The following is a 56,356-nucleotide window of genomic DNA, read 5'->3' as shown; positions in this document are numbered from 1 at the left end:
CAGCAGCGCGGCCTCGGCCTTGGCCGCATCGCCGTCGCGCGGCAGCCCGATCATCGCCGTCATCAGGCCCGGATCGCGCAGGCTGTCGGCGCCCGCGCTGGCGCCCGCGGCCAGCTTGGTTTCGACCAGTTGCTTGTGCAGGCGACCGCCCGGCACGTAATCCAGAATATTGGCGAGCAGGCCCAGCGCGGCGCTGTCGGGGTGGGTTTCGGCGGGCACGTGGTAGGCCGCCATCACCAACTGGATATCGCCGCTGCGGCGCACCGTCACGCTGCGCTCGCCGTCCTGGGTGGGGTCGGCGGTGTAGAACGCGCGCAAGCCGGTCTTGGGCCGCGCGACCGGCGCGAAGGCCTGCGCGATCTCGTTCAAGGTCTTGGCCGGGTCGATGCGGCCGGCCACGATCAGGGTCGCGTTATCGGGGCGGTACCAGCTTTTGTAGAAGGCCTGCAGGCGTTCGATCGGCACGCCTTCGACATCGCTGCGCGCGCCGATCGTGCTGTGGCCGTAGTTGTGCCAGAGATACGCGGTGGATCGCACGCGCTGGGCGAGCACGCCGTTGGGGCTGTTCTCGTTCTTCTCCATCTCGTTGCGGACCACGGTCATCTCGCTGTCGAGATCCTTCTTGGCGACGTTGGAATTGACCATGCGGTCGGCTTCCATGCCCAGCAGCCAGCGCAGGGTGTCGTCGTTGGCCGGGAACGAGGCGTAATAGTTGGTGCGGTCGACGTTGGTGGTGCCGTTGAAGCCGATGCCGCGCTTCTTCATCTCGGCCGGGATGTCGCTGTGGGTCGGCGTGCCCTTGAACAGCAGGTGCTCCAGCAGGTGGGCCATGCCGGTCTCGCCGTAGTTCTCGTGCATGGAGCCGACCTGGTAGGTCAGGTTGACCGTCACCGTGGGTTTGCTGGCGTCCGGGAACAGCAGCACGCGCAGGCCGTTGCCCAGGGTGTACTCGCAGATGCCTTCCACGCAGGGGCCGGCGGCGACGCCCTTGGGTGGCGCGAGCGAGGGCTCGGCCGCCCGCGCGGGCAGGGCCAGCGCCCAGGCCAGGGTCAGGGCCGAGGCCAGGTGAGACCAGGCCGGTCGGTAAGGCTGCGGGAACGATCGCATGGGGTGTCCTGGAGTGATGCCGGGGGAAAGCGTGTGGCTGGAGCTGCTATAGACGAAAATACCCGCCGAGCTCCCTACCGCCTGTGCCATAGAGCATGTCCGAAACCTACAGTTCCCTGGAGGCGCCCGCCGAACTGCCGGTGCTGTACGCCGACGACAGCCTGGCGATCATCGACAAGCCGGCGGGGCTGATGGTGCACGACAGCGCGCTGGCGCGCGGCGAGACCGATTTCGTCGCCGACCGCCTGCGCCAGCAGTTCGGGCGGCCGGTGTTCCTGGTCCACCGCCTGGACCGCGCCACCAGCGGCTGCCTGCTGCTGGCGTTCGAGCGCGAGGTGGCCTCGGCGCTGGGCAAGGTGCTGATGTCGCGCGAGTTCGAGAAGGACTACCTGGCGGTCTGCCGCGGCTGGCCGGAGGACGCGTTCACCATCGACTACGCGCTGGACGGCGGGCCGGGCAAGCCGCAGAAGAAGCCCGCGATCACGCGCTTCCGGCGCCTGGGCAGCTGCGAGCTCGCGCATCCGTCCGGCGGTTTCGAGACCTCGCGCTACGCGCTGCTGCTGGCGCAGCCGGAGACCGGGCGCTTTCGCCAGATCCGGCGTCATCTCAAGCACGTCTCGCATCACCTGATCGGCGACACCAGCCACGGCGACGGCCGCCACAACCGCGCCTTCCGCATGATGGGCATCCATCGCATGCTGCTGCATGCGCAGCGCCTGGCTTTCCTGCATCCGGTCAGCGGCGCGCGCATCGTCGCCACCGCGCCGCCGGACCGCGAGCTGGCCAAGGCGCTGGCGCTGTTCGAGCAGGCCGCGCCGGCCGGATGAGGGCGGGCGCGACGCGGGCCGGGCTTACTTGGTTTCGGCGCCGGCGCTCTTGCGCTTGACCGCGTCGTTGCGCGCTTCGGCTTCGATGTCCTGCTGCAGTTCCTGCATCATCGGCACCACCAGTTTCTGCATCGCGTTCATGGTGTTCTGCATCAGCACCGGCATCTTGTCGAGCAGGCGCTGGCCGGTCGGGCTGGCGTAGAACGCGATCAGGGCGTCGGTGTCCTGGCCGTCGAAGGTGTCGCGGTAGATGTCGCGGTAAATCGGTTCCAGCTTGTCCCAGGACAGGCCCTTGCGCAGCTGCGCGCTGGAACGGGCGATCACGCTGTTCAAGCGCTCGCGTTCGGCGGGCGTGATCTCGCGGCCGGCCATCATCTGTTCGGCCATCTGCTGCTGCGAGGCTTCGATCTGCGGCAGCATGGTCTCCACGGTCTGGCGCGCGCGCATGACCTCGAGCAGGCGCGACACTTGGGCGTCGCTGGGCGGCGCGGCCAGGGCGGCCAGCGGCGAGGCCAGCATCAGGGCCAGGGCGAGGGCATAGGACTTCATCGGGGACGATCCTCCTTGATGGGAACCGCATGGTCGGCGGCGGGTGCAGGCGGCGTCAACGTCCGGCCACAGGCCCGCACTATCATCGCTCCCGTCTACAATCGGGGCCGGAGGGACGCAATGGCCGATCCTGAAATCACCATACCCGAGCAGGAACTGGTCGAGCGCTTCGTGCGTTCGACCGGGCCCGGCGGGCAAAACGTCAACAAGGTCGCGACCGCGGTGGAGCTGCGCTTCGACGTGGCGCAGTCGCCGTCGCTGCCCGAGCCGGTGCGCGAACGCCTGCTCGCCAAGCGCGACCGCCGCGTGACCGGCGACGGCGTGCTGGTGATCAGCGCGCAGCGTTTCCGCACCCAGGAGCGCAACCGCGACGATGCCCGCGAGCGCCTGGCCGCCTTCATCGAAAGCGGCCTGCACGCGCCCAAGCCGCGCATCGCCACCCGCCCCAGCCGCGCCTCGAAAGAACGCCGGCTGGGGGCCAAGCGCGAGCGCAGCACGGTCAAGCGCGGCCGCGCCACGCGCGATTGGGACTGACGGAGACCGCATGCCGACGACCGCCGACGACGTAGTGCTGCCGCTGCCGCCGAACGCACCGCGGGTGCGCTCCAACCGCCTGACCCGCTGGATCGGCCGCAGCGTGCTGCGGCTGGGCGGCTGGCGCATGGTCGGGGCTTTCCCCGACATTCCCAAGCTGGTGTTGATCGGCGCGCCGCATTCTTCCAACTGGGACGGCGTCTGGGGCTTCGCGGCCAAGGCCGCGATGGGGCTGGACATCAAGATCCTGGGCAAGGATTCGCTGTTCAAGGTGCCGCTGCTGGGTGCGCTGCTGCGCTACCTGGGCGTGATCCCGGTCGACCGCAGCGCCGCCCACGGCGTGGTCGAACAGGCTGCGGCGATGATCCGCAACGCCGAGCGGTTCTGGTTCGGGCTGGCGCCGGAGGGCACGCGCAAGCCGGTGGACCGCTGGAAGGCGGGCTTCTGGAAGATCGCCAAGGCCGCCGATGTGCCGGTGCTGCCGGCGTATTTTCATTACCCCGACAAGGTCATCGGCATCGGCGAGCCGTTCTGGCTGGGCGAGGACATGAACGCCGATCTGGCGCGGATCCGGGCCTGGTACCGGCCCTGGCAGGGCAAGCACCACGGCACGCCGTAAGCGCACTCGCTGCGCTAAAACTGCACACGACTGGTCGAGCCGGCGATCCGGCGCGACACCCAGGCCCGATCGGCGGCCAGTTTCGCCCGCGTTTTACGTGTAGCTTCGTTACGGGGCTGCGCGTCGCGGGGGGTGGCGCGGGTTCCCGATCAGGCAGGAGGTCGGTCGTGCCGGGCAGGATGTCGCTAGGGGGAGTGGCGGAGGCCACGATCGCCGCGCATGCGGAGTTGTCGGGCGCGGTCCGCGTCCGCGTGCGGGAGGTGGCCGGTGCCCGCCTTGCCTTGGTTCGCGCTTAGCCCCAACGGTCTGCTTAGTGCGGTCGGGCTGTGGCGCGGCGCCGAAGAGACCGTACCCACGCCGGTGGAAGACTGGCGTCAGGCGGTGGTCGACGTGGTGATTCCCGCGCGCCTGCAGCAGCACGACATCGCCCATTGCCTGGCGGCCCTGCTGGCCCAGACCCTGCAACCGCGCAGCGTGGTACTGGTCGACGACGGCGGCATCGAGCGCGACGGCACCGCCGCGATCGCCCGCGAGTTCGCCGCCGCCAACGGTTTGTCCCTGCGCGTGATCGAACGCATGTGGTCGATCGGACGCGGGCCCACGATCAAGCGCCAGGCGCGCGAATCCGACGCCGATGTCGAGTTCGTGCTCGACGGCGACACTCTGCTGCATTCGGCGGACTACATCGAGCGCTGCGTGCGCGAGCTCTACGAAGGCGTCGGTATCGCCAGCGTCTGCGGCGTGGTGCAGCCGATGCGCGGCGAGCACCGGCGCGCGCTGGAGCGTTCGCCGGCGTTCCAGCGTTGGCTGCACGGCGAGGCTTATCGCGATCCGCGCACGCGTCGCGGCCGGTTGCGGCGCGGTCTGCAATGGCTGGGCGACGTCCATCGCGAAACCAGTTGTCTGCTGCAGCAGTGTTTCATCAACCGCGGCCAGATGGCGCTGTTCGGCGGCGTGGTGGTGCCGCGCGGCAATGCGATCGCCTATCGCCGGCGCTACATCAAGGATCTGTTCGATCGCTACGAGCCGGTCCATGGCGATCAGCTCGACGGCGCGGAGGATGTGTTCATCGCCCTGGCGCTGGCGCAGGAGGGCTATCGCAACGTGCAGTTGTTCGGCGCGCTGGCGCATACCGAGCAGCCGCCGCTGGATCGTCTGCCGCGGCAGAGCTTCCGCCAGGCCGCCGCGTTCCTGCGCGGCTGTCGCGAGTTCAACGGGCTGTTGCTGACGCCGTTCAAGGCCTGGCGGCGCTGGCTGCGCCCGCGCCCACGCGTGGCGACCGAGCAGCGGCGGGTGCGCGAGGCGTATCGGCAGCCGTTCGGCGAGCGCCTTACCCACGAGTACGGGCGGCCGATCGGCTGGGCGCTGTTTCTGATGGCGGCCGAGCGCCTGGCGTATCCGCTGCTGCTGCTGTGGCTGGCTTTCAGCGGGCGCTGGTGGTGGTTGGGCGGGGTGGTGGCGGCGGAAATTCTGGCCACGGCGCTGGTGTTGGCCGTGGTGTCGCGCGAAGGCCAGGCGGCGGCCTTGGGCAAGGCCTTACTGGTGGCGCCGGTGCGCTACGCGATGGCGTTCGTGGAACTGGCGGCGGCGGTGGCGTTTTTGCCGAAGCGGTTTCGCAGGTCGCGGCGGCCGCGCTAGCGCCTTTGCCTCTTGTTCCCCCGCATCGTGCTGTCGCTGTCGTTCTTGCGCTCACTGTTGCCCGTCATCCCCGCGAAGGCGGGGCCCGCTGACTTTAGAGCGCGGCTCGAACGCCAGCGCTATTCGCCTCGACCGTAGGATGCGGTGAGCCGCAGGCGAACCGCATCGTCGCGATGCCGCAACCGCGTGCGCGGCCCGGGGCCCTCAACGATCCGACTGCCCCGTCGCGTAGTAATCGCCGCGGAAAAACAGATCCGGCTGGATCAATTCGGTGAACGCGCGCGCCTGCGGCGATAGGTATTTGCCCTTGCGCACCACCACGCCGTAGCTGCGCGAGGGGAAGTAGTCGGCCAGCGAGCGCGCGCTCAGGCGCGAGCGGTCAGCGTCGGTCAGGCAGATCGCGGTGACGATGCTGATGCCCAGGCCCATCGCCACGTACTGCTTGATCACCTCCCAACCGCCGACTTCCAGCGCGACCGTGTACGGCACCCGGTTCTGCTGGAACACCAGGTCGACCATGCGGTAGGTGGTCAGGCGCTGCGGCGGCAGGATCAGGCCGTAGGGCGAGAGGTCCTGCAGGCTGAGGTCGGGCTTGAGCGCGAGCGGGTGGTCGCGCGGGGTGATCAGCATGGGCTCGAAGCGGTAGACCGGGGCGTAGCTGAGGTCGCCGGGCACGTCCAGCATCGAGCCCACCGCCAGATCGACCGCGTCCGAGCGCAGCAGGTCCAGACCGCCGGCGCCGGTGACGTTGTGCAGGCTCAGGCGCACGTCCGGATGGGCGGCGCGGAAGGCTTCGACGATCCTGGGCAGCAGGTACAGGATGGTCGAGCTGCCGGCGGCGACGTTGAGCTCGCCGCCGTCCAGCCCGCGCACGCGCTCGCGAAACGCCCCGTCCAGGCCGTCCAGGCCCTCGACCAGCGGGCGCGCGAGTTCGTACAGCTCCTGGCCCTCGCGGGTCAGGCTGAGCCGGCGGCCGCTGCGCTCGAGCAGGCGCACCCCCAGATCGCGCTCCAAGGCCTGCAGTTGCAGGGTCACCGCCGGCTGGCTGAGGTAGAGCGCCTCAGCCGCGCGTGAGACCGAGCCCAGGCGGGCGGTCTGGCAGAACGCCCGCAGCGGCTTCAGGCGGTCGCCCTTGTACGCAAAACGGGGGCTGGCGGCACGCTTCGTGGTCACTGGGAAGACATATATAAGTTTTTCAAATGATATGCATTGAAAAAACTTGATTGTCAAATACAAGACGCCAGCGCATGGTCGGAGCCCTAACGAAACACGCTAGAGGCGTAGGAGCAGGGCATGTCGGCAGTGATGGCGCAACGCCAGGAGACGCACGGGATCGAGTTGACGGCCAGCCTGGCCGGGCAGGAGCAGCTGCTCACGCCCGCGGCTCTAGCCTTCCTGGCCGACCTGCACCGCCGCTTCGAACCGGCTCGCCAGGCCCGCCTGGCCGCGCGCCGCGAGCGCCAGGCGTTCTTCGACGCCGGCGGCCTGCCGGATTTCCGTGCCGACACCGCCGCGATCCGCAGCGGCCAGTGGCGGGTCGCGCCGCTGCCGGCGGCGCTGCTGGACCGCCGCGTCGAGATCACCGGCCCGGTCGATCCGAAGATGGTCATCAACGCCCTCAACTCGGGCGCCAAGGTCTTCATGGCCGACTTCGAGGACAGCACCGCGCCGACCTGGTCCAACCTGCTGACCGGCCAGCGTGCGCTGAGGAAGGCTGTGGCCGGCACCCTGGACTGGATGGCGCCGGACGGCAGCAAGCACTACACCCTCAAGCCCTTCGAGCAGCAGGCGGTGCTGATGGTGCGGCCGCGCGGCTGGCACCTGGACGAGAAGCACCTGCTGGTCGACGGCGCGCCGATCTCCGCCAGCCTGTTCGACCTGGGCCTGTTCGCTTTCCACAATGCGCAGGCGCTGGCCGCGAAGGATCGCGGGCCCTATTTCTACCTGCCCAAGCTGCAGTCGATGGAAGAGGCGCAGCTGTGGAACGAGGCGCTGGACCGCGTCGAGCAGGCGCTGGGCCTGAGCGCCGGCCAGATCAAGGTCACGGTGCTGATCGAGACCCTGCCGGCGGTGTTCGAGATGGACGAGATCCTGCATGCGCTGCGCACGCGCGTCGCCGGCCTCAACTGCGGCCGCTGGGACTACGTGTTCTCCTACCTCAAGACCTTCCGCGCGCATCGCGACAAGGTCCTGCCCGAGCGCGGCCAGGTGACGATGCTGCAGCCGTTCCTGCGCGCGTATTCGGAACTGCTGATCCAGACCTGCCACAAGCGCGGCGCGCACGCGATGGGCGGCATGGCCGCGCAGATTCCGATCAGTGGCGACGAAGCCGCCAACGAGGCCGCGCTGGCCAAGGTGCGCGCCGACAAGCTGCGCGAGGTCACCGCCGGCCACGACGGCACCTGGGTCGCGCATCCGGCGTTGATTCCGCTGGCGATGCGCATCTTCGACGAGCGCATGCCCGGCCCGCATCAGCAGCACGTGCTGCGCGACGACGTGCTGGTGATCCGCGACGATCTGATCAAGCCCTCGCTGGGCACGATCACGCGCGCCGGCTTCGAGGGCAACGTCGAAGTCTGCGTGCGCTATCTGGCCGCCTGGCTGGACGGCAACGGCTGCGTGCCGATCCATTGGCTGATGGAGGACGCGGCCACCGCCGAGATCGCGCGCACCCAGTTGTGGCAGTGGCTGCACGCCTCCGGCCTGCATCTGGACGACGGCACGCCGGTCGATTTCGCCCTGCTCGAACGCGCCCTGATCGGTCTGCCCAGCAAGCTCGCCGAGCGCATGAACCTGCCCGGCGCGCAGCGCCTGGGCGAGGCGATCGCGATGCTCGACCAGCTCACCCACGCCGACACGCTGGAGGAGTTCTTGACCCTGCCGGCTTATCAACGCATCGACTGACCCGCTTGCCCGACTTGGCGGCGTCTGTGGGTGCGGCGTAAGCCGCGATTGAGTTCCGCCCGCCGACGCAACTGCACCGGAGGGCGATCGCGGCTTACGTCGCTCCCACAGAAAGCAACTTGCCTCGCCTAGCTCCACCTACCGCGTCCCACCCTTACTCGCGCCTCACCCCACGACCCATACGCAAGGAACGAAGTCATGAGCCACCTGCCGACCGCCGAGCAACTCCGCAACGACTGGGCCAGCAATCCGCGCTGGGCCGGCATCACCCGGCCGTATTCGGCCGAGGACGTGGTGCGGCTGCGCGGCACGGTCCCGGTCGAGCACAGCATCGCCAAGCTCGGCGCCGCCAAGCTGTGGAACTCGCTCCACACCGAGGACTTCGTCAACGCGCTGGGCGCGCTGACCGGCAACCAGGCCATGCAGCAGGTCAAGGCCGGGCTCAAGGCGATCTACCTGTCGGGCTGGCAGGTCGCCGCCGACGCCAACATCGCCGGCGAGATGTATCCCGACCAGTCGCTGTACCCGGCCAACTCGGTGCCGCAGGTCGTGCGCCGCATCAACAACACCCTGCTGCGCGCCGATCAGATCCAGTGCGCGGAGGGCACCGGCGACATCGACTTCCTGCAGCCGATCGTGGCCGATGCCGAAGCCGGCTTCGGCGGCGTGCTCAACGCCTTCGAACTGATGAAGGGCATGATCGAGGCCGGCGCCTCGGGCGTGCATTTCGAGGACCAGCTGGCTTCGGTCAAGAAGTGCGGCCATATGGGCGGCAAGGTCCTGGTGCCGACCCGTGAGGCGGTCGAGAAGCTGGTCGCCGCGCGCCTGGCCGCCGACGTGATGGGCGTGCCGACCCTGATCGTGGCGCGCACCGACGCCGAAGCGGCCGACCTGCTCACCGCCGACATCGATCCCAACGATCAGCCCTTCACCACCGGCGAGCGCACCAACGAAGGTTTCTACAAGACCCGTAACGGCCTGGACCAGGCGATCAGCCGCGGCCTGGCTTACGCGCCCTATGCCGACCTGGTCTGGTGCGAGACCGGCAAGCCGGATCTGGAGTTCGCGCGCAAGTTCGCCGAAGCCATCCACGCCAAGTTCCCGGGCAAGCTGCTGGCCTACAACTGCTCGCCCAGCTTCAACTGGAAGAAGAACCTGGACGACGCCACGATCGCCAAGTTCCAGAAGGAGATCGCCGGCTACGGCTACAAGTTCCAGTTCATCACCCTGGCCGGCTTCCACAGCCTGAACTACGGCATGTTCAACCTCGCCCACGGCTACGCGCGTCGTCAGATGAGCGCCTTCGTGGAGTTGCAGGAGGCCGAGTTCGCCGCCGTCGAAAAGGGCTTCACCGCGGTCAAGCACCAGCGCGAGGTCGGTACCGGCTATTTCGACGCGGTCACCCAGACCATCCAGGGCGGGCAGTCCTCGACCGTCGCGCTCAAGGGCTCGACCGAGGAAGAGCAGTTCCAGCAGGACAAGGTCGCTGCCTGAATGCGGCCGCGCGGCGCGACCGGCGAGGGGGCCGGGCGCGTCGCGGCGGCGGAACCGGCTTAGTCCGGCGATCGGGGTCTACTCGATGGGCACGGTGGCCCGCGCCCCGCCCGACCGGCGGCGCGCGCGATGACCGACTTCCCCTGGCCAGGACGTTTGCTGTTCAGGTGAGGTGCTATCCTGCCTCTCCAGCCTCTGAAGGAGCCGGGGATCCGGGGGTCGTGGGATGAATCGCGATGGTGCTGCGCCGACCATGACGGGCGGTCAGTTCAATTCGGATCCGATGCCGGCGCCTAACGAAGCGGCGACGGCAGCGCTTAGCCAAGCGGAATTCGAACTGTTCGCCGAACTGGGCCGCCCGCGTCACGTCGAGGCCGGCCAGGTGCTGTTCCGTCGCGGCGAACTGGGCACCACCATGTTCGTGGTCGCGCGCGGCGCGATCGATCTCGACTTCGGCGACGACCTGGTCACCAAGCGCCTCGGCCCGCGCGAATTCTTCGGCGAACTCGGCCTGCTGATCGGCGATCACGCGCGCAGCGCCGACGCCATCGTCGCCGGCCCCGGCCTGTTGATCGAACTGCGTCACGAGGAATTCCAGCGCCTGGTCGACCGCAACGCCGGTCTGGTCTGCCATTTCCTGCGCCGCGCGATCATGCGCGTGGTGCTCAACGAGCAGGGCCTGATCCGGCGCCTGCGCCGTCGCAACCAGGATCTCGAGGCCGCCCTCGACAGCCTGTACGCGACCACTCACCAACTCAACCAGACCGAAGAGCTGGTCCGCACCGACGAGCTCACCGGCCTGTACAACCGCCGCGGCCTCACCCTGCACCTGCAGGAAGCGCGCGCGCTGGGCATGCCGCAGACCCTGGGCCTGGTGCTGGTGGACTGCGACCGCTTCAAGCAGGTCAACGACGACCACGGCCACCTGGCCGGCGATCGCGTACTGCAGAGCGTGGCCAACATCATGCGTTCGGTGGCCGGCCCCGACGACATCGCCTGCCGCCTGGGCGGCGACGAATTCTGCCTGCTGGTCTCGGCCGGGCACGCCCACGACGTGATGCGTTTCGCCGAGTTCATCGTGGCCACCACCCAGAACCTGATGTTGATGCCGCAGTCGCCGCCGACCATCTGTCCGGTCAGCGTCGGCGCCTGCATGGTCGACCCGCGCGCGGATTGGAACGACTGGTACGCGCGCGCCGACGAAGCGCTGTATCAAGCCAAACGCAAGGGCGGCAACCGCGTGCATTGGCAAGACGCGGCCCTGGAACCGGTCTGACCGGCGCACGCGAACGAACAAGGATGCCGTCGCGATGAATGATGCCCACCGCCCTCACCCGGAAGCGCCGCAGCTGCGCACCCTGCTGCTGACCGACCTGTGCGATTCGACCACCCTGGTCGAACGCCTCGGCGACGGCCCCGCGGCGGAACTGTTCCGCGAACACGACCGCCTGGTGCTGCAGCTGCAGCAGCAATGGCGCGGTCGCCTGATCGACCGTTCCGACGGCCTGTTGCTGTTGTTCGAACGCCCGATCGACGGCCTGGGTTTCGCATTGGATTACGAGCGCGGCCTGCGCGAGATCGGACGCGAGCGCAAGCAGACCCTGCTCGCGCGCGCCGGCCTGCACGTGGGCGAGGTGCTGACCTGGCGCAACAGCGACGAGGCGGTCAAGGTCGGCGCCAAGCCGCTGGAAGTCGAAGGCCTGGCCAAGCCCATGGCCGGGCGCCTGATGGCGATGGCGCGCCCCGGCCAGATCCTGCTGTCGGCGGTGGCCGAACCGCTGGCGCACCGCGCCGCGCGCGAGCTGGGCGAACGCGGCCAGCAGCTGTTGTGGAAGTCCTACGGTCGCTGGCGCTTCAAGGGCGTGCCCGATTCGCAGGAGATCTACGAAGTCGGCGAGCCCGGCATCGCGCCGCTGCGCGCGCCGCCGAACTCGCCCAAGGCCTGGCGCGACGTGCCGCTGTGGCGGCGCCCGGCCGCGCTCGCGGCCGAGGTCGCGGTATTGGCCGCGATCGGCGTGGGCGTGTGGTTCGTGACCAAGCCGCAGCCGGCGATCGCCTTCAACGAGCGCGACTGGGTGGTGGTGGGCGACCTGCGCAACCTCACCGGCCAGAGCGTGCTCGACGATTCGCTGGAGCAGGCATTCCGGATCAGTCTGGAGCAGTCGCGCTACGTCAACGTGCTGTCCGACCTCAAGGCGCGCGACACCCTGGCGCGCATGCAGCGCAAGTCCGACACCTTCCTCGATCGTTCGGTCGCCTCCGAGATCGCGCTGCGCGACGGCGCGCGCGCGGTGATCCTGCCGACGGTGGCCGAAGTCGGCGGCCGCGTGCGGGTGAGCGCCGAGGTGGTCGATCCGCACACCCAGACCACGGTCTACGCCGAGTCCGTCGACGGCGTCGGCGCCGGCTCGGCGCTGTCCTCGATCGATCAGGTCACCGCCAGCTTGCGCAACAAGTTGGGCGAGGCGCTGAAGTCGATCGACAACGACTCCGCGCCGTTGCCGCAGGTGACCACCAAGAATCTCGACGCCCTGCGCGCCTACGCGCTGGGCACCAAGGCCTACGCCAAGCGCCAGTTCCCGGAAGCGCTGCAGTACTTCCAGCGCGCGTTGGAGCTGGACCCGAACTTCGCCCTCGCCCACATGGGCGTGATGCGCGTGTATGTGAGCAACGCCGACAACGCGGCCGCCCAGCCCTCGCTCAAGCGCGCGCTGGCCCTGCGCGAGCACCTGCCCGCGCGCGACGCCTTGTACCTGGACGCCTGGGCGGCCGAATTCGGCCCGCAGCCCTCGCGCCGCGCCGCGCCCAAGTGGAAGCTGCTGGCCGGCCTGTATCCGGACTACTACGCCGGCCAGAGCCGCTTGGCCTGGTTCGATTTCACGTCCGGCCGCTACGACGCCGCACTGCGCGGCGCGCAGGCGTTCGCCGCGCCGCAGAACGCCCTGCGCGACATCGCCATGGAGCTCAAGGGCCGCGTCTACCTGGCCCAGGAGCGGCCGGCGCAGGCGCTGGAAAGCTTCAAGCAGGCCGAAACCGCCGGCCAATATCCGCCTACCCGCCGCCACGCCGCCGCGCTGGCGACCCTGCGCCGCTATCCCGAGGCCGAGAAGGTCCTGGCCGCGCTGCCCGCCAACGACCGCAGCCTGGGCGCGCTGGTCAACGAGTTCGAACGCATCTCGATTCCGCTGGACCAAGGCCGCCTCGGCGACGCCCAGCGCAGCGCCGACCGCGCCGCCGCGGCCGCGCGCGACGCCAACCCGCTGTTGCGCTATCCGTTCGCGATCGCCGACTACTGGACCGATCTGCTGCGCGATCCCCAATCGGTGCCGCCGGCCAAGATCGCCGCGCTCGCCGATGCGATCGTCGCCGACGCCGCCAACCCGGCCGGCCAGGCCGACCGCGACGATCTATTGGTGATGGCCCTGGCCGCGGTGCGGCTGGGCCAGCGCAGCGGCGACCGCGCGATCGGCGAGCGCCTGCTGCCGAAGTTGAGCGCAATGGCCGAGGAGTCCGGCCATGCCGGCGCGATCAAGTTGCTGAGCGTGGCCAAGGCCGAACAGCTGCGGCTGTCCGGCAAGCCCGCCGAGGCGGTCGCGCTGCTGTCGCGCGAAGTCGACGGCAGCGAGCCGTTCCAGTTGCGCGTCGCCTTGCGCGACGCGCTGCGCGACGCCGGCAAGGCCGAGGAAGCGCTGAAGCAGGACCGCTGGCTGGCCGCGCACCGCGGCCTGGCCTATATCGAACCGTTGGGCGGTCAGGCCCTGCAGGCGATGAGCGTGGCCGACGCCAGCCTGGCGCCGCTGGACGCGGCCGAACGCCTGGTCGGTCTCGGTCGCCCGGACGAAGCGCGACGGGAAGCCGAAGCCTTCCGCCGCGCCTGGGCGAGCGAGACCTTGCCGCCTTACTTGATGCGCAGGCTGGACGCGACGCTGCCCGCTTCGAAGCAGTGAACCACCGTGTGGGTGTCCTGCGACGTCAGGTAGCTGCGCAGCTCGTCCCGCGAGGCCTGGATTTCTTCCTTGGGGGCGATATTCGCCACCATCATGCAGCTCGTGTCCGATAGCGCGGCCTTGGTCTGTGCGGGCGCCAGCCCAACCCGGCCCAGCGCGGCGGCTGGATCCTGAACGAACAGTTCGCGGAAATGATCGTCGTTGCCGAGCTTGTCGAGCAGCTTGTCGGCGACCTTCGGATCCAGAGGCGGATGCCCCTTGGTGTTGTCGTTGCCCATCGGTACTCCCCCTAGCAGAGCCTGTTGCGGCCCCGATAGGCGACGAATCTATCCTTGTCCCACGTACGGGACAACCTCAAACTCCGTAAAAAATGCGGCGCGGGAGCTGAATATGCGGGTGCGGCGATGCGCGGTGGTGTTTCTGGAACCGCGCGAGGAGATCGGCTTCGATCTGCGATCCCTGCTCAGCGGCGGCGCCGGAGTGCGGCGCCGCCGACGTTGGCTGGCCCTGGCGGCGCATCTGGAGGGCGAAGTCGAGATCGACGCCGACGAGCGCGAATTGCTGGGCGGCGTCAGTCCGGGCGAGTGGAGTTCGGCCGAGACGCTGGCCGCGGCGCCGGCCGACGCGCTGGCGCGTTTGCTCGAGGTCGGCCTGCTGATCGACGAGGACGCGGCCGATGGCGCGCACCGCGCGCGCGATCAGGCCGTGCGCGATGGCCATTGGTGGCCGGCGTCGGCGCTGCTGCATCGGCAGGCGCGCTGGGACGGCGTGGACGGCGTCGCCGACATGGAGGCCAAGGACATGACCACCGTGTCCGGCCTGCTCGACAAACTCGGCGCGCCGCCGCCGCCGGTGCACGAACGGGTCGCGCCGCAGTCGCGCATCGCCTTGCCGGAAATCGCGCCCGACGCGTTCGACGCCTTGCTCGCGCGTCGCGCCACCTGCCGAAATTTCGATCGTGAACGGCCGTTGCCGCAGGTCCTGTTCGCGCACATGTTGCAACGCACGTTCGCCGCCCAGGCCCAGCTGCGCACCCACGACGACGCGGTGTTCCTGAAAAAGCACACGCCCTCGGCCGGCGGCCTGCACCCCACCGAGGCCTATCTGGTCGTGCAAAACGTCGAGGACGTGACGCCCGGGCTGTATCACTACCACCCGGTCGCGCACGCGCTGGAGCCCTTGCCGGCGCCGGACGAAGCGCTGTCGGCATTCGCCTTGCGCGCGCTCGCCGGCCAGCACTGGTTCGCCGATGCGCACGCGCTGGCGGTGCTGACGCCGCGGTACGCGCGCTGCTTCTGGAAGTACCGCCACCACGCCAAGGCCTACCGCGCGCTGGTGCTGGACAGCGGCCACCTCTCGCAGACCCTGTACCTGAGCGCGACCGAGCTGGGCCTGGGCGCGTTCGTGACCTGCGCGATCAACGAGGTCGACATCGAGCGCGCGTTCGGCCTGGACCCGCTGCAGGAAGGTCCGCTGGCGGTCTGCGGCTTCGGCTGGCGCGCGGCCGAACGGCGCACCGCCGAGTTCGACCCGGGCGGGGCGGTCTGGCCGTCCTAGCGGGGATGGCTGGCGCTGCCCGAGGGCTCCTCAGGGGCGTGGCCGACGCCGGTGGATCCTGAATGCGGGCCAGGTCGGGCCGGTCGTTTCCTGGCCCGGCCCACGCAGCGGCGCCTGCCTGCCGGCCACGGTTCGGCGCAGGTCGGGCACGGTTGATCGCATCGGCGTGGCGCCCAGGGGGCGCCGGTCCTGCGCCTCGGGCGCCGATGTCCTTAGCGCTAAGCCCATGACGATATTAGGTTTTAGTCGGAATCGGCATGCCCGATCCGACGATGCGCCGGCGTTCGATTAAGGTTGAAGCTCACATTTTGCGCGCGTAACGTCGGTCGCTCGCAATCCAGCTATCCGTACCCCAGGAGTCGAGCCATGAAGTTCCGTGTTTGGGCCTTGTCGCTGTTGCTGATGGCCCCGGTCGCGTTCGCGTCGGTCGATCGCGGCGTGCTGCAGTTCGAATCGATCCGTTCCCAGCAGACCGAAATCCGCACCGCGGTCCAGGCCGGCAACGGCCGTTACAAGGACATGTCGGTGGGCACCCGCGGCGAATTGCTGGCCAAGCAGGATCACCTGTTCCAGCTGATGCAGGGCAAGCAGTCGACCCAGGACCTCAACGAAGACCAGAAGACGGACGTCTTCAACACCCTGGAATGGATCGAGGCGGCCATCAACAAGGCCGACGACGAGCGCATGATCTGCGAGCGCCGCCCGGTGCTGGGCAGCACCCGCAAGGAGCGCGTGTGCAAGACCGCCGGCCAGATGCGCGCCGAGCGCGAAGCCACCCGCGATCGCTTGGATAATCGCGAAGTGCGGCAGTAGAGCCTGTAACGAGTAACGAGTGGCCAGCCACTGGTTGCTCGTTACTGACAACTCGTTACTCGCGACTGGTACCCGGTCCGTAGTGGCGCAGCGCTAGCGCCGGGACAGGTCTGCCCGATCGGGGCCTGGCGGGCCGGGGCTGCGCGCGAACGGCGCCAGACCATCGACCGCCGCCGTCGGCATCGCTAAAGTGGGCGCAGCCCGGCTGTGGGCACCGACTTCGGGGACGGCGATGCGTGCATTGGCCAGTTGGACCTTACTGTGGGCGGCGTCCACCGCCGTCGCCGGCGAGCAGGCGCAGTCGCCTCCGCCGCTGCCGATCCTGGCGATCGTGGAGCAGCAAAAGCAGATCCGCGCCGACGACGTCGCCCGCCGCGGCCGCTACGGCCAGCTGCCCTTGGCGACCCGCGCCGAACTATTGTCCAAGCAGGTCGAGATCCTGAGCCTGGTGGAAGACAAGGCCAGCACGGCCGATCTCAGCCGGCGCGAGCAGGTGGAAGTGTTCAATCGCCTGGAATGGATCGAAGCCGCCGTCAACGACACCGAAGAAGAGCGCATGATCTGCCGGCTCGAGCGAACCCTGGGCAGCAATCGCATGGTGCGCACCTGCCGCACGGTGGCCGACGAGCGCAAGGCAAAGGAAAGCGCGAACCGCAACCTGGATCGGCGCCCGCGTCAGGTCGGCGGCCAGGAAATCTGAAGCGGACCTGGGGCGACGGGCGAGCGCTCCGGCGTCCCGTGTCTGCCCGATTCTTGTGCGTTCACTCCACTGTTTTTACGTAAATATTGCCAATCGACAGCGGCTGGTAAGCCCGCTAGCGTGATTCGTTCCGAATAACCGGGTGCGCGGGGAGCGAAGTTCATGCGTGGTTTGATTTTTGCGGCGGTATTACTGGCGTCCACGGCTGCGGCCGCGAGTGACGTGGCGCCCCGTCCTCCGTTGGCGATCTCGGCCATCACCGCTCAGCAAAAGCAGATCCACGACGACGTGATCGCCCAGCGCGGGCGCTACAAGGACATGCCGGCGAGCACCCGCAGCGAGCTGTTGTCCAAGCAGGCCGAAGTCCTGGCCATGATCGAAGGCAAGAACAGCTCCGGCGACCTGAGCCAGGAACAGCAGGTTCAGGTGTTCAACCGCCTGGAGTGGATCGAAGCCGCGATCAACAACGCCGAGGACGAGCGCATGGTCTGCAAGCGCGAGAAAACCATCGGCAGCACCCGCATTACCCGGGTCTGCCGGACCGTGGCGCAAGAGCGCGAGGCCCGCGAGGCCGCTCGCGACGAGCTGGACCGGGCCGACGTTCAGAATCGGCGTTGATGCCGACTGCGTGCAGGCGGGCCTGGCGCCTCCTGCACGTCTCTCCCGGGGCCGAATAGAGCGGCCCCAACCGGTGCGGCTACGCGCATATTCGACTCGGCGCATAACTGAAAAAATGTGCCTGTAGGCAGTCGACACGGCAGATTCGGCAAAGTATGTTCGGTGGCCCCGAAAGCCCACGGACCGAACCCATGTCGATGAAGAAAGCAATGATGGCCCTCATCCTAGGCGGCTTGCTGGCGGCGCCGCTGGCGTTCGCTTCGGTCGACCGCAACGTGCTGCAGGTCGAGTCCATTCGCAGCCAGCAGGCCGAGATCCGCAGCGGCGTCGAAGCGCGCACCGGCCGCTACAAGGACCTCTCCGCCGACACCCGTTCGCAACTGCTGAACAAGCAGGGCGAAGTGCTGCGCCTGCTCGACGGCAAGCAATCCACCAACGATCTCAACGAAGCGCAGAAGACCGAAGTCTTCAATGCGCTGGAGTGGATCGAAGCGGCGATCAACCAGACCGACGACGAGCGCATGGTCTGCGAGCGCCGCCCGATCCTGGGCAGCACGCGCAAGGAGCGCGTCTGCAAGACCGTCGCGCAGATGCGCGAGGAGCGCGATGCCGCGCGCAATCGCATGGATGCCCGCGGCGCCTGCGCGGACTGCAAGAGCAACTGAACTCAGGCGCGCACGCAGCTTGAACGGGCGGCCGCTGGCCGCCCGTTTTCTTTGCGGATCCGCCGGCCTGTGCGCAGGGCGATGATGGTCGCGCTCGACCGCGGTGGGCGCCGATGTGGCGTGGCTCTGGCGAAGGTGGGGACGGGGAGCCCGGCCCTGTCCGCATTACGGCGGACGGATGAGGGCGCAGTCCCGCCTGCGATCGACAGGGCGGCGCTTGCGCCGATGGCTAGCGCATCCGCTCGCGCTGCGTAGGCGCTAACGGTGTGGCGCTCGATGCTCCGATAGGCGGCCTGATACACGCCTGTTTCGTTGCGATCTTCAGGATAGGCCCGGTGGCGGTCGGTGCCGCGGGTGCTATAAGGGCAACATCCGCTACGACTTGGTCATCGAGCCGCGATGAAGCGCTTCGACCTCATGCTGGCCAGCGCTTGGTGCCTCCTGGGCCTCGCCGTCGCTGCGCCGGTCCGGGCCGACGATGCGCCCGGCTTCGACCGCCCGGGCATCGCCTTCGGAACCGATACCCTGCCGCGCGGCGGCATCGCCTGGGAACAGGGATTGCCCGACGCCAGCTGGGACAACAGCGAGGGGGTGCGCACGCGTACCTGGGTCGCCGACACGTTGCTGCGTTTCGGGCTGGCCGAAACCATCGAACTGCAATTGGGTGCGGACAGCTACGGCGGCGTGCGTCGGCGCGGCCTCGGTGCGCGCACCAGCCAACACGGCGGTGGCGATGGCCGGCTCGGCCTGAAATGGGTGCCCAGCACAGGCGGCGATGCCTTTTCCGTAGGCGTGCTGGCGACCGCGTCGCTGCCTGTCGGCCAAGCCCCTGTGGGCGATGGCGGCCATGTTTACGATTTGGGCATCACCGCGGCGTGGGACCTGCGGAACGATCGCAGCGTCGCTTTGTACCTGGACCGCAGTTGGGGCGACGGCGGTGGCTGGCTGTTCTCGCCGAGTTATGGGTTCAAGGTGTCCGGACGGGTCGCCGGCTATGTCGAAGCCGGCATCGGTAGCGGCGCCCAGCGCCAGCGCGTGGCGGGCGGTGGCCTGACCTGGGCGGCGACGCCACGCTTGCAGTTCGACGTGTCGTTCCTGCGCGGACTGGATGCGGATAGCGTCGATTGGCAGGCGGGCGTGGGAATGGCGCTGTATTTCGCGCCGAGGCGTTGAATCCCGGCGCTCCGATCGAGCGCGCCATCGATCGCCGATGCGCGTCGCGACGATGGGATGCGCGACCGCGCGATTCGGCTCGAGATCGCGCGCGGTATTGTCGGTTCACAACATCACGCGCCCGCCGGCCACGTCCAACACCACGCCGGTGATCCAGGACGAGGCGTCCGACAGCAGGAACAACGCAGCCGAGGCGATGTCCTCCGGCTCGCCCAAGCGGCCCAGCGGAAAGCCGGCGCGCATGTCCCGCTGGCGCTCGGCCGGGATGGTGTTGCGGGTGCGCTCGGTCAACACCGCCGAGGGCGAAATGCAATTCACCCGGATCCCTTGCGGGCCGAGCTCGTGCGCGAGATGGCGGCTGAGCATGACGACGCCGGCTTTGGCCGCGCCGTAACCCGCCGGCGCGCCGGAAGCGATGCGGCCGCCGGCCGAGGCCATGGTCAGGACCGCGCCGCTGCCGCGTTCTAGCATGCCGGGCAGGAAGCTCTTGACGGTGAAGAAGGTCGAGCTGAGGTTGTGGTCCAGGCTGGAGCGCCAGTCCTGTTCGCTGATGTCCTGTACCGGCATCGGCCGCCCGCTGCCGCCGCCGGCGAACGCGAGCAGATAGTCCGGTGCGCCGGCTTCGGCGACGATGCGGTCGCGCAAGCGTTCTAGCTCCGCCAACTGCGAGCAGTCGGCGGGCGCGCCGATCGCCGTGCCGCCGGCCGCGCGTATCGATGCCACCACCGCCTCGATCGCGGCAACGTCGCGGCCGTTGATATAGACCCGCACGCCTTGGCGCGCGAGCGCGTGGCAGGTGGCCGCGCCGATGCCGCGCGAACCGCCGGTGACCACGGCGAGCTTGCCGTGCAGGTCCGGATAGCGGGCCTCGTTCTCGTGCGCGGTCATGCCTGCGCTCCCGCAGCGGACGCCGCTTCGGTGTAGCAACGCAGCTCCAGGTTGTGTCCGTCCGGATCGTAGAAATACAAGGAGCGCGCCCATCCGCGCGCGCCATGGGCCAGCGCGTCGGCGTTGCCGTCGCGCGCGAAGGGCGCGCCGCCGTAGGCCAGGCCGCGCTCGCGCAGACGCGCCAGCACTTGGTCGAAACCGCGCCGATCGAAGGCGAAGGCCAGGTGCTGGCGCTCCGGCGCGGACTGCTGCAGCAGGTCGACGATGCAGTGGGCGTTGATCCGGATTGCGCAGGACGCGTTGCGGTCGCGCTCGAAGCCGAGCACTTCGCGATAGAAGCGCAGCGATGTCTGGGTATCGGCGACGCGCAGGATCAAATGATCGAGCAGCGGTGCTGAGCTGTCGTTGGCTGCGGTCTCAGACATAGCGGGCCACCGCCATGCACAGCGCCGCGACAGCCAGCAGGCCCGCGGCCACGCGCTGGCCACGTAGCGCACGCCCGCCGCGCAGCAAACCGAACTGGATCAGTGCGGCGATCAGCGCCGCCGCCGCGCCGGTCGCCAGCACGTGCTCGGCCCTGCCGTCGCCGCCGCGATGCAGCAAGGCCCATAGCGCGATCCCGCTGAGGATGGCCGCCGTCGCGGCCGCCATCTGCGGCCTGCGCAGGGCGTCCAGGCCCAATCCACCACTGCGACTCAAGGCGAACGTGGTGCCGGCCCAGAAGAGGCTGGACAGCACATGCAAGGCGACGGCGACGACGACGAATGCGAGGCTCATGGGGGATTCCTGCGACGGTTCGAATATTAACTGTACATATTGTATAGTTAATAAACAAGCTGCCGTGCCCGCACCTTCTGGGGCAGGATGCGGGCTGACCGTCCCTGCTTCGCCCATGAAACCGGACAGCCCCGAACCGCCGCGCCCGTACCACAGCCCCCAGCGAGCCGCCGCCGCCGCGCAGAAACGCGAACGCGTGGTCGCCGCCGCGCGCGACTTGCTGGCCGGCGACGAGGGTCTGGGCGGCTTCTCGCTGGAGGCGGTGGCCAAGCGCGCCGGCGTGACCCGCCTGACCGTCTATCACCAGTTCGGCTCGCGTCGCGCCCTGCTCGAAGCGGTGTTCGACGACCTCGCCGTGAGCGGCGGTCTGCAGCGCATCGCCGCGGCCATGGCAATGCCGGACCCGCAGGCCGCGCTGGCCCAGGTGGTGCTGGTGTTCTGCGAGTTCTTCGTCGACGGACGCACGGTGATGGCCCCCTTGCTGGCCGCGGCCGCGAGCGATCCCGAGCTCAAGCAAGGATTGAGCGAGCGCAACCAACGCCGCCGCCGCGTGTTGCGCGTGCTGGTCGAGCGCATGGACGTGCGCGCCGGCGCGGCCGACGATCTGGTCGACGTGCTGTGGGCGCTGACCGGCGCTGCGTTCCTGATCGAGCTCGCCGCGGGCGGACGCGGCACACAAGCGGTGGCCGCCCTGGCGCAGGCTTTGGCGGCGGATGCCGTGCAACGAGCGTCGCGGCAGCCCTAACGAGTCGCGTCTGCTTGAAAATCCGCCCTGTGTCTCCTCCAATGAGAATCGTGAGTGTCAGGATCGGAGGGCGTCCAAATGGAGAAGCCATATGGAATCAAACTTTAGTCCGTTCTCTAAGCCATTAGAGGAAGTGGCAGCTGATGATCTTGCAGTACTGCGGTCTGTCCATGAGGGATGGTACGTCGAGTACAAGGAGGCTGTTCCGAACCCTCCTTCTATCGCAAAGTCCGTGTCGGCATTCGCAAATACATACGGCGGATTTCTCTTTTACGGAATCAAAGAGAAATCAAGGGACGACACCGTCGCTGGTGAGTTCATCGGAATTGCAACCACCGACCTCGAGCCGATGCGCGATCGGATTCGTCAGGCAATATGCGCGCACTCTGCACCAGAGCCTCACTTCGATGTAAAGACATGGTCGGGACCCAGTGAGGCTCTAGGGTTAGCAGATGATCGCTCAATCATATGCATTCATGTTCCAAGAAGCAGCAGAGCTCCACATGTACACAAGAGCGGAGTGATCTATCGTCGGGTTGCGGACTCCTCCGAGCCAACATCAGAAAATGATCGCTATGCACTGGGTGAGCTGTTCAAACGCTCGGACAAGCTGCTAGAGACTTACAAGAAATGGTATGAGGCTGATCCACATTTTCATTACGAGGTCGAGAGAGCTAGCCCCTATCTACGTTTGCTGATCACTTTCGATCCGTGGCGCGAAAGAAGGCCTTGGTTACAGCTAGCAGCCCCGGAAGTACGCAAGATATTCAATCCGGACAGTAAACGTGTGACTTTGCCGTTTGACACAGTCCACTCGATGAGAGGAGGGTTCCTTGCTCGACAGACGGCGGGCAATGGTCTGGACTCCCTAACCCTGACATGGGCGTTGAGACGCGATTTGACAAGTGAGGTCTTGGTTCCGATCCCGTGGGTTCGCGCAGATAGCGGAGAGGAATTGGAGATAGATCTCGCGGGATACGAGCAGGAAGGGCGTTTCGTTAATGCCTTAAAAAATGGGAAGTATCACTCCCTTACCGTGCTCGATCTCAATCAGTTGTACCCAATCTTCACCGGAATATTCGAAACGCTAGAGCGTCTGGCGGTGGTTGCCGATTGGAAGTACGGATTGTCGGCTACGTTCAAGATTTTGAACGCTGAGCGGTCATGTCCATTTCTCGACATCGCTCATGTGATGGATGGATACGAACGGTATGGCATCCCTGTGGCGTTCAACTTCATGTCAACGCTTAGGGATCCTCATCATCCAGACCACTTCATAGAGTTCAAGCCAAAGGGTGAGAATGGCGATGAGCTTTTCCCGGAGATTCAGGCGGCGGTTCTGATGGTCTACCTAGCTAGAAGCTTGGGTATCCCGATGTGGGAAGACGATACAGGCACCGATCCTGATTTGAATCTACTTGAAGAGCTGCATCATGCGGGCGTTCGGAGTATGGAGGCTCAGTCACTGAGGAGTCGAAGCAGATAAATCGTGTTCCTCGATATTCGTGCGCGGTGATTCCTGGTGCGACTGATCTGCGATCGGAAGACACGAGCCATGTAGGGTGGCGCCCGGGTGGTGGCGCGGTAGGGTCCCAGATTTTGTAGCCCAGCGACCGCGATCCGGCGCAGTCATCGCAAGAGACGGCAACGTCGCAAAATTTGTACCGCGGACGACATTTCATGGCTGCATATGCGTCATCGGCACTTTCCTAATCTGGCTGCACACTGCGCTCCGGGTCGATGATCCGACGATCGAGGTGCGCTAGGCAGCTTGCATCGCCGACCCACGCTCCGCGCGACGGTAGCCGATCGCCTCGGTGAGGTGCGCGCTGTGGATGCGCGGGCTGCCGGCCAGGTCGGCGATGGTGCGCGCCACGCGCAGGATGCGGTGGGCCGAGCGTGCCGACAGTTGCAGGCTTTCCACCGCGCGCTCGAGCAGGTTGTAGTCGCGATCCTCCAGGCGGCAGGTGGCCGAGGTTTCGGCCTGGGTCAGTTGCGCGTTGACCTTGCCGGCGCGACTGCGCTGCAGTTCGCGCGCGTGGGCGACGCGGGCGCGCACCTCGGCGCTGGATTCGCTGGGCGGGGCGTCGGCGCGCAGCTCGGTGGGCATCAGGCGCGGCACTTCGATGTGCAGGTCGATCCGGTCCAGCATCGGCCCTGACACGCGTGCGCGATAGCGACGGATCGCGTCGATGCCGCAATGGCAGCGGCCGCTGCGATCGCCGGCCCAACCGCAGGGGCAGGGGTTCATGGCGGCGACCAGTTGGAAGCGCGCGGGGAATTCGCTGCTGCGCGCGGCGCGCGAGATCGTGACCACGCCCGACTCCAGCGGCTCGCGCAGCACTTCCAGCGCGCGCCGGTCCCATTCGGGCAGTTCGTCCAGGAACAGCACGCCTTGATGCGCGAGCGAGATCTCGCCCGGACGCGGTTCGGCGCCGCCGCCGACCAGGGCGACCGCGCTGGCGGTGTGGTGAGGCGAGCGGAACGGGCGTTCGCGCCAGCGCGCCGGGTCCAGGCCGCGTCCGCTGACCGAGGCGATGGCCGCCGCTTCCAGCGCCTCGTCTTCGTCGGCGTCCGGCAGCAGGCCGGACAGGCGCGAGGCCAGCAGGGTCTTGCCGCTGCCGGGCGGACCGATCAGCAGCAGGTGGTGGCCGCCGGCGGCGGCGATCTCCAGCGCGCGGCGCGCCTGGCTCTGGCCGCGCACGTCGGCCAGGTCCGGTCCGGGTGTGCGCGTGGCGGCCACCGCGACCGCGGCCGGTAGCGCCTTGCGCGCCGACAGCATGGCGCAGACCTCCAGCAGGGTGCGCGCGGTCATGGCCTCGACCCGGCTGGCCAGCGCGGCCTCGGCGCCGTTGTCGGCGGGCACCACCAGCTTGCGTCCGGCGTCGGCGGCGGCCAGCGCGGCCGGCAGCACGCCGTCGACCGCGCGCAACTCGCCGGTCAGGCCCAGCTCGCCCAGGAATTCGTACTCGCCCAGCCCCTCCAGGGGAATCTGCCCGCTGGCGGCGAGGATGCCCAAGGCGATCGCCAGGTCGTAGCGACCGCCGTCCTTGGGCAGGTCGGCCGGAGCCAGATTGACGGTGATGCGGCGCGCCGGGAATTCGAACTGCGCGCACTGGATCGCCGCGCGCACGCGGTCCTTGGCCTCGCGCACCGCCGCCTCGGGCAGGCCGACGATGGACATCGCGGGCAGGCCGCCGGCGAGGTGGACCTCGACCCGTACCGCGGGCGCACGCACGCCCGTACGCGCACGGCTGTGCGCGATCGCCAGATTCATGGGGGAGGACTCAGTGCTGGGGCGGTGCGGATTGACCCAGCTGGGCTTCCAGCTCGGCCACGGTGCGCTGCAGTTCGTCCAGCTTCTCGCGCGTGCGCAGCAGGACCGCGCGCTGCACTTCGAACTCCTCGCGCGTGACCAGATCGAGCTTGGCCAGCCCGCTCTGCAGCACGGCCTTGAAGTTCTGCTGGATTTCCTCGCGGCCGTCGCGCACGCCCGGCGGCAGCAGCGAGCCGAGGCGGCGGGCGAGGTCGTCGATATGGTTCAGGTCGATCATCGGGGTCGGGACTCAATCCGGGGGACGTGGCCAGCATGGCCTCGTGGCCGGGACGGCGCCGTCGGTGCGGGCCGCGCCGCGCTGTCAGAAAAATCCGACATTGCGGTGAGGCATTACACCACGGCGGCAGACGCGGGCGCGAGGTAGCCCATCCTCGGGTGCGCCCAGGCGAAGGCCGCGTGAACGCCGCCGGGATAGGGCCGCAGCCTGCGGCTCGGCTATGCTGCCGCCCAGACGAGGCGCGCCAAGTGCGCGGATAGGAACCGGAGAGCGACGATGAAGATGGTCATGGCGGTGATCAAGCCGTTCAAACTGGACGACGTGCGCGAGGCCCTGGCCGAAGCGGGCGTGGCCGGCATCACCGCCACCGAGGTCAAGGGCTTCGGCCGCCAGAAGGGTCACACCGAGCTCTACCGCGGCGCCGAATATGTGGTCGACTTCCTGCCCAAGATCAAGCTCGAGGTCGCGGTGACCGACGAGCAGGTCGACGGCGTGGTCGAGGCGATCATGAAGGCGGCCGGCACCGGCAAGATCGGCGATGGCAAGATCTTCGTCTGGGATCTGGAGCGCGCGGTGCGCATCCGCACCGGCGAAATGGACGGCGACGCCTTGTAAGGCGGCTCGCGTTTGCGGATGCCGCGCGTCGAATGACGCAGGCGCCATCGGCCGCCGTGCATCTATCGTGCGCCCGGCTTGCGCCGACCCGATCGTGCCGCGATCGCTTGCGCATCCAGCGCCAGAAACGCGCGCAAAGCCGGCGCCTGCGGGCGATTGACCAGCTCCAGCCGATACAGCGGACGGGTGGCGTCGGCGCGGCCGATCGGCGCGATCGCGCGCAGGCGGCCCATCGCCAGCAGGTCGGCGACCACGGGCTCCGGCAGCAAGGCGATGCCCGCGCCGGCCGCGACCGCGCGCGCGATGGCCTCGTTGCTGCCGACTTCGATGCTGCGCGCGGGCGCGAAGCCCTGCGCCTCGAACCAGGCCTGCGCGGCCTGGCGCGTGCCCGAACCGGGCTCGCGCAGCAGCCAGGTCTGGGCGGCCAGCGCCGCCGCGCCTGCGCGCTGGCCCAGTCCGGGCGTGGCTTCGGCGTCCGCGGACGCGACCACGCGCAGAGGTTCGGTGCGCCATAGCGTGGCCGCCACACGCGCATCCTCGACTTCGCCCTCGACATAGCCCACATCGATGCGGCAGTCGATCAGCGCGCGACTGATCTCGTCGGTGTTGCCGACCACCAGTTCCAACTCCAATGCCGGGTGCCGGCGCACGAAGGCGGCGAGGCTGCGCGGCAGCCAGTACGCGGCCACCGTGGTGCTGGCACCGATGCGCAGCCGGCCCTGACGCAGTTCGAGGCGATCGCGCACGTCCTCGCTGGCGGCGCGTTCCAGGGCGAAGATCGCGCGCGCATGCTCGAACACGGCGCGGCCGTGTTCGGTCAGCACCACGCCGCGCTGGGCCTTGCCGTCGCCGCCGCCGCGTTCCAGCAGCGGCAGGCCGAGTTGATGCTCCAGTTCGCGCACCGCCTTGGACACCGCCGACTGGCTCACGAACAGCAGCTCGGCCGCGCGCGAGTAGTTCTGGGTCTCGACCACGGTCAGGAAACTGCGCAGCAGGTGCAGGTTCATAGTATGAGTTCAGCTCATCGATTATCGAATTATATGCATTGGACGCTAGCATCGTGCGGGCCTAAGGTGGCGTCGATTTAGCCAGGCGCCCGGCGCCGGAGTGTTCTGTTCCGTGTCGTCCGCCTACGAAACCGCTGCCCCGTCCCCCGTCGTGGAGGCATCGGCGCCGCGACCGGCGATGCGCTGGGTTCCGGGCCTGGCGCTGGCCGCGGCGCTGGCGGCCTTGGCCTGGGGCCTGGCCGAATGGGCGCCCATGCGCGAGCTCGGCTTGAGCCCGCTGACCCTGGCGATCGTGCTCGGCATCGCGGTAGGCAACACCGGTTTCGCGCGTATCGCCGCGGTCGCCGGTCCCGGCGTGGACCTGTGCCGCAGCCGGCTGCTGCGGCTGGGGATCGTGTTGTACGGGTTCCGGGTCGGCTTCCACGATCTGGCCGCGGTCGGCGTCGCCGGCCTGGCGGTGGATGCGGTGGTGGTGGCGTCGGTGTTCGCCGCAGCGGTGTGGCTGGGCACGCGCTGGCTGAAGCTGGACCGCGAGACGGCGATGTTGATCGGCGCGGGCAGTGCGATCTGCGGCGCGGCGGCGGTGATGGCGACCGAGCCGGTGCTGCGCGCCCGCGCGCATCAGGTGTCGGTGGCGGTAGCCACGGTGGTGGTGTTCGGCACCCTTGGCATGTTCGTCTACCCATGGCTGTACCCGTACCTGGGCTTGAGCGAGCACGCCTACGGCGTTTACGTGGGCTCGACCGTGCACGAAGTGGCGCAAGTGGTGGTGGCCGGCCGCGCGATCGGTGAGACCGCCGCGGCCACGGCGGTGATCGAGAAAATGCTGCGGGTGATGCTGCTGGCGCCGTTCCTGTTGCTGCTGTCGGCGCGCATGGCCGGCCGCGGCGGCGACGGCGCGCGCGCCAAGCTCGCCCTGCCCTGGTTCGCGCTCGCCTTCATCGCAGTCAGCGGCCTGCACTCGCTGCTGCCGCTGCCGCCGGCCTGGGTGGCGGCGATCGTGCAGCTGGATACCGCGTTGTTGGCGATGGCGATGGCCGCGCTGGGTCTGCGCACGCAGATCGGCGCGATCCGCCAGGCGGGGGCCAAGCCGCTGGTGTTGGCGGCGGTATTGTTCGCGCTGCTGACGGTGGGCGGGTATGCGCTCAACCTTGCGGCGATGCGCTTGATCGGTGGCGGCGGATAAGTCCGCGCGTAGTACTGCAGCGCTGATTCGCCGGAGGATCCGGCGCAGTTGCGCCCGGCGGTAATCGAGCAGTTCGCCACCGGCCACATTCCTGCGCGCGAGGAGTTCATTTTGTATCTGCGCTGCGCGATGGTGATGACAAAATCCGCGTGGTGATAGAGTCGGCTCATGCGTCGGCCGTGCGTCAGGCCGTTTGCGCACCGCTCGTCCGGACATTCCCAGGGATACGCGATGTCGAAGCCACCGGTGGCCTATGCGATGACCGCTGCGCGGTGGCTTGCACTCGCGATGCTGAGCGCCGCCCTGCCGGCATTGGCCTGTACGCCGGCGCCGCCGCTGAGCGGCGTGGCGGCTCGCGAGGCCAAGCAAGTGTTCGTGTTCCAGCTGACGGCATCGCGGCTGGCTGCGCCTCCCGAAGAGGTGGAGGGAACGGTGTACGGCGAGATCCGTGTGCTGAAGGTCTTGCGTGGAAACGCGGCCATCTCTCCGAAGATGCGTTTCTACACCGGCGTATGCGCCGGCACCCGCCTGGACACCGGTCACTACTACGTCGCGTTCGTGCCCGACGCCCGGCCGGGTCGGTGGGCCAGCCAAGGCTCGGTGATCCATCTGGGGGCTTCGCCGCCCCTGGAGGGCGACGCTGACATGGCTGAAGTACGCAAGGTCTTGGATGGGCGTATTGCGCTTGAGCACACCTCGCTAATCGCAGGCCGCGATTTCGTCGCCAGTGGATGGCCGCCGCCGCCACCGCTACCGCTACCGAGAAAGGCAGCGAAACCCATCAAGCCACGTATGAAGTGAGCTTAGCGCTTTGAAGGAAAGCCCCGCATCGCCGCGGGCTTCGTTCTAGTGCGCTCATGCCGGGCGGGCAATCGCGCTAATCACTCACTTGCTACACATCTTGTGTGCCATCGATTTTTCGATGCCGGAATGTGTGATTCGCGTTGCATGTTCGAAACGCAAATGGGGGGTTTCCGATCTGTTGCGGATGCGGGCGCCGTGCCTAACTCGAATCCGTTCAAGGCGGTTCGATCGTGCCCTCACACGGCCGCGCTATCGCGGGCGGCGGTCGTCGATACGGCTATGAACGAGGCGGGCGGCCGCGGTCGCCCTCGATGCCCACACTCAATGCTGTGTTCAAGGAGAGATCCACATGCAGAAGGCTATTTTGGTAATGTCCATCGCCGGCTTGGTCGCCGCCACGGTCAATGTCGCCGATGCGCAGTCGGCGGCGGTACCGGAACTGTTCCAGGCCCATTCCGCCAAGGCCGCGGCCGCGGCGCCGGCGAGCGTCAACAACATGCTGCGCGACAAGACCGCGCTGTGGGCGGCCTCGGTGTCCGTCGACCGCAAGGCGCTGCTCGGTGCGCAGCGCGAGTTGAGCTTGAGCATGCCGGAAGGCGCACGCCTGCGCATGCGTCTGGCGAAGTCGTATCGCACCGCCGAAGGCGACGTGGTCTGGTCGGGCGCCGACCGCTTGCTGCCCGGCGGCCAGTTGCAGCTCGGCGCCACGCCGCCGTCCACCGCTTTGTTCGTGGTACGCGGCGAGCGCGTGACCGGGCAGATCGTCTCCGCCAGCGGCGAGGTGTACGAGGTGCTGACCTCGGAGGACGGCAAGCAACAGTTCATGGTCAAGCGCGACCCGGCCAGCCTGGAGGGCGCGGACGATACCCCGGCCCGGGTCGATCTGGCGCCGCAGCAGGATCGCGGCCCAGGCGTTCGTCCGACGGCCAACGCGCTGCTGGCCGATACCATCGTCCGCATCCTGCAGGTCTACACGCCGGAAGCCGTCACCGAGTTGGGCGGCCAGAACTCGGCCAACGATCGCGCGGCCTTCTTCATCGCTCAGTCGAACACGGCATTCGCCAACAACGCCTTGGCGCTGCGCTTCGAAAGCGCCGGCGTCCGGTTCACCTCGCAGGCGCAGTCCAGCGACGTGGCCGGTACGCTGGTGGCGCGCATCCGAAACACCAGCGATGGCTGGTTCGACACCTATGCGACCACCGAGCGCAACAACACGGCCGCGGACATCGTGGCGCTGGTCACCCGCGACGGTCTGAACAACGGCTCCGGCGGCGGCCTGTGCGGCCAGGCCGACGCGATCGGCGCAACCGCGAGCACCGCCTTCTTCGTGCAGAACCAATCCTGCAGCACCTACACCTTCGTGCACGAGGCGGCGCACTTGTTCGGCGCGCGTCACGACAACGATCCGAACACCACGCCGTTCTCCTACGGCCATGGCTACGTCAATAGCAGCGGCAACTTCCGCACCATCATGGCGGTGAACTCGAATCCGCAGCCGCGCATCGGCTACTTCTCCACGATCGACCAGACCTACACGGTGGGTGGCGTGGCGCGGGCGCTGGGCACCAGCACCCGCGACAACGAGCGGGTCATGCGCACGCGTGCGGCGACGATGGCGGCCTTCCGCTGAGGCCAGCGGAAACGAAGCGGCGGCCGTGAAGGCCGCCGTGCAGTCGCGTGTCGGGCGCGGCGCCGGGCATTCGCCTGGGCCGCGTCCGATGCCGGATCAGCCCTCGCCCAGGGCCGCGGCCACGAACGGCGGCAGGCTCTGCGCGCCGCGGTGGATATCCGCGCTGTAGTACAGGGTGTCGAAGCCCTTGCCGCGCGCGTCGGCATCGCGGAAAGCGAAGCCGCCCCGCTCTTGATCGGCGTGTTTGCGCGCCAGGGTGCAGCTCCACCAGCCGGTGGGGTAGCACGGCTGCGGGAACGGCAGGGTCTGGAAGCTGGAGAAGCCGGCCTTGCCCATCTCGGCGCGCATTTCCTTGATCAGGTCCAGCAGGACCAGCGGCGATTCCGACTGCTGGACCAGGATGCCGTCGTCCTTGAGCGCGCGGAAGCAGCTTTCGTAGAAAGCCTTGTTGAACAGGCCCTCGGCCGGGCCGACCGGGTCGGTGGAGTCGACGATGATGATGTCGACGCTGGCCGGCGCGCGGTTGGCCATGTAGGCGATGCCGTCGTCGAACAACAGCTGCGCGCGCGCGTCGCCGTTGCGCTCGCACAGTTCCGGGAACCACTTCTCGGCCATGCGCGTGACCTGCTCGTCGATATCGCACTGCACGGCTTCTTCCACGCCGGGGTGCTTGAGCACTTCGCGCAGGGTGCCGCAGTCGCCGCCGCCGATGATGACCACGTTCTTGGGCGCGGCGTGGGTGAACAGCGCCGGGTGCGACATCATCTCGTGATAGAGGAAGTTGTCGCGCGTGGTCAGCATCATCGCGCCGTCGATCAGCATGAGGTTGCCCCAGTCGGTGCTCTCGAAGATCTCGATCTTCTGGAACTGTGATTGGACCTCGTCGAGCTTGCGGGTGATGCGATAGCCGATGGCCGAGCCGGCGCGCTCGAAGTTCTCGTAATGCCAGGTGTCGGAGCTGCTCATGCGGGTGATTCCAAAAGAAGTGGGGCGCGCCTGCCAAGGTAGCCGTCGCGGATGACGGCTGCGCTGCGCCACGACGTGCGGGCGCTGCGCCAGGGCGGGGGGCGGCATTGTAACGGACCGGGCGTGAGGCGCCCGGCCTGGCCTAAAATGGCCGCAGACACGGGGGCGGAGCAGGGGGCTGCAAGGATGGCATCGGTCGCGCGGTACCAGGGGCTGGTCGAGCGCCTGGAGCGGGAGGCGCAGCAGGCGCCGGGACGCTACAAGTTCAAGTTGGCCCTGTTGGCGGGCCTGGGGTTCGCGGTGCTGGGCGGCACGGTGCTGCTGGCGCTGGGCATGTCGCTCGGCCTGGTGCTGGCCTTGCTGGCGATCAGCCCGATCCTGCTGCTCAAGCTGTTGAAGGTGATCTGGATACCGATCGCGTTCGGCTGGTTCGTGCTGAAGGCGCTGTGGGTGAAGTTCGAGCCGCCCAGCGGCTACGTCCTGGGCCCGAACGAGGCGCCGGAGCTGCGCGCCGAGATCGAGCGCCTGCGCGCGCAGACTGGGGCGCCGCCGCTCAAGCAGATCCTGATCGATCCCAATCTCAACGCCGGCGCGGCCAGCGTGCCGCGCGTGCTGGGCCTGTTCGGGCATACCCATTATCTGGTGCTGGGCCTGCCGCTGATGCAGTTGCTCAGTCGCGAGCAGTTCGCCGCGGTGGTCGCCCACGAGTTCGGCCATTTCGGCGGCGGCCACGGCCGTTTCGCCGGCTGGATCTACCGGGTGCGCGCCAGTTGGAACCGGTTCCTGGGCGAGTTGTCGCAACGCCGTTCGCGCATGGGCGCGCTGTTCCTGCGCTTCTTCAATTGGTATGCGCCCTATTTCGACGCCTACAGCTTCGTGCTGGCGCGCGCGCAGGAGTACGACGCCGACGCCACCGCCGCGCGCGTGACCGGCGCGCCGACCATGGCCCAGGCCCTGCAGCGCGTGGGGCTGGGCAGCGTGCGCCTGCAACGCGATTTCTGGGCGGACGTGGAGCGCAGCGTCGAGACCCAGCCGCGGCCGCCGCAGGCGCTGTACCGCGACATGGCCGGCAGCTTCGCCGCGGTCGGCGCCGACGACGCGCCGATCCTGCAGGAGCTGCTGGACGAACAACCCGGTCTGGAGGACACCCACCCGACCCTGGCCCAGCGCTTGCAGGCCCTGGGCCAGTCGCCGGCCGCGGTGCCGGCGCCGGCGCAGTCGGCCGCCGAGGCCCTGCTGGGGCCGCTGCGTCAGACCCTGGAGGAGCGCTTCAGCCGCGAATGGCACGAGCACGTCGCCGAGACCTGGCAGCAGCGCCACCAGGCGCTGGGCCAGGACCATGCGCGCCTGGCCGAGCTGGAGGCGCGCGCCGACGCGCTGGCCGGCGCCGAGCTGGGCGAGTACGCCGTCCTGGTCGACCGCCTGCGCCCCGACGCCGACGCCGTGCCGCTGTATCGCGCGGCCCTGGCCGCGCGCCCGGACGACGCCCTGGTGCTAGCGCGCCTGGGCGCGCAGTTGGTCGACCGCCAGGACGCGGAAGGCGTGGGCCTGCTGGAGCGCGCGATCGAGCTGGACCCGGACCTGACCGAGCAGGGCCTGCAGGTGCTGATGCAGCACCACCACCGCGCCGGCGACGAGGCCGCGTTCGAGGCCGCGGCGAAGCGGCTGCGCGCGCTATACCAGCGCCGCGACGGCGCCTTGCTCGCGCGCGAGGAGGTCGATCCCAAGAAGGACCGCCTGCTCGAGCACGGCCTGGATGCCGAGGCCCTGCGGATCGCCATTGTGGGCTTGCAGGCTTCGGGCAAGGTCAAGCAGGCCTGGATCGTGCGCAAGGAGATCGCGGGCGACGACAGCGGCATCCCGCACTACCTGGTGTTGCTGGCGCTGCGCGGCGTGGCCTGGACCGAGGGCGGGATGCTGCAGAAGGTGCTCGACGGCCTGGAGCTGCCCGGCAGCATCGTCGCCCTGCACGAATCCAGCCATCGCGCGCTGGCCAAGCGGATCAAGGCCATGCCGGGCACGCTGGTGTACACGCGGGCTTGAGGCCTGCGCCTGAGCCGCTGGCGGCGCCTCGCGGCCGTTCAGGCAGCGATGGCCGGGATCGAGGCATGGGGACGGTAGAATGCGCGTCCTCTCCGTCCCACTGGTGCCACGCCGATGTCCGACTGGTCGCTCGATCAGGCCCGCAAGACCTACTCGATCCCGCATTGGTCCGAAGGCTACTTCGACGTCGATACGGCCGGGCGGATCGTGGTGCGGCCGCACGGCGAGCGCGGGCCGTCGATTCCGCTGCCCGACGTGGTCGACGCCGCGCGCGCCAACGGCGCCAAGTTGCCGGTGCTGGTGCGCTTCCCCGACATCCTGGGCGACCGCCTGGGCAAGCTGCAGGCCGCGTTCGCCCAGGCCCAGGCCGAGTGGGACTATGCCGGCGGCTACACCGCGGTCTATCCGATCAAGGTCAACCAGCACCGCGGCGTGGCCGGCACCCTGGCCTCGCACCACGGCGAAGGCTTCGGCCTGGAAGCGGGCAGCAAGCCCGAGCTGATGGCGGTGCTGGCGCTGAGCCGACCCGGCGGCCTGATCGTGTGCAACGGCTACAAGGACCGCGAGTACATCCGCCTGGCCCTGATCGGCCGCAAGCTCGGGCTGGAAACCTACATCGTGGTCGAGAAGCCGTCCGAGCTGGCGCTGGTGATCGAGGAAGCCAAGGCCCTGGGCGTGCAGCCCGGCCTGGGCGTGCGCATGCGCCTGGCCTCGCTGGGCGCGGGCAAGTGGCAGAACAGCGGCGGCGACAAGGCCAAGTTCGGGCTGTCGCCGCGGCAGGTGCTGGACCTGTGGAAGAAGCTGCGCGACGCCGGCATGAGCGACTGCCTGCAGCTGCTGCATTTCCACATGGGCTCGCAGATCTCCAACGTGCGCGACATCGCCAACGGCATGCGCGAGGCCACGCGCTACTTCGTCGAGCTGTCCAAGCTGGGCGCCAAGGTGCGCTACATGGACGTCGGCGGCGGCCTGGGCATCGACTACGAAGGCACGCGTTCGCGCGGCTACTGCTCGATCAACTACGGCATCGGCCAGTACGCAAACAGCATCGTGCAGCCGCTGGCCGAGGCCTGCGTCGAGCACGGCCTGACCCCGCCGCGGGTGGTCACCGAATGCGGACGCGCGATGACCGCGCACCATGCGGTGCTGGTGGCCAACGTGTCGGAAGTCGAGGAGGCGCCGGAAGGCCGCATCCCCGATTCGCACGACGACGAGCCGGCGGTGGTGCGCCATCTGCGCGAGATCCACGACGAACTCGATCGGCGCCCGGCCGTGGAGTTGTTCCACGAGGCTCAGCACCACCATAGCGAAGGCTTGTCGCTGTACGCCCTAGGCCAGATCGATCTGACCCAGCGCGCGCGCATCGACGATCTGTTCTACGCGATCGCGCATGCGGTGCGCCAGCGCCTGAACTACGACGAGAAAAGCCATCGCGAGCTGTTGGACGAGCTTAACGACCGCCTGGTCGACAAGTACTTCGTCAACTTCTCCGTGTTCGAGTCGATTCCGGACGTGTGGGCGATCGATCAGGTGTTCCCGATCGTGCCGATCGAGCGCCTGGACGAAACGCCGGAGCGCCGCGGCATCCTCGCCGACATGACCTGCGACTCCGACGGTACGGTCAAGACCTACGTCGAGAACGAAGGCCTGGACACCTCGCTGCCGCTGCATCGCCTCAAGCATGGCGAAAGCTACCGGCTGGGTTTCTTCCTGGTCGGCGCCTATCAGGAGATCCTGGGCGACATCCATAACTTGTTCGGCGATACCGACGCGATGGAAGTGCGCGTCGACGGCGACGGCTACCGGATCGCCCAGCAGCGCCGCGGCGACACCACCGACGTGATGTTGGACTACGTCGGCTACCAGCTGTCCGATCTGCGCCAGGCCTACCGCGACAAGGTCGCCGCGGCCGGGTTGTCGGACGAGGAGTCCGAGCGTCTGAACGAGGCGCTGGAAACCGGCTTGACCGGTTACACCTATCTCAGCGACGCGCCGCTGGCGTGACGACGGCGGGAGCGCGGACATGAAGCAGTATCTGGTGTTGGCGATGCGTGGGCCTAGCTTCGATGCGGGCGCGATCGAGCCGCACCGCGAGTTCATCGCCGCGCTGCGCGCGCAAGGCCGGCTGGAGCGCTCGGGCGCGTTCTCGGACAAGAGCGGCGGCGCCTACGTGCTGCTGGCGCCGGACCTGGACGCGGCGACCGCGCTGGCGCATACCGATCCGCTGCACCTGACCGGTGCGTCGCGGCTCACGATTTACGAATGGCAGGTCTGAACACCCTCACGGGACGGAAGGTTGAAATGAAAGTCGGATTCATAGGCCTGGGCGCGATGGGCGCGCCGATGGCGCGTTACGTGCACAACCGTGGGCTGCTGACCGCGGTCGGCAATCGTACCCAGGCCAAGGCCGACGCATTGGCGGCGGAGTTGGACGTGCGCGCGGCGCGCTCGGCGGCCAACTTCGCCGACTGCGACGTGGTCACCCTGTGCGTATCGCTGGACGCGGACGTGCTGGAGAACGTGGCCGCGTTGGCCGAAGTGCTCAAGGCCGGTGCGATCGTGGTCGACCATTCGACGGTGGCGGTTGAAACCGCGCGTCGCTGCGCGGCGATGCTGGCCACGCACAACATCGGTTTCATCGATGCGCCGGTGTCCGGCGGCGTCGAAGGCGCGCGCAACGGCAAGCTGTCGGTAATGGCCGGCGGCGACGCCGAGGTGTTGGAGCGCGCGCGCCCGGCGATCGAGGCCTATGCCGCGCGCATCAGCCACATGGGCGGCACCGGCGCCGGCCAGGCCACCAAGGCGGTCAACCAGGTATTGGTCGCGGGCATCAACGAGGCGGTCTGCGAAGGCCTGGCGCTGGGCGAGAAGCTGGGCCTGGATCCGGAGCGCCTGCTGCCGACCCTGCTGGCCGGCGCGGCCAACAACTGGTTCCTCGACAAGCGCGGCGCGACCATGCTGCGCGACGAGTTCGCGCCCGGCTTCAAGTGCGCGCACATGCTCAAGGACCTGCGCATCGTGCAAGGCATCGCGCGCGACAGCGGCATCCGCACCACCGTCATCGACCAGGCCCTGGCCGACTACGCCGAGCTGATCGAACGCGGAATGGGCGAGTCCGACACCTCGGCGCTGATCGCGATTAAGCGCGGCGGATCGCACAGCTAAACCGGTCGCGCGCGTTGCGCCGGCTCCCTGTGAGGGCGGCGTAAGCCGCGATGCTGTTGCATTCGCTGCGTGAGCTGCGAGCTGCGTTGCGATGGGGCCGCACGATCGCGGCTCACGCCGCTCCCACAGAAGGCAGCGGCGCTACGCTCAGGACGCGGCGGCCTTGGTGCGCCGATTGGCCAGGGTCTCGCCGATCGTGGCGCCCAGCCAGGCCGCCAACAGACTCAGCACGATCGCCGCGCCGTTGTACTTCAGCATCGCCGGCAGCGAGGCCATCGGCGGCGGGCTGTCGGGGGCGATCATCGCCACCAGCACGGTCAGGATCGACAGCCACACGATCAACACCATCAGCACCGCGACCGCACGGAATTTGCGCCGCGCGATCGCGCCGCCCACCGTCATCGCCAGCAGCACCATCAAGACGTCGCCGACCGGCACCCGGCCCAGAGGCGTGTGCAGGATCTGTCCGCCTTCGCTGTTGGCACCGGCCAATTGCGCGGCCAGACCGCCCAGCAGCAGCACCGACAGTGCGGCGATGCAGCCCAAAAGTACGCGTTTGTCCATGCTTCACCCTGCCAGGAACCGGGCGAGTCTACCTCGGCTGCATGCAAGGCAAAGCGCGCGCTGTTCGGGCTGTGACCGCGCTCGCGCTTGCCGACGGGTCGGTGGCCTGCGCGTGCGTTTTTACGAGTCGTCGTGGTGGGTGGGTCGGAGTGCGTGTGGGGAGGCTGCGGCGGTCAAGAGCAAATCCCCCTCGGTCCCCCTTTTTCAAAGGGGGAAGACAAGCAGGGGCGGCGGAGCGGGTGTCGGTCGCAGCTACTGCGCGTGCGTTCTTCCGAGTCGTCGCGGTGGGCGGGCCGGAGTGCGTGTGGGGAGGCTGCGGCGGTCAAGAGCAAATCCCCCTCGATCCCCCTTTTTCAAAGGGGGAGGACAAGCGGGGGAAGACAAGCGGGAAGGGCGGCGCGGTCGTCGGTCGCAGCTACTGCGCGTGCGTTCTTCCGAGTCGTCGCGGTGGGCGGGTCGGAGTGCGTGTGAGAGGCTGCGGCGGTCAAGAGCAAATCCCCCTCGGTCCCCCTTTTTCAAAGGGGGAGGACAAGCAGGGGAAGACAAGCCGGGGCGGGCGGCGCGGTCGTCGGTCGCAGCTACGCGACGATGCGGTTCGCCTTTGGCTCACCGCATCCTAAGAGGCAGAGGTGTCGTCCCCGCGTGGGCGAGGTGTCGTTCCCGCGTGGGCGGGACGAGAGGTCGAGGCGGCCGCGCTTGGGCGGCCGGCCGATTCGGCTTACTTGACCTTGATGGCCATGCCCGGCAGGCCGCCGCCGGCGAGCTTGCGCTTGGCTTCGGCCAGATCGCTGGCGGTGCCGTAAGGCCCCATGCGCACGCGGTACACGGTCTTGCCGCCGATCTGCGCCGATTCCACGCGTGCGCCCAGGCCCAGCAGGGCGATCTTGGCCTTCATTTCCTCGGCCTGGCCGGAGGCCTGGAAGGCGCCGGCCTGAAGCAGATAGCGCGTGCCGTCGTCGACCGCCGGGGCCGTGCTGGCGGTGGCGGTGGCCGCGGCCGGCGTCGTGGCGGCCGCGGCGTTGTTGGCGGCCGGCGCGCTGGTGCCGGCATCGACCGGTTTGGGCAGCGCGGCGCTGGCGTTGTTGGCGGCAGTGGCGTTGGCCGGCGTGACGGCCGTGGCCGGCGCCGTGCCGTTCTGCGCGGCAGCGGCGGCCTGCGCGGCCTGCTTCTGCTGCTGGGCCAGGCGCGCGGCTTCGGCGCGCTCGGTCGCGGCCAGCTCGGCGTCGGTCAGCGGCACTTCCTTACCCGGCAGCAGGGTGTAGAAGTCGTATTCGGGGCCTTGCTTGGGCGCGTCGGCGGCGGGCTTGGCCTGGGCCGGACCGGCGTCGTTGTCGGGCGCGACGGTCTCGTCCTCGGCCACCGCGACCGGTGCGGGCTGGGCGTCGGGATTGGGCTTGGGTCGGAAGAAACCGTCGCCGTCGGACTTCAGGAATTTCGGCGCCGACAGGATCAGCACCACGCCCAACAGGACGCCCATGACGCCCCAGGCCCAGCCGGGCAGGCCGCCGCCGTTGCCCTGGTTGCGCTTCGCTTGCGATTTGCCACGTCGTGCTGCCACTTACATCACCTCGGGGGCGCTGACGCCCAACAGATCCAGACCGTTCGCCAGCACCTGGCGCGTCGCCGTCGCCAACGCCAGGCGCGCGTTGCGCACGGCGTCGTCGTCGACCAGGAACTGGTGGTCGTTGTAATACGTCTGGAAGGTCTGCGCCAATTCCAGCAGGTAGACCGCGATCTGGTGCGGCTCGAGGTCGCGGCCGGCCGCGGCCACCACATCGGGGTAGCGCAACAGGGTCGTCACCAGTTCGTGCGCGGCCTCGTCGTCCAGATCCAGCGGCTGAGCCAGGCCCTGCGCCAGGTCGAAGGACAGGCCGCGCTCCTTGAGCTGGCGCATCAGGCCGCACATGCGCGCATGCGAGACCTGCACGTAGTAGACCGGGTTGTCCATCGACTGCGAGCGCGCCAGATCGATGTCGAAGGTCAGCTGCGAATCGGGCTTGCGCGCGATCAGGAACCAGCGCACCGCGTCGCAGCCGGCCTCGTCGATGAGATCGCGCAAGGTCAGGTAGCTGCCGGCGCGCTTGGACAACTTCACTTCCTCGCCGCCGCGCATCACCGTGACCATCTGGTGCAGCACGTATTCGGGCCAGCCTTGCGGAATGCCGGCGTCCAGCGCCTGCAGGCCGGCGCGCACGCGCGCGAGCGAGCCGTGGTGATCGGCGCCCAGTTCGGTGATCGCGCGCTCGTAGCCGCGTTGCCACTTGCTGAGGTGATAGGCGACGTCGGGCACGAAGTAGGTGTAGGTGCCGTCGGACTTGCGCATCACGCGGTCCTTGTCGTCGCCGAAGTCGGTGCTGCGCAGCCACAGCGCGCCGCCCTCTTCGTAGGTGTGACCGTGCGCGATCAGTTCGCGCACGGTCTCCTCGACCTTGTCGTCGGCGTACAGCGAGCTTTCCAGGAAGTACACGTCGAAGCCGACGCCATAGGCGGCGAGATCGCCGTTCTGCTCGCGGCGCAGGTAGGCCACCGCGAAACGGCGGATCGCGTCGAGGTTGTCGATGTCGCCGACGCCGATCACGGACTGGCCGTCGACTTCTACCGTGGCGCCGTCGAGATAGGCGCGGGCCACGTCGGCGATGTAGTCGCCGCGGTAGCCGTCTTCCGGCCAGCCTGGCTCGCCCGGGGCGATGCCGCGCGCGCGCGCCTGGGTCGAGATCGCCAGGTTGTTGATCTGCACGCCGGCGTCGTTGTAGTAGAACTCGCGCGCCACGTTCCAGCCGTTGGCGGCGAGTACGCGCGCGATGCAGTCGCCGATCACCGCGGCGCGACCGTGGCCGACGTGCAGCGGACCGGTCGGGTTGGCCGAGACGTACTCGACGCCGGCGCGATGGCCGGCGCCGCTGTCGTTGCGCCCGTAGTTCGCGCCGGCGGCCAGCGCGTCGCCCAGCAGACGGCGCCAGGCCGACTCGGCGACATGGAAGTTGATGAAGCCGGGGCCGGCGATCTCGACGCGGGCGATGTCGCCGTTGGCCGGCAGGGCATCGACCAGCTTCTGCGCGATCTCGCGCGGATTGGCGCGCGCGGGCTTGGACAACAGCATCGCGGCGTTGGTCGAGAAGTCGCCTTGGGCGCGGGTCTTGGGACGTTCGATCACGAAATCGGGCGTCGCCAGCTCGGCCGGCAGGGTGCCGGCGGCGCGCAACGCATCGATGGCCTGCGCGACCAGCGCGCGGAGATGGGTTTTCACGGGGATTCTGCGGGGTGCTGCGGATCGGCCATTGTACGCGAGGGCGACCCCGCGGGCGGGCCGCGAACGCCGCCGCGACGCAGCTCGTCGCGCCGGCGCGAGGTTCGCGGCCGCGGCCCGCCGGCGCCGGCCGCGGCGCGGCCTCAGAGCATGCCGCGCGCCGCCATCGACACCGGCGGCCCGTCGGCGATCACGAAGTGGTCGAGCAGGCGGATATCGACCAAGTCCAGGGCGTGGCGCAGGCGCGCGGTCACGGCGCGGTCGGCGCCGCTGGGTTCGGGATTGCCGCTGGGGTGGTTGTGGCCGACGATCACCGCCGCGGCGTTGTGCGCCAGCGCGCGCCGGACCACCTCGCGCGGGTGCACCTCGGCGCCGTCGATGGTGCCGCGGAACAGCTCCTCGAACGCGATCGCGCGGTGGCTGGCGTCCAGGAACAGGGCCGCGAACACCTCGTGCGACAGCCCGCGCAGGCGCTGGGCGAAGTAGCGGCCGGCCGCACCGGGATCGGCCAGGGCCTCGCCGCGCTCCAGCTGGGCCGACAGATGCCGGTTGGCCAGCTCCAGCACGGCGGCCAGGGTGCAGGCGCGTGCCGGGCCCAGGCCGGGCAGCTGTAGCAACTGGGCGGGGCTGCATTCGAGCAGGGCGCGCAGCGGGCCGTGCGCGTTCAGCAAGCCGCGCGCGGTGGCGACCGCGTCGTGGCCGCGCAGGCCCGAGCCGAGGAAGATCGCCAGCAGTTCGGCGTCCGAAAGCGAGCGGGCGCCGCGTGCCAGGAGTTTTTCGCGGGGCCGTTCCGCGCTGGGCCAGTCTTGGATACGCATGGCCGCAGCTTGCTCCGTAGCGTGATGCCTGCCGATCGGGCGTTACGGATGCATCGGGTAAGCTAGGGCCCCGTTCCGGCGTGGGAATTCCCTTACGGGCCGCCGCCCACGCCGGGGCCGCACCGCCGCACCAGGACATTCAGCCGAACATGGCACTAGACGCGCCACCCACCCTGCAAGGCCAGCACGTGCTGCTTTGCGTCTGCGGCGGCATCGCCGCCTACAAGGCCGCCGAGCTGGTGCGCCGCCTGCGCGATGCCGGCGCCGACGTGCGCGTGGCCATGACCGAGAACGCGACCCGCTTCGTCGGTACCGCGACCTTCCAGGCCCTGTCCGGCCAGCCGGTGCGTACCTCCTTGTGGGACGCGCAGGCGGAAGCCTCGATGGGCCATATCGAACTGGCGCGCTGGGCGCAGCGGGTGCTGATCGCGCCGGCCACCGCCGACATGATCGCCAAGCTCGCGCACGGCTTCGCCGACGACCTGATCACCACCCTGTGCCTGGCCACCGATGCGCCGCTGACGGTGGCGCCGGCGATGAACCACCGCATGTGGGCGCATCCGGCCACCCAGGCCAACGTCGCCACCCTGCGCGAACGCGGGGTGCGTCTGCTCGGGCCGATGGACGGCCCGATGGCCGAGCCCGAATCCGGCCCCGGCCGCCTGATGGAGCCCGACGACATCGTCGCCGCGCTAGCGCAGGTGACGGCATGAGCGCGGCCAGCCTGCAGGGCCTGCGCCTGCTGATCAGCGCCGGTCCGACCTACGAGGACATCGATCCGGTGCGTTTCATCGGCAACCGCAGCAGCGGCAAGATGGGCTTCGCGATCGCCGAGGCCGCGGCGCGGCGCGGCGCGCAGGTCAGTCTGATCGCCGGCCCGGTGTCGTTGCCCACCCCCGCCGGGGTCGCGCGCACCGACGTGCGCTCGGCCGCGCAGATGCGCGAGGCGGTGCTGGCGGGCCTGCCGGTCGACGCCTACATCGGCGCCGCCGCGGTCGCCGACTACACCCCGGCGCAGGTCGCGCCGGGCAAGATCAAGAAGAACGAAGCGCGCTTCGCGTTGGAGCTGGTGCGCACGCCCGACATCCTGGCCGAGGTCGCCGTGCATGCCGCGCGCCCGCGCCTGGTGGTGGGCTTCGCCGCCGAGACCGACGACGTCGAACGCTACGCGCGCGGCAAGCTGGAAAAGAAAAAGCTGGACCTGATCGCCGCCAATCGCGTCGGCGTGCCCGGCAGCGGCTTCGAGAGCGACGACAACGCCCTGACCGTGTACTGGACCGGCGGCGAACGCGCGCTCGGTCCCGCCCCCAAGACCCGGCTGGCCGACGAGCTGCTGGACCTGATCGCGCAACGCCTGCGGACCGCATGAACCACACTCTCGAACTCAAGATCCTCGACCCGCGCTTCGGCGACGAATGGCCGTTGCCGCAATACGCCACCGCCGCCAGCGCCGGCCTGGACCTGCGCGCGGCGCTGGATCAGTCGCTGGTGCTGCATCCGGGCGATACCGCGCTGGTGCCCTCGGGCCTGGCCATCCACCTCGGCGACCCGACCTTGTGCGCGGTGATCCTGCCGCGATCGGGCCTGGGTCACAAAAACGGGATCGTGCTGGGCAACGGCACCGGCCTGATCGACGCGGACTATCAGGGGCCTTTGCTGATCAGCGTGTGGAATCGCGGGCGCGAGGCTTTTACGATGCAGCCGGGGGATCGCATCGCGCAGTTGGTCGTGCTTCCGATCGTACGGGCGACGCTGCAGGTGGTCGACGAATTCGAATCCAGTGCGCGCGGGGCCGGCGGCTTCGGCCACACCGGCGTGCGCTGATCAAAGGAACGGGACGATGGTGGATCTGAAGATGGAACGGCCCAAGCTGTCGGCCGAGCAACTCAAACCGCTGCGCTCGGTCGCGATCGTGCTGTGCGCGCTGTTGGCTGCCTGGTTCGCCTGGAGCGGCTGGCAGCAGCACCGCGACAACGCGCGCCGCAGCGGGATCGAGCGCGCGCGCGACGCCGCGATCGAAGCGGCCAAGACCGGCCTGGCTGGCGAGCTCAAGCGCCTGGACGAACGCCTGGCCTCGGCGCCGGTGCAGACCGCGCTGAGCGCGGGCGATCTGGCCGCGGCCGCGCGCGAACTCGCAAAAGACTGGCCCGGCGCCAGCGATGCGGTGGTCCTGCGCAGCGATCTGGCGGCCGAGTACGCCGCGCTGCCCAAGGGCGGCTACGGCCGTCTGGCCGCGATGGAAGCGGCGATCGCCAACGATAAGCCGGTGGCCTGGATCGCGCGCGACGGCGCCCAGCCCAGCCTGGCCTTGGCCGCGCCCGCGCGTGCCGGGCAGCAGGCGGTCGGCGTGGCCTTCCTGCGCCTGCCGCTGCAGCGCGTGAGCCAGGGCATCGAAGGCGCCTCGGTCTCCAGCGACAGCTACCTCGCCCTGCGCCAGGGCGGCTATAGCGTGATCGAGCGCGGCGACGCCTCGCTCGCCGACGGCGCCGAGGCGCTCGCGGCCAAGATTCCCGACAGCGACCTGCGCGTCGCCGCCGCCATTCCCGACATCGCCGGCGGCCCGCTGGGTCTGGGCGCGATCGGCTGCTTCGGCGCCGCCGCCATCCTGGCGCTGTTGGCGCTGCTGGCCTGGCGCGCGCCCAAGCTGCGTCGCGGCGCCGCGGTCGTCGCCGAAGAGGAAGGTCCGTCGCAGACCCTGTCCGAAGCGATGGAGCACCAGCCGGTGCCGCCGCCGATCGAACTGCCGGTCGACGTCAAATCGCCGCTGCCGACCAAGGCGGTCGCGATCGACCGCAGCATCTTCCGCGCCTACGACGTGCGCGGCATCGTCGGCAAAACCCTGGACGCCGGCGTCGCCGAGCTGATCGGTCACTCGGTCGGTTCGCTGATGCACGAGCAGGGCCTGACCGACATCGTGGTCGGCCGCGACGGCCGCCTGTCCGGCCCGGCCATGGTCGAAGGCCTGATCGCCGGCCTGCGCAAGGCCGGCCGCAACGTGATCGACATCGGCATGGCGCCGACGCCGGTGATCTACTTCGGCGCTTATCACCTGCGCGCCGGTTCCTGCATCTCGGTCACCGGCAGCCACAATCCGCCCGACTACAACGGCTTCAAGATCGTGGTCGGCGGCGAAACCCTGTCCGGCGACGCCATCACCGATCTGTACGCGCGCATCGCCGACGACCGCCTGCACCTGGGCGACCTGGGCTCGCTGTCCGAGCGCGACATCGGCGAGGACTACGTCCAGCGCATCGCCTCCGACGTGCAGATCGACCGCCCGCTCAAGGTCGTGGTCGACGCCGGCAACGGCGTGGCCGGCGACATCGGCCCGCGCGTGCTCACCGCGATCGGCGCCGAGGTCACGCCGCTGTACTGCGACATCGACGGCACCTTCCCCAACCACCATCCGGACCCGAGCGAGCCGCACAACCTGGCCGACCTGATCAAGATGGTGCAGCGCCTGGACGCCGACCTGGGCGTGGCCTTCGACGGCGACGGCGACCGCCTGGGCGTGGTCACCCGCGACGGCCAGAACATCTTCCCCGACCGCCTGCTGATGCTGTTCGCCGCCGACGTGCTGGAACGCAACCCCGGCGCGATGATCATCTACGACGTCAAATGCACCGGCCGCCTGCCCGGCCAGATCCTGCGCCACGGCGGCAGCCCGCTGATGTGGAAGACCGGGCATTCGCTGATCAAGGCCAAGATGCGCGAGACCGATGCGGAACTGGCCGGCGAGATGAGCGGCCACTTCTTCTTCAAGGAGCGCTGGTTCGGCTTCGACGACGGCATCTACGCCGCCGCGCGCCTGCTCGAAATCCTGGCCGCGCGTCCGCAAAGCGCCAGCGAAACCCTGTCCGCGCTGCCCGACGGCGTGTCCACGCCGGAGATCAAGGTCGACGCGCCCGACGGCGACCCGCACACCTTCGTCGACCGTTTCCTGCAGCAGGCCCAGTTCGAGGGCGCGCGCCTGTCGACCATCGACGGCCTGCGCGTGGACTACGCCGACGGCTGGGGCCTGGTGCGCGCCTCCAACACCACACCGGTGCTGGTGCTGCGCTTCGACGCCGACTCGCGCGAATCGCTGGGCCGCATCCAGGCGGCGTTCCGTTCGCAGCTGCTGGCGGTGGATCCCACGCTCAACCTGCCGTTCTGATGGGGGGCGGCGTCAGCCGAACCTGAAACGCAAAACGACCGGCCCAGGCCGGTCGTTTTGTTTGGGCGCGACGATACCGTCAGGCCGCTTGCGCCGGCCGGCCCCTCAGTCGGCGGCCACCGACACCGTATCGACGTCGAGAATGGCCGGCGCCGCGGCCGGCGTGCCGCCGATGGTCAGGATCACCCGCGCCGTTCCCGCCACCGTGGTCGTGCTGAGGCTGGCCGACGCGTTGGGAGGATCCAGCGCGTGCGCGCGCACCATGTAGTTGTTCCACGACCAGCCCGTCAGCGTCACCGCGGGCGCGGCATAGGTGGCCAATACATTCCAGTTGGCGTCGTACTGCACCAGCTTCATCTGCACCTGATCCAGATTGGAGCGCAGGTAGGCGTTGAAATGCAGGCGCTTGCCGGGGCCGATGTCGAAGGCGTCGGCCTGCATCCAGATCACGCAGGTCGCGCAGGCCTGCTGCGCTTGCAGGCGCGCATAGTGATCGCGCGTCGCCGCCTCGCCGGTGTTCGCGCCGCCGGACACGAACAGCAATACGGGCGGCGCGTTGTTGGACGGCCCCCAGCTGCCCTTGTCCCACAGTTGCGGCAGTTGGCCGACCTGCGGCGCGTTCTCGAAATCGGCGTTCGGAATCAGGCCGCGCTGCTCGGCGAGTGCGCCGAGCACGTCCTTGGGGGCGTGGGGCGAGTAGCCATAGCCATAGACCTGCAGCTTTGCCGGGTCCGTCGACGGGCCTGGCGGGGTTTCCGGCTTCGGCGTGTGGTCCCACAGCATCCAGTGCAGGTAATAGGGAATCCCTTTGTTCGCCGCACGTGCGATCAGGTCCAGTTCGGCGATCCGCTGACTGGGCTCGTCCCAATGGCGCTCATTGGGCGTATTGGGCGGGGTGCAATTGTTGAGGTAGGCGCCGATATCCGGGTTGGGGTCGTTTTGCCCGATCGCGCGCCGGCCGAATTCGCCCATCACTATCGTGGTGTTGGCGCCGAAGGCGCTGCGCATGTTGTCGGAGACGTTCTCGATGTCCCAATGCAGCGGGCAGGTGTGCTTGGGCACTTGCGGATAGCTGTGAAAGTCGACGTACGACAGAGTGTCCTCGAGCACATGCAGCTGCGAAGGAATGCTCTTCCAGTTGTCGCCTCCGACCGGTTTGATGTCGTGAGGCGTGTTGAGAATGGAGATGCCGCGCTTGCCAGCGGGAATCTCGCCGTACATCGTGCGGAAGTAGTAGTCGATATCCGGGATGGTGGAGTCGTATTCGTTCTGGATGTCGTAGTAGAGAATCGAACCGCTATCGCGGGTCAGCTCCACCATCGTGCCTATCCATTCCTTGGAGTGCTCCAGGAATTGCCAGTACCCCGTCGTCGGCGGCGTTGTGACGAATCCGTAGATCGGAGCCTGCCAGTAATAACGGTTGTTGGCGTGGTCGAATCCCAGATAGGTGTTCGAGAACGCCACGATGACCTTTAAGCCCGCACCCTCGATCAGGTCGAGAAAGTTCGGCAGGTATTTGCACATGTCGGGTACAGGACTGTTGCCGGGGCTGTAGCCGCTTGTTTCCATGTAGAGACTCAGGCGCAGCACGTCCACGCCCAGGCTTTTCATCAAGTCCAGATCGGCCGCGATCGCTTTTTGTGCCGCCGGCCAAGTGGCATCGGTGAGTTCTTGGCAGCCCCGGTAGTCCTGCGGCCAATAGTTGAAGCCGAACCCAGGCGTGTCGTTGCCGGTGGCCATCGCCATCGGACTGATGCAGGCCAGCAATAGCGCGGCTGCCAGGGCATGGCGATGCGAGCGGCGCCGGGGGCTCGTGGTCGAATCGATGCTGTGCGACATGGGCGACTCCTGACGCTCCGGTGGTCGCCAAATCCTAGGCCTGACGAGTCTCAATTGCCGCGCCAAAAACCAAACGGCCGGCATTGCGCCGGCCGTATGTGTATGCGATGTGGATCGAAGACGTCAGCCGCGCGCGCGCGCCGCCTCGGCGGCCTTCATGCTGTTGTAGCGCTGCAGCGCCGCGTTGAGGTCCTCGTCGATCGTCGCGCGCTCGGCTTTCTGCTGGGCCAGGATGCTCTGCTGGCGCAGCAGTTCGGCGTGCTGGTTGCGGATGTTCTCGGACAGGCCGCTGCCGACGGGCTTGCCGCTGAGTTCGTGCTCGCCGGCTTTGCGCAGCAGGCTGAGCAGACTCTGGCGGCGGCCTTCGACGCCCAGTTGCGAGGCTTTCACGGTTTCGTCCATCACCGCGATGCGTTCCTGGAACGCGCGCCGCAGGTCGGCCTCGGTGGCGTAGGACTGGGCCATGGCGATGTCGCGGCGGGCCTTGGCCTCGTCGGCCATCGCGGCGATGCGCGCGGCCTCGGCCTGGGCGGCGGCGGCGGCACGCTCCTCGGCGGTCAGGGCGCGACCGACCTGGGCGGTGGCCAGGCCGCTCTTGGCGCTGAACTCGGTGCGCGCGCTGTCGACCGCGCTGGCGGGCAGGGCGTCGCCGCAGACCTTGCGGCCGTTTTCGTTCCAGCAGTAGAGCTTCTTCTTCGGCGCGTCCTGGGCGACCGCGACGGTGGCGGTCAGCGCCAGCAGCACGGCGCCGGTCAGCAGCGAGTGGATCTTGTTCATGTCGGCTCCCTGCCATCGCGATGCATGGGTCATGGGACAGAACTGACGCAAGAGTTGGGCCATATCAGCACCTCGCGCGTGCAACCGGCGTCACGATTTCATCAACGCATCCGGCCGGGCGGACCCGGCCAGACGCGCATCGGCGGGATTCAGGCGCCGGCGTGGCTGCCATAGCGCTCGCGGTAGTCGAGCAAACGCGCGCGCTGGGCGCCGAATTCGGCGCTTTCGCCGGTGAAGGCGAGCAGATCGGCCAGGCTGGCCACCGCGATCACCGGCAGGCCTTGTTCGATTGCGACAGTTTCTGCCGCCGAGCGTCGCGATGTGGCCGGGTCGACGGCTTCCTGGCGGTCCAGCGCGATCACGATGCCGGCCGCGCTGCCGCCGGCTTCGGCGATGATCGCCAGCGCTTCGCGGATCGCGGTGCCGGCGGTGATCACGTCGTCGACGATCAGCACCCGGCGCCCGGCCAGCGGCGAGCCGATCAGGCTGCCGCCCTCGCCATGGGTCTTGGCTTCCTTGCGGTTGAACGCCAGCGGCAGGTCGCGGCCGCGGCGGGCGTACTCGCAGGCCAGCGCGGTCGCCAGCGGGATGCCCTTGTAGGCCGGCCCGAACAGCAGGTCGAAGCCCAGGCCGTGCGCGTCGATGGCGTCGGCGTAGCACCCGGCCAGTTCGGCCAGCGCGGCGCCGGAGTCGAAGCGGCCGGCGTTGAAGAAATACGGGCTGCTGCGCCCCGATTTGAGGGTGAACTCGCCGAAACGCAGGGCGTCGGCGCGCAGGGCGAGCTGGAGGAAGCGGGTGCGGTGGTCGGTCATGGGGCGTGCTTGTGGGGGCGTTGGATTCAGTCGGTGACGGGCGGCTGCAGCCGGCGCAGCATCAGGTGCTGCGGGCCGGCGGCGCCGCCCAGGAACAGTTCGCCGGTGTCGACGAAGCCCGAGCGCCGGTAGGCGGCGATCGCGGCCAGGTTGCGGCAGTTGACCGTCAGCGCCAGCAGCCGGCGTTGCGGGTGGCGCTGGCGCAGGTCCTCGCAGCAGGCGTCCATGGCGCGCGCGCCGTAGCCGCGACCCTGGCGCTCGCGGTCGATCACCACCGCGCGCAAGCCCACGCTGGGCTCGTCGAAGGCGCGCCCGCCGACCGAGCCAGGACGGAAATCCAGGCGGTAGAAGCCGACCACCTCGTCGTCGGCCAGCACCGCCATGGCCTCGCTGTCGGGGTCGCGGCGGGTGTCGTCGAGGTTGAAGGCGGTGTCGCCGACGAACTGCAGTTGCTCGGGCGCCACCTGCAGCGCGCGCACCGCATCGGCCAGGCGGTCGTCGACGGGGACGACGCGGACGATCGCGGGCGCGGCAGGGGCTTGAGGCATGCCGGCATGATAGGCCACCGGCGCCCGGGCCATTGCTATGATCGCCCGCATCACGCTCGGGAGTGCGCATGCGCATCATCAGCTTCAACGCCAACGGCCTGCGATCGGCGGTCACCAAGGGTTTCTTCGACTGGTTCCGCACCCAGAACGCGGACGTGCTGTGCATCCAGGAAACCAAGGCCCAGGAGCACCAGCTCACCGGCCCGGCTTTTCTGCCCGAGGGTTACCGCGCCTATTTCCGCGACGCGATCACCAAGAAGGGCTACAGCGGCGTCGCCATCTATTCCAAGCGCGAGCCCGACGAGGTCCGCACCGCGATGGGTTGGGCGCCGTTCGACGACGAAGGCCGCTACATCGAGGCCCGTTACGGCAACCTCAGCGTGGTCTCGTTCTACATCCCGTCCGGTTCCTCGGGCGAGCTGCGCCAGGGCTTCAAGTTCGAGGTGATGGACTGGCTCAAGCCCAAGCTCGACGAATGGCTGCGCAGCGGCCGCGAGTACGTGCTGTGCGGCGACTGGAACATCGTGCGCAGCCGCCTGGACATCAAGAACTGGACCAGCAACCAGAAGAATTCCGGCTGCCTGCCGCCCGAGCGCGAATGGCTGAACGGCGTGTGCGCCGACGACGACGGCTGGGTCGACACCTACCGCGCGCTGCGCCCGGAGGGCCAGGACTACACCTGGTGGAGCAACCGCGGCGGCGCGCGCGGCAACGACGTGGGTTGGCGCATCGATTACCAGCTGGCCACGCCGGGCTTGCGCGAGCGCCTGCGCGCCTGCGCGATCCAGAAGGAACCGCGTTTCTCCGACCACGCGCCGTTCATCGTCGACTATGAGCTCTGAGGCCGCAGCGGCGAAGCCGCGCCCCGGCTGGCGGCAGGTGCTGAAAAGCCTGCGCGAGCCCAAGGTGCTGGCGATGCTGTTGCTGGGCTTCAGCTCGGGCATTCCGATCTACCTGGTCGGCAACACGCTCGGGTTCTGGATGCGCGAGAACGCGATCGAGCTGTCGACGATCGGCTTCCTGTCCTGGGTCGGCCTGGCCTATTCGCTGAAATTCCTGTGGGCGCCGCTGATCGACAAGACCGACGCGCCGCTGTTCGGGCGCTGGCTCGGCCGTCGCCGCGGCTGGATGCTGCTGACCCAGATCGTCGCCAGTGCCGCGCTGCTGGGCATGGCCCTGGTCGAGCCGCACAAAGGGCAGCTGATGCTGGGCGGGGTGGCCCTGAACCACCTGCTGGTATTCGGGGTGCTGGCGCTGGTGGTGGCGTTCGCCTCGGCGACCCAGGACATCGTGATCGACGCCTGGCGCATCGAGAGCGCCGACAACAACGAGGAGCAGGGCCTGCTGACCGCCAGCGGCGCGCTGGGCTACCGCACCGCGCTGTTGGTCACCGATTCGCTGATCCTGATCCTGGCCGCGCGCGTGGGCTGGGCGGTGTCCTACGAGATCATGGCCCTGCTGTTGGGCGTGGGCATGGCCGCGGTGTTCCTGGCGCGCGAATCGACCCGCTCGGTCGCCCAGCCCGTGCTGGAGATCGTCGATCCCGAGCAGGCCAAGCTCGGTGTGTCGGATGCGATGGTGCTGCGCTGGGTCGCGGCGCTGGCGATCGGCGTGCTCGCGGTGGCGTACGAAGTCGCCAAACACAATTTCTGGGACGCCGCGTGGGGCTATCAGGACGCCGCGTTCGCCGTCGGCGTGACGCTGGCGCTATGGCTGTTGATGCGCCGCCCCGAGGACGGCAGGCCGGTGCCCGAGGCGACCTGGACCCGGCCGTTGGTGGGGCCGCTGCTGCGCTTCTTCGACGCGGTGGTCGGGCCCTTGCTGATGTTCCTGCGCACCCACGGGCAGTGGGCGCTGCTGATGCTGCTGGCGATCAGCCTGTACCGGCTGCCCGACTTCGTGTTCGGGCCGATGGCCAACCCGTTCTACGCCGACCTGGGCCTGGCCAAGGAAACCGTCGGCGCGGTGCGCGGTTCGGTCGGCACCGTCGCCACCATCGTCGGCATCGCCGCCGCCGGCCTGAGCGCGATCCGCTTCGGTTTCGTGCCGACCCTGCTGGTGGGCGCGGTGTTGGGCCCCGGCTCCAATCTGGCCTACGCCTACCTGGCCATGCACGGCAGCGATCCGACCGTGTTCGCGATCGTCATGGCGATCGACAACTTCAGCAACGGCTACGCCGGCGTGGCCCTGGTGGGCTACATGTCCAGCCTGACCAGCGTCGGCTACACCGCCACCCAGTACGCGCTGCTCAGTTCCTTCTATGCCATGCCCGGCAAATTCCTCAAGGGACTGTCCGGCGTCGCGGTGGAGCACCTGGAAACCGGGCGCACCCTGCTGGAAGCCTATTCGCTGTTCTTCATCGGCACCGCTCTGATCGGCATCCCGGCCTTGCTGCTGTGCCTGATCCTGGTCATGCGGCGTCCGGTCGCGGCGCCGGCGGCGGCCTGAACATGAGCGACGGCGCTCACGATTCGCCGACGTTCATGCACAAAAGCGGGGGTTTGCTGAGGTAGAGTGCGGAAATGACCGATATCGTCCTGCACAACATCGATCCGGTGCTGGCCGAACGCATCCGCCGGGTCGCCGAGGCCCGCAACTGGGCCCCGGACCAGACCCTGATGCACCTGCTCGAGCACGGTCTGTTCGCCTGCGAGACCGAACTGGCCGCGCGCTTCAGCGATACCGACGCCAATGCCCTGCAAGCCGCGATCGCGGCCTTGGAAAGCGTGCCCAGCGATCCGGGGTATTCGCTGATCGGGCGTGCGCCGCGCCCGGTCGACGAGGGCGAGTGGGGCCATCGGGGCGTCAGCCAGATCGACGCCGACCTGCAGCAGCTGATCGACCAGGTCCCGGCCGGCAAGAATCAGGGCGGGTAAACCACCCCGAGCACGCGCGGGCCGCGCGCGCCGGTCACGCTGGGCACATTGCCGGGCAGCCCGGCCAGGGTCTGCCGCGCCAGCCAGGCGAAGGCCATGGCTTCGACGAAGTCCGGATCCAGCCCGTAGCCCGCGGTCGATTCGATCACCGTATTGGGCAGTTGCGCGCCGATCGCGCGCAGCAGCTGCGCATTGCGTACCCCGCCGCCGCAGACCAGCACCCGCCGGGTGTTGGGCTGCTGCGCGCGCAGGGCATCGGCGATGGTGATCGCGCTCAGTTCCAGCAGGGTCGCCTGCACGTCCTCGGGGCGCTCGCCGCCGCTCAGACGCGAGCGCACCCAGTCGAGGTGGAAATGCTCGCGACCGGTGCTCTTGGGCGGCGCCAGCACGAACCAGGGCTCGTCCAGCAGGCGCGTCAGCAGCTCCGGGTCCAGCTCGCCCTGGGCCGCGTACTCGCCGTCGGCGTCGTAGGCGCCGCCGCGGTGCAGCAGGTGCCAGGCGTCCATCAGGCAGTTGGCCGGGCCGGTGTCGAACCCGCGCACCGGGCCGTGCGCCGGCAGCAGGGTGTAGTTGGCGATGCCGCCCAGATTCAGGACCGCGCGATCCTCGTCGGACGAATGCAGCAGGGCCGCGTGGAAGGCCGGCACCAGCGGCGCGCCGTGGCCGCCGGCGGCGACGTCGCGGCGGCGGAAGTCCGCGACCGTGGCGATGCCGCAGCGCTCGGCGATGCCGTGGCCGTCGCCGAGCTGCCAGGTGAAGGGATGGCGGCCGTCGTAGTAGGCGCCCTCGGGACGATGGCGCACGGTCTGGCCGTGCGAGCCGATCGCGTTGATATCGGCCGCGCCGACCCCGGCCTCGGCCAACAGCGCCAGCGTCGCCTCGGCGAAGGCCTCGGCGATCTGCACGTCCAGGGTGCCCAGCTCTTCCAGCGACTGCGCGTCGCCGCCCTGGCCCAGCACCACCAGGCGCGCGCGCAGCGCTTCGGCCCAGGCATAGGTGCGCCCGAGCACGAGCTCGCAATGCGGCGATCGGTCAGCGTCGAAGCGGACCAGCGCGGCGTCGATGCCGTCGGCGCTGGTACCGGAGATCAAACCGACGAACAGCCCCGCGGCGGGGGCGTGGGCGGGTTCGGGCACTGCAGGCCTCAGGCCTTGGTCTTCTTCTTGGGCGCCAGCGCGCGCGACATCGGCGAGACCGTCGGAGTGGCGTCGGCGTAGATGATGTTCTCGACTTGGCGGATGCGCGCCAGCGCCACACCGGTCTGCGAGCGGAACTGCGCCAGCGGGGCGCCGCTCAGCGGCTCCGGCGGCGGCATCGTGATCGACAGCGGGTTGCGGTGCACGCCGTTGACGCGGAATTCGTAATGCAGGTGCGGGCCGGTCGACATGCCGGTGCTGCCGACATAGCCGATCACCGTGCCCTGGGCGATGCGCTGGCCCGGCCGGATCTTGCCGATGCGCGACATGTGCCCGTACAGCGTGGTGTAGCCGCGGCCGTGGTCCAGCACCACCGCGTTGCCGTAGCCGCCCATCCAGCCGGCCGATTTCACCCGCGCGTCGCCGGCGGCCATGATCGGGGTGCCGCTGCCGGCGGCGTAGTCCACGCCCTTGTGCATGCGCATGCGGCCCAGCACCGGGTGGCGGCGCGCGCCGAAGCCCGAGCTCAGCCGCGCGTACGGAATCGGCATGCGGATGAAGCTCTTCTTCAGCGGGCGGCCGTCGCCGGTGAAGTACTCGGCCTTGCCGTCGCGCTCGAAGCGGAAACCGGTGTGAAGTTTGCCGTCGCTGGTGAAGGTGGCCGCCAGCACCGGGCCGGTGTTGACCAGCTCGCCTTCGCGCCAGGTCTGTTCGACCACCACGCTGAAACGGTCGTTGGCGCCGACGTCTTCGTTGAAGTCGATGTCGTATTTGAAGATGTCGTCGGTGAGGGTACGGATGTTGTTCGGGGTCAGGCCGACCTTGCGCGCCGAACGGAACAACGAAGAGCCGACCTTGCCGCTGAGCACCACGGTGCGGGTTTCGCTCGGGCGCGCGATCACCTTCTGGTAGATCTTGCCGCCGTCCAGCTTCAGTTCGACCTGATGGCTGTCGTCGCGGTCGTAGCGGAAGCTGCGCAGCGAGCCGTTGACCGGCATGTCGAAGGCCAGCTCGGTGCCCGGCTTCATCCGGGTCAGCGCCTGCTTGGCGCCGGGCTGGTCGAGAATCTGCTGCATGGTCGAGGACGGGATGTTCAACTGCTTGAACACCGCGCCCAGGGTCTGGCCGCGGTCGACGCGGATCAGCTGCCAGCTGTCGCCGATCTGGCCCTTCGCGCGCGCCATCGGCAGCGGCGGCAGGGCCAGCGCCAGCGACTGGCGCGCGGCGTGCAGCGGCTTGGCGTTGCTCGGGCTGAAGCCCGGCACGATCGCCAGCACCAGCATGCCCATGGTCGCGAACAGGCTGGCCTGCACCCACTGGCGGCGCGACCAACGACCGTTGAATCCATCGGAAATATGACGTGCCAGCACCGGGCGGTGCAGAGCGGCTTCACGCAGTGCCTTCAGGCGTTCGCGCCGGTCCGTACCGGGTTCGGGTGCGGTCATAGATGGAATCCCCTGCGAAAGGTGTGAAGGCTGCGTAGCGGCGTTACCATAGACATGCGAGCAACGTGCGTCAAACCCTTGACCTGAATAGGGTTTTTGTCCGGCAGACAATGCGGTAACGTTTAACTCCTTGTTAACTCCATTCATTGACCGCGGTCGCATTCCGGCGGCCGCGTCCCGCCACGCGAGTCCCCTCCTTTGTCCGCTCCCAGCCCCGCCTCCGTCCAAGACGCCCTCGACCTGATCCGCCGCGGCACCGATGAGATCCTCAAGCTCGACGAGCTCGAGGCCCGTCTCAAGCTCGGCCGCCCCCTGCGGATCAAGGCCGGCTTCGACCCGACCGCGCCCGATTTGCACATCGGCCATACGGTCCTGCTCAACAAGATGCGCCAGTTCCAGGACCTGGGGCATCAGGTGATCTTTTTGATCGGCGATTTCACCGGAATGATCGGCGACCCGACCGGCAAGAACGTCACCCGCAAACCGCTCACCCGCGAGGACGTGCTGGCCAACGCCCAGACCTACGCCGACCAAGTGTTCAAGGTGCTGGATCGCGACAAGACCGAGGTGCGTTTCAACTCCGAATGGTTCGGCAAGATGAGCGCGGCCGACATGATCCGCCTGGCCGGCCAGCACACGGTGGCGCGCATGCTCGAACGCGACGATTTCGCCAAGCGCTACGCGGCCCAGCAATCGATCGCGATCCACGAGTTCCTCTACCCCCTCGTGCAGGGCTACGACTCGGTTGCGCTGGAGTGCGACGTCGAGCTCGGCGGCACCGATCAGAAGTTCAACCTGCTGATGGGCCGCGGCCTGCAGGAGCACCACGGCCAGCCTGCTCAGATCGTGCTGACCATGCCGCTGCTGGAAGGCCTGGACGGCGTCAACAAGATGTCCAAGTCGCTGGGCAACTACATCGGCATCAACGAGCCGGCGATCGATATCGTCACCAAGACCATGAAGATCGACGACGTGCTGATGTGGCGCTGGATCGACCTGCTCAGCTTCGACATCTCGATCGCCGACGCCGCGCGTTTCAAGGCCGAAATCGAGGCCGGAACGCTGAATCCGCGCGATCTCAAGCTGCGCCTGGCGCGCGAGCTGGCGGCGCGTTTCCACGGCGCGGACGCGGCCGAAACCGCGGTCGCGGGCTGGAACGCGGCCGTGCGCGGCGAGGGCGACACCGCCTCGCTGCCGCTCACCGACGTGGTCGTGCCGGTCGAAGGCCTGCGCATCGCCGCCCTGTTGACCGCGGCCGGGCTCACGCCCAGCAATTCCGAAGCCAACCGCAAACTCAAGGAGCGCGCGGTGCGCATCGACGGCGAGATCGTCGAGGACGCGCAACACGTCTATACGCCGGGTTTCGAAGGCGTACTCGCGGTCGGCAAGCGCACCTTTGCACGCGTACGCCTGATCGCCGGCTGAGGCCGACGAAAAAAGTTTCGCGAAATCGCGATTTCGGGCTTCCAAAATTCGTTGTGCGTGTGCACAATGCGCGCCCCGCCGAGCTGCATCGATTGAGCGCGGCGGGGCGGATCGAAAGCGGCATCGAAAACGGTTGACGGATTCGAAGGCTGCTGTAAGATGCGCGGCCCACCAGACGGGACGGCTTT

At 68.7% G+C, this 56,356-nt stretch carries 50 protein-coding genes and 2 pseudogenes (1 of these 52 cut by a window edge); 31 read left to right on the top strand and 21 right to left on the bottom strand.

The genetic code is table 11. The features are described from left to right. Positions 1-1,107 carry the 5' end (the start) of a pitrilysin family protein gene (locus ASE43_RS20100; RefSeq protein WP_057161708.1) on the bottom strand. It extends 1,704 nt beyond the left edge of the window, so only the first 1,107 of its 2,811 coding nucleotides appear in the window; it begins with the start codon at positions 1,105-1,107; its stop codon lies beyond the left edge, outside the window. A gap of 95 nt (positions 1,108-1,202) precedes the next feature. Here ASE43_RS20100 and ASE43_RS20095 point away from each other — a divergent pair, with 95 nt between their 5' ends. After that, positions 1,203-1,934 (top strand): pseudouridine synthase, encoded by a 732-nt coding sequence (locus ASE43_RS20095; protein WP_056176956.1) that lies wholly within the window; start codon positions 1,203-1,205, stop codon positions 1,932-1,934. Positions 1,935-1,958: 24 nt separating this feature from the next. Here ASE43_RS20095 and ASE43_RS20090 read toward each other — a convergent pair whose 3' ends face one another. Next, positions 1,959-2,483: a DUF2059 domain-containing protein gene (locus tag ASE43_RS20090; protein ID WP_057161707.1), complete on the bottom strand. Its 525-nt coding sequence runs from the start codon at positions 2,481-2,483 to the stop codon at positions 1,959-1,961. 120 nt (positions 2,484-2,603) lie between these two features. Here ASE43_RS20090 and arfB point away from each other — a divergent pair, with 120 nt between their 5' ends. The 3 genes from arfB (at position 2,604) to ASE43_RS20075 (ending at position 5,274) form a co-directional block, all read left to right on the top strand. Then, positions 2,604-3,017 carry an alternative ribosome rescue aminoacyl-tRNA hydrolase ArfB gene (gene arfB, locus ASE43_RS20085; RefSeq protein ID WP_056176951.1) on the top strand — a complete coding sequence of 138 codons (414 nt, stop codon included), beginning with the start codon at positions 2,604-2,606 and terminating at the stop codon, positions 3,015-3,017. A gap of 10 nt (positions 3,018-3,027) precedes the next feature. Beyond that, positions 3,028-3,636, top strand: coding sequence for a lysophospholipid acyltransferase family protein (locus tag ASE43_RS20080; RefSeq protein WP_056176948.1), 609 nt, complete (start codon positions 3,028-3,030; stop codon positions 3,634-3,636). Between the two features lie 267 nt (positions 3,637-3,903). Next, positions 3,904-5,274, top strand: a complete 1,371-nt coding sequence (locus ASE43_RS20075; RefSeq protein WP_162258819.1) for a glycosyltransferase — start codon at positions 3,904-3,906, stop codon at positions 5,272-5,274. 204 nt (positions 5,275-5,478) lie between these two features. Here the strand turns inward: ASE43_RS20075 and ASE43_RS20070 are convergent, their stop codons facing one another. Next, a complete protein-coding gene (locus ASE43_RS20070; protein WP_056176942.1) occupies positions 5,479-6,447 on the bottom strand; it encodes a LysR family transcriptional regulator in 969 nt (322 codons plus the stop codon). 120 nt (positions 6,448-6,567) lie between these two features. Here ASE43_RS20070 and aceB point away from each other — a divergent pair, with 120 nt between their 5' ends. The 4 genes from aceB (at position 6,568) to ASE43_RS20050 (ending at position 13,619) form a co-directional block, all read left to right on the top strand. Further along, positions 6,568-8,178, top strand: a complete 1,611-nt coding sequence (aceB, locus tag ASE43_RS20065; RefSeq protein WP_057161705.1) for a malate synthase A — start codon at positions 6,568-6,570, stop codon at positions 8,176-8,178. Positions 8,179-8,376: 198 nt separating this feature from the next. Further along, a complete protein-coding gene (gene aceA / locus ASE43_RS20060; protein WP_057161704.1) occupies positions 8,377-9,672 on the top strand; it encodes an isocitrate lyase in 1,296 nt (431 codons plus the stop codon). A 283-nt stretch (positions 9,673-9,955) separates the two neighbouring features. After that, a complete protein-coding gene (locus ASE43_RS20055) occupies positions 9,956-10,948 on the top strand; it encodes a GGDEF domain-containing protein (RefSeq protein WP_235568840.1) in 993 nt (330 codons plus the stop codon). Positions 10,949-10,982: 34 nt separating this feature from the next. After that, the gene (locus ASE43_RS20050; protein ID WP_057161702.1) at positions 10,983-13,619 is read left to right on the top strand and encodes a putative peptide modification system cyclase; all 2,637 of its coding nucleotides are present in this window, start codon (positions 10,983-10,985) and stop codon (positions 13,617-13,619) included. Here the strand turns inward: ASE43_RS20050 and ASE43_RS20045 are convergent. Continuing rightward, complete coding sequence (locus tag ASE43_RS20045; RefSeq protein ID WP_056176927.1) at positions 13,571-13,897, bottom strand: NHLP-related RiPP peptide; 327 nt, start codon at positions 13,895-13,897, stop codon at positions 13,571-13,573. The genes ASE43_RS20050 and ASE43_RS20045 overlap by 49 nt on opposite strands. 112 nt (positions 13,898-14,009) lie before the next feature. Between ASE43_RS20045 and ASE43_RS20040 the strand changes: the two genes are divergently transcribed. The 6 genes from ASE43_RS20040 (at position 14,010) to ASE43_RS20015 (ending at position 19,145) form a co-directional block, all read left to right on the top strand. Beyond that, positions 14,010-15,176, top strand: coding sequence for a putative peptide maturation dehydrogenase (locus ASE43_RS20040; RefSeq protein WP_057161701.1), 1,167 nt, complete (start codon positions 14,010-14,012; stop codon positions 15,174-15,176). A gap of 366 nt (positions 15,177-15,542) precedes the next feature. Next, entirely contained in the window at positions 15,543-15,989 is a 447-nt protein-coding gene (locus ASE43_RS20035; RefSeq protein WP_056176921.1) for a hypothetical protein, read from the top strand. A 232-nt stretch (positions 15,990-16,221) separates the two neighbouring features. Then, positions 16,222-16,689 (top strand): hypothetical protein, encoded by a 468-nt coding sequence (locus tag ASE43_RS20030; protein WP_157489602.1) that lies wholly within the window; start codon positions 16,222-16,224, stop codon positions 16,687-16,689. A 222-nt stretch (positions 16,690-16,911) separates the two neighbouring features. After that, positions 16,912-17,307 carry a hypothetical protein gene (locus ASE43_RS20025; RefSeq protein ID WP_056176915.1) on the top strand — a complete coding sequence of 132 codons (396 nt, stop codon included), beginning with the start codon at positions 16,912-16,914 and terminating at the stop codon, positions 17,305-17,307. A 212-nt stretch (positions 17,308-17,519) separates the two neighbouring features. Then, entirely contained in the window at positions 17,520-17,972 is a 453-nt protein-coding gene (locus tag ASE43_RS20020) for a hypothetical protein (RefSeq protein ID WP_157489600.1), read from the top strand. A gap of 399 nt (positions 17,973-18,371) precedes the next feature. Beyond that, positions 18,372-19,145 (top strand): transporter, encoded by a 774-nt coding sequence (locus ASE43_RS20015; protein WP_057161698.1) that lies wholly within the window; start codon positions 18,372-18,374, stop codon positions 19,143-19,145. Between the two features lie 105 nt (positions 19,146-19,250). Here ASE43_RS20015 and ASE43_RS20010 read toward each other — a convergent pair whose 3' ends face one another. From ASE43_RS20010 to ASE43_RS20000, 3 genes are read right to left on the bottom strand one after another with little or no spacing between them, the layout of a single operon-like run. Further along, positions 19,251-20,033, bottom strand: a complete 783-nt coding sequence (locus ASE43_RS20010) for an SDR family NAD(P)-dependent oxidoreductase (RefSeq protein WP_057161697.1) — start codon at positions 20,031-20,033, stop codon at positions 19,251-19,253. Then, positions 20,030-20,458: a VOC family protein gene (locus ASE43_RS20005; protein WP_082607408.1), complete on the bottom strand. Its 429-nt coding sequence runs from the start codon at positions 20,456-20,458 to the stop codon at positions 20,030-20,032. Before ASE43_RS20005 ends, ASE43_RS20010 begins: the two co-directional genes overlap by 4 nt. Then, positions 20,451-20,810: a hypothetical protein gene (locus ASE43_RS20000; protein WP_057161695.1), complete on the bottom strand. Its 360-nt coding sequence runs from the start codon at positions 20,808-20,810 to the stop codon at positions 20,451-20,453. Before ASE43_RS20000 ends, ASE43_RS20005 begins: the two co-directional genes overlap by 8 nt. 115 nt (positions 20,811-20,925) lie before the next feature. Between ASE43_RS20000 and ASE43_RS19995 the strand changes: the two genes are divergently transcribed. Both ASE43_RS19995 and ASE43_RS21430 read left to right on the top strand, forming a co-directional pair. Then, complete coding sequence (locus ASE43_RS19995; RefSeq protein ID WP_057161694.1) at positions 20,926-21,555, top strand: TetR/AcrR family transcriptional regulator; 630 nt, start codon at positions 20,926-20,928, stop codon at positions 21,553-21,555. 91 nt (positions 21,556-21,646) lie between these two features. After that, on the top strand, positions 21,647-23,041 hold the full coding sequence (locus ASE43_RS21430) for an ATP-binding protein (protein WP_162258818.1): 1,395 nt from the start codon (positions 21,647-21,649) through the stop codon (positions 23,039-23,041). A gap of 276 nt (positions 23,042-23,317) precedes the next feature. On the opposite strand, the gene ASE43_RS19985 is transcribed toward ASE43_RS21430, so the two are convergent. Then, entirely contained in the window at positions 23,318-24,832 is a 1,515-nt protein-coding gene (locus tag ASE43_RS19985; protein ID WP_057161692.1) for a YifB family Mg chelatase-like AAA ATPase, read from the bottom strand. A 10-nt stretch (positions 24,833-24,842) separates the two neighbouring features. After that, entirely contained in the window at positions 24,843-25,109 is a 267-nt protein-coding gene (locus ASE43_RS19980; protein ID WP_056176850.1) for an accessory factor UbiK family protein, read from the bottom strand. A gap of 276 nt (positions 25,110-25,385) precedes the next feature. On the opposite strand from ASE43_RS19980, the gene ASE43_RS19975 reads away from it, so the two are divergent. Beyond that, the gene (locus ASE43_RS19975) at positions 25,386-25,724 is read left to right on the top strand and encodes a P-II family nitrogen regulator (protein ID WP_056176848.1); all 339 of its coding nucleotides are present in this window, start codon (positions 25,386-25,388) and stop codon (positions 25,722-25,724) included. A 62-nt stretch (positions 25,725-25,786) separates the two neighbouring features. Here ASE43_RS19975 and ASE43_RS19970 read toward each other — a convergent pair whose 3' ends face one another. Next, on the bottom strand, positions 25,787-26,731 hold the full coding sequence (locus ASE43_RS19970; RefSeq protein WP_057161691.1) for a LysR family transcriptional regulator: 945 nt from the start codon (positions 26,729-26,731) through the stop codon (positions 25,787-25,789). Between the two features lie 178 nt (positions 26,732-26,909). On the opposite strand from ASE43_RS19970, the gene ASE43_RS19965 reads away from it, so the two are divergent. The 3 genes from ASE43_RS19965 to ASE43_RS19955 all read left to right on the top strand — a co-directional run bounded on the left by ASE43_RS19965 (position 26,910) and on the right by ASE43_RS19955 (position 30,351). Next, positions 26,910-27,917 carry a YeiH family protein gene (locus ASE43_RS19965; protein WP_157500133.1) on the top strand — a complete coding sequence of 336 codons (1,008 nt, stop codon included), beginning with the start codon at positions 26,910-26,912 and terminating at the stop codon, positions 27,915-27,917. A gap of 231 nt (positions 27,918-28,148) precedes the next feature. Then, complete coding sequence (locus tag ASE43_RS19960; RefSeq protein ID WP_057161689.1) at positions 28,149-28,718, top strand: hypothetical protein; 570 nt, start codon at positions 28,149-28,151, stop codon at positions 28,716-28,718. A gap of 352 nt (positions 28,719-29,070) precedes the next feature. Next, positions 29,071-30,351, top strand: a complete 1,281-nt coding sequence (locus tag ASE43_RS19955) for a M12 family metallo-peptidase (RefSeq protein WP_082607405.1) — start codon at positions 29,071-29,073, stop codon at positions 30,349-30,351. Between the two features lie 96 nt (positions 30,352-30,447). On the opposite strand, the gene speE is transcribed toward ASE43_RS19955, so the two are convergent. After that, positions 30,448-31,317: a polyamine aminopropyltransferase gene (gene speE / locus ASE43_RS19950; protein WP_056176832.1), complete on the bottom strand. Its 870-nt coding sequence runs from the start codon at positions 31,315-31,317 to the stop codon at positions 30,448-30,450. A gap of 186 nt (positions 31,318-31,503) precedes the next feature. Between speE and ASE43_RS19945 the strand changes: the two genes are divergently transcribed. From ASE43_RS19945 to ASE43_RS19930, 4 genes are all read left to right on the top strand, one after another. Then, positions 31,504-33,360: a M48 family metallopeptidase gene (locus tag ASE43_RS19945; protein WP_057161687.1), complete on the top strand. Its 1,857-nt coding sequence runs from the start codon at positions 31,504-31,506 to the stop codon at positions 33,358-33,360. Between the two features lie 114 nt (positions 33,361-33,474). Further along, positions 33,475-35,364 (top strand): arginine decarboxylase, encoded by a 1,890-nt coding sequence (gene speA / locus ASE43_RS19940; protein WP_057161686.1) that lies wholly within the window; start codon positions 33,475-33,477, stop codon positions 35,362-35,364. A 19-nt stretch (positions 35,365-35,383) separates the two neighbouring features. Beyond that, positions 35,384-35,635, top strand: a complete 252-nt coding sequence (locus tag ASE43_RS19935; RefSeq protein ID WP_056176823.1) for a YciI family protein — start codon at positions 35,384-35,386, stop codon at positions 35,633-35,635. A gap of 26 nt (positions 35,636-35,661) precedes the next feature. Next, positions 35,662-36,525 carry an NAD(P)-dependent oxidoreductase gene (locus ASE43_RS19930; RefSeq protein ID WP_057161685.1) on the top strand — a complete coding sequence of 288 codons (864 nt, stop codon included), beginning with the start codon at positions 35,662-35,664 and terminating at the stop codon, positions 36,523-36,525. Between the two features lie 147 nt (positions 36,526-36,672). Here ASE43_RS19930 and ASE43_RS19925 read toward each other — a convergent pair whose 3' ends face one another. The 4 genes from ASE43_RS19925 to radC all read right to left on the bottom strand — a co-directional run bounded on the left by ASE43_RS19925 (position 36,673) and on the right by radC (position 41,154). Next, a complete protein-coding gene (locus tag ASE43_RS19925) occupies positions 36,673-37,089 on the bottom strand; it encodes a hypothetical protein (RefSeq protein ID WP_157489599.1) in 417 nt (138 codons plus the stop codon). Positions 37,090-37,807: 718 nt separating this feature from the next. Next, positions 37,808-38,647, bottom strand: a complete 840-nt coding sequence (locus ASE43_RS19920; RefSeq protein WP_057161684.1) for an SPOR domain-containing protein — start codon at positions 38,645-38,647, stop codon at positions 37,808-37,810. After that, positions 38,648-40,336: an arginine--tRNA ligase gene (argS, locus tag ASE43_RS19915; protein ID WP_057161683.1), complete on the bottom strand. Its 1,689-nt coding sequence runs from the start codon at positions 40,334-40,336 to the stop codon at positions 38,648-38,650. It abuts the gene before it with no gap. Between the two features lie 143 nt (positions 40,337-40,479). After that, entirely contained in the window at positions 40,480-41,154 is a 675-nt protein-coding gene (radC, locus tag ASE43_RS19910; RefSeq protein WP_057161682.1) for a DNA repair protein RadC, read from the bottom strand. A 149-nt stretch (positions 41,155-41,303) separates the two neighbouring features. On the opposite strand from radC, the pseudogene coaBC reads away from it, so the two are divergent. The 3 genes and pseudogenes from coaBC to ASE43_RS19895 all read left to right on the top strand — a co-directional run bounded on the left by coaBC (position 41,304) and on the right by ASE43_RS19895 (position 45,310). Beyond that, positions 41,304-42,523: pseudogene (gene coaBC / locus ASE43_RS19905) on the top strand (bifunctional phosphopantothenoylcysteine decarboxylase/phosphopantothenate--cysteine ligase CoaBC). Then, positions 42,520-42,978 carry a dUTP diphosphatase gene (gene dut, locus ASE43_RS19900; protein WP_056176804.1) on the top strand — a complete coding sequence of 153 codons (459 nt, stop codon included), beginning with the start codon at positions 42,520-42,522 and terminating at the stop codon, positions 42,976-42,978. Before coaBC ends, dut begins: the two are co-directional and overlap by 4 nt. Before the next feature lie 16 nt (positions 42,979-42,994). Further along, positions 42,995-45,310, top strand: coding sequence for a phosphomannomutase/phosphoglucomutase (locus tag ASE43_RS19895; protein WP_235568838.1), 2,316 nt, complete (start codon positions 42,995-42,997; stop codon positions 45,308-45,310). 105 nt (positions 45,311-45,415) lie between these two features. Here the strand turns inward: ASE43_RS19895 and ASE43_RS19890 are convergent, their stop codons facing one another. The 4 genes from ASE43_RS19890 to ASE43_RS19875 all read right to left on the bottom strand — a co-directional run bounded on the left by ASE43_RS19890 (position 45,416) and on the right by ASE43_RS19875 (position 49,286). Beyond that, entirely contained in the window at positions 45,416-47,149 is a 1,734-nt protein-coding gene (locus ASE43_RS19890) for a cellulase family glycosylhydrolase (protein ID WP_057161681.1), read from the bottom strand. 123 nt (positions 47,150-47,272) lie between these two features. Continuing rightward, on the bottom strand, positions 47,273-47,926 hold the full coding sequence (locus ASE43_RS19885; RefSeq protein WP_057161680.1) for a hypothetical protein: 654 nt from the start codon (positions 47,924-47,926) through the stop codon (positions 47,273-47,275). 149 nt (positions 47,927-48,075) lie between these two features. Then, entirely contained in the window at positions 48,076-48,738 is a 663-nt protein-coding gene (gene pyrE, locus ASE43_RS19880; protein ID WP_056176792.1) for an orotate phosphoribosyltransferase, read from the bottom strand. 26 nt (positions 48,739-48,764) lie between these two features. Beyond that, the gene (locus ASE43_RS19875) at positions 48,765-49,286 is read right to left on the bottom strand and encodes a GNAT family N-acetyltransferase (RefSeq protein WP_157489597.1); all 522 of its coding nucleotides are present in this window, start codon (positions 49,284-49,286) and stop codon (positions 48,765-48,767) included. A 68-nt stretch (positions 49,287-49,354) separates the two neighbouring features. Between ASE43_RS19875 and ASE43_RS19870 the strand changes: the two genes are divergently transcribed. The 3 genes and pseudogenes from ASE43_RS19870 to ASE43_RS19860 all read left to right on the top strand — a co-directional run. Then, the gene (locus tag ASE43_RS19870; protein WP_056176786.1) at positions 49,355-50,128 is read left to right on the top strand and encodes an exodeoxyribonuclease III; all 774 of its coding nucleotides are present in this window, start codon (positions 49,355-49,357) and stop codon (positions 50,126-50,128) included. Then, positions 50,118-51,734: a hypothetical protein gene (locus ASE43_RS19865; protein ID WP_057161679.1), complete on the top strand. Its 1,617-nt coding sequence runs from the start codon at positions 50,118-50,120 to the stop codon at positions 51,732-51,734. Before ASE43_RS19870 ends, ASE43_RS19865 begins: the two co-directional genes overlap by 11 nt. Before the next feature lie 74 nt (positions 51,735-51,808). Beyond that, positions 51,809-52,027, top strand: a pseudogene (locus ASE43_RS19860) (hypothetical protein); the annotation flags it as partial. Between the two features lie 122 nt (positions 52,028-52,149). Here the strand turns inward: ASE43_RS19860 and ASE43_RS19855 are convergent. Both ASE43_RS19855 and ASE43_RS19850 read right to left on the bottom strand, forming a co-directional pair. Continuing rightward, entirely contained in the window at positions 52,150-53,298 is a 1,149-nt protein-coding gene (locus ASE43_RS19855; protein ID WP_057161678.1) for an anhydro-N-acetylmuramic acid kinase, read from the bottom strand. Between the two features lie 8 nt (positions 53,299-53,306). Then, entirely contained in the window at positions 53,307-54,743 is a 1,437-nt protein-coding gene (locus tag ASE43_RS19850) for a peptidoglycan DD-metalloendopeptidase family protein (protein ID WP_056176775.1), read from the bottom strand. Between the two features lie 198 nt (positions 54,744-54,941). Here ASE43_RS19850 and tyrS point away from each other — a divergent pair, with 198 nt between their 5' ends. Then, the gene (tyrS, locus tag ASE43_RS19845) at positions 54,942-56,168 is read left to right on the top strand and encodes a tyrosine--tRNA ligase (RefSeq protein ID WP_057161677.1); all 1,227 of its coding nucleotides are present in this window, start codon (positions 54,942-54,944) and stop codon (positions 56,166-56,168) included. The last annotated feature ends 188 nt before the right edge of the window (positions 56,169-56,356 follow it).

Source organism: Lysobacter sp. Root983, from assembly GCF_001429345.1.
In the GTDB taxonomy this organism is placed as follows: domain Bacteria; phylum Pseudomonadota; class Gammaproteobacteria; order Xanthomonadales; family Xanthomonadaceae; genus Lysobacter.
Note: the sequence above shows the minus strand (reverse complement) of the source record. Positions and strands in the feature narration are given on the sequence as shown.

Coding starts and splice junctions, on each gene's coding strand:
- ASE43_RS20095 (WP_056176956.1), top strand. CDS start 1,203: ATGTCCGAAACCTACAGTTCCCTGGAGGCGCCCGCCGAACTGCCGGTG.
- ASE43_RS20090 (WP_057161707.1), bottom strand. CDS start 2,483: ATGAAGTCCTATGCCCTCGCCCTGGCCCTGATGCTGGCCTCGCCGCTG.
- arfB (WP_056176951.1), top strand. CDS start 2,604: ATGGCCGATCCTGAAATCACCATACCCGAGCAGGAACTGGTCGAGCGC.
- ASE43_RS20080 (WP_056176948.1), top strand. CDS start 3,028: ATGCCGACGACCGCCGACGACGTAGTGCTGCCGCTGCCGCCGAACGCA.
- aceB (WP_057161705.1), top strand. CDS start 6,568: ATGTCGGCAGTGATGGCGCAACGCCAGGAGACGCACGGGATCGAGTTG.
- aceA (WP_057161704.1), top strand. CDS start 8,377: ATGAGCCACCTGCCGACCGCCGAGCAACTCCGCAACGACTGGGCCAGC.
- ASE43_RS20055 (WP_235568840.1), top strand. CDS start 9,956: ATGCCGGCGCCTAACGAAGCGGCGACGGCAGCGCTTAGCCAAGCGGAA.
- ASE43_RS20050 (WP_057161702.1), top strand. CDS start 10,983: ATGAATGATGCCCACCGCCCTCACCCGGAAGCGCCGCAGCTGCGCACC.
- ASE43_RS20045 (WP_056176927.1), bottom strand. CDS start 13,897: ATGGGCAACGACAACACCAAGGGGCATCCGCCTCTGGATCCGAAGGTC.
- ASE43_RS20040 (WP_057161701.1), top strand. CDS start 14,010: ATGCGGGTGCGGCGATGCGCGGTGGTGTTTCTGGAACCGCGCGAGGAG.
- ASE43_RS20035 (WP_056176921.1), top strand. CDS start 15,543: ATGAAGTTCCGTGTTTGGGCCTTGTCGCTGTTGCTGATGGCCCCGGTC.
- ASE43_RS20030 (WP_157489602.1), top strand. CDS start 16,222: ATGCGTGCATTGGCCAGTTGGACCTTACTGTGGGCGGCGTCCACCGCC.
- ASE43_RS20020 (WP_157489600.1), top strand. CDS start 17,520: ATGGCCCTCATCCTAGGCGGCTTGCTGGCGGCGCCGCTGGCGTTCGCT.
- ASE43_RS20015 (WP_057161698.1), top strand. CDS start 18,372: ATGAAGCGCTTCGACCTCATGCTGGCCAGCGCTTGGTGCCTCCTGGGC.
- ASE43_RS20010 (WP_057161697.1), bottom strand. CDS start 20,033: ATGACCGCGCACGAGAACGAGGCCCGCTATCCGGACCTGCACGGCAAG.
- ASE43_RS20005 (WP_082607408.1), bottom strand. CDS start 20,458: ATGTCTGAGACCGCAGCCAACGACAGCTCAGCACCGCTGCTCGATCAT.
- ASE43_RS20000 (WP_057161695.1), bottom strand. CDS start 20,810: ATGAGCCTCGCATTCGTCGTCGTCGCCGTCGCCTTGCATGTGCTGTCC.
- ASE43_RS19995 (WP_057161694.1), top strand. CDS start 20,926: ATGAAACCGGACAGCCCCGAACCGCCGCGCCCGTACCACAGCCCCCAG.
- ASE43_RS21430 (WP_162258818.1), top strand. CDS start 21,647: ATGGAATCAAACTTTAGTCCGTTCTCTAAGCCATTAGAGGAAGTGGCA.
- ASE43_RS19985 (WP_057161692.1), bottom strand. CDS start 24,832: ATGAATCTGGCGATCGCGCACAGCCGTGCGCGTACGGGCGTGCGTGCG.
- ASE43_RS19980 (WP_056176850.1), bottom strand. CDS start 25,109: ATGATCGACCTGAACCATATCGACGACCTCGCCCGCCGCCTCGGCTCG.
- ASE43_RS19975 (WP_056176848.1), top strand. CDS start 25,386: ATGAAGATGGTCATGGCGGTGATCAAGCCGTTCAAACTGGACGACGTG.
- ASE43_RS19970 (WP_057161691.1), bottom strand. CDS start 26,731: ATGAACCTGCACCTGCTGCGCAGTTTCCTGACCGTGGTCGAGACCCAG.
- ASE43_RS19965 (WP_157500133.1), top strand. CDS start 26,910: ATGCGCTGGGTTCCGGGCCTGGCGCTGGCCGCGGCGCTGGCGGCCTTG.
- ASE43_RS19960 (WP_057161689.1), top strand. CDS start 28,149: ATGTCGAAGCCACCGGTGGCCTATGCGATGACCGCTGCGCGGTGGCTT.
- ASE43_RS19955 (WP_082607405.1), top strand. CDS start 29,071: ATGCAGAAGGCTATTTTGGTAATGTCCATCGCCGGCTTGGTCGCCGCC.
- speE (WP_056176832.1), bottom strand. CDS start 31,317: ATGAGCAGCTCCGACACCTGGCATTACGAGAACTTCGAGCGCGCCGGC.
- ASE43_RS19945 (WP_057161687.1), top strand. CDS start 31,504: ATGGCATCGGTCGCGCGGTACCAGGGGCTGGTCGAGCGCCTGGAGCGG.
- speA (WP_057161686.1), top strand. CDS start 33,475: ATGTCCGACTGGTCGCTCGATCAGGCCCGCAAGACCTACTCGATCCCG.
- ASE43_RS19935 (WP_056176823.1), top strand. CDS start 35,384: ATGAAGCAGTATCTGGTGTTGGCGATGCGTGGGCCTAGCTTCGATGCG.
- ASE43_RS19930 (WP_057161685.1), top strand. CDS start 35,662: ATGAAAGTCGGATTCATAGGCCTGGGCGCGATGGGCGCGCCGATGGCG.
- ASE43_RS19925 (WP_157489599.1), bottom strand. CDS start 37,089: ATGGACAAACGCGTACTTTTGGGCTGCATCGCCGCACTGTCGGTGCTG.
- radC (WP_057161682.1), bottom strand. CDS start 41,154: ATGCGTATCCAAGACTGGCCCAGCGCGGAACGGCCCCGCGAAAAACTC.
- dut (WP_056176804.1), top strand. CDS start 42,520: ATGAACCACACTCTCGAACTCAAGATCCTCGACCCGCGCTTCGGCGAC.
- ASE43_RS19895 (WP_235568838.1), top strand. CDS start 42,995: ATGGTGGATCTGAAGATGGAACGGCCCAAGCTGTCGGCCGAGCAACTC.
- ASE43_RS19890 (WP_057161681.1), bottom strand. CDS start 47,149: ATGTCGCACAGCATCGATTCGACCACGAGCCCCCGGCGCCGCTCGCAT.
- ASE43_RS19885 (WP_057161680.1), bottom strand. CDS start 47,926: ATGAACAAGATCCACTCGCTGCTGACCGGCGCCGTGCTGCTGGCGCTG.
- pyrE (WP_056176792.1), bottom strand. CDS start 48,738: ATGACCGACCACCGCACCCGCTTCCTCCAGCTCGCCCTGCGCGCCGAC.
- ASE43_RS19875 (WP_157489597.1), bottom strand. CDS start 49,286: ATGCCTCAAGCCCCTGCCGCGCCCGCGATCGTCCGCGTCGTCCCCGTC.
- ASE43_RS19870 (WP_056176786.1), top strand. CDS start 49,355: ATGCGCATCATCAGCTTCAACGCCAACGGCCTGCGATCGGCGGTCACC.
- ASE43_RS19865 (WP_057161679.1), top strand. CDS start 50,118: ATGAGCTCTGAGGCCGCAGCGGCGAAGCCGCGCCCCGGCTGGCGGCAG.
- ASE43_RS19850 (WP_056176775.1), bottom strand. CDS start 54,743: ATGACCGCACCCGAACCCGGTACGGACCGGCGCGAACGCCTGAAGGCA.